This is a genomic window from Pseudanabaena sp. UWO311, from assembly GCF_006937785.1.
GTDB lineage: Bacteria > Cyanobacteriota > Cyanobacteriia > Pseudanabaenales > Pseudanabaenaceae > Pseudanabaena.
Map to the genome: position 1 here is coordinate 1 of NZ_SJEE01000041.1, position 45,748 is coordinate 45,748.

Below are 45,748 nucleotides of genomic sequence, written 5' to 3' on the forward strand. Positions count from 1 at the left end.
TTTGTCAAAATCAAGAATAGGAATTGGGGCAAGTGCTTGAATTTACAAAGCAATGCGACTCAGAACGGTGGATTGCCTAATGTTTGGGATTGTGTGTCACATCCTGACCAAGAATGGAAAATTGAAGCTGTTGAAGGAAGCGTCTCTTCACAGCAAGTTGAAGGAAGCGTCTCTCCACAGCAAGTAGATTCAATGAAATCGAACTTTGAAGCGTTTGCGACTCATTATTTTGCTCAAGGAAATCGTGGGACAGCAACCGTTGAAAGATTTGACTTTGATGGGACTAATCTTAACTATAGAGTTAAGCTTCGTCACTACCATGTCACTAAAAACTTTTTGTACTCAGCTACAGTTTATGACGTGACTTCGTACGTTGAGGGTTCATTCAAACCATCAGATATTATGGCAAATAGGGCTTACCCGAATATATGTGTAGATTTACCAAGGATTGTAGGAGGAGACAAAATCTGCCAGCAGTACAAGTTCTAGAACCGCTAACTAACTGATTAATTCGATCACTCCTCATTATAAGGTTTCTGGTGCAATACTATCAGCGACGATACAAGAGTGCGTTAATAAAATGTAACGCACCTTTTCAAGATTATCAAGTATTAACCGCATTCTGATAGTCCCCCACATAGATGTAGCAGATCTCGTTCAGATCATTAGCGAACAAGCTATTTTTACCATCACATCAGCATTTGCAATGAAAAAATTAGCCATTTCTTGTTTCTTTATCTTATCTATTCCATCTCCTGCTTTTGCTGGAATACAAGACATAAGGTCTATGAATCAGAATTCTAATGGTTCCTTCAACATAACTTGTTTAAACGGAGTCTCAGAAACGGCTAACGCTGAATCAATAGCTAGTAACTTAGTCTGTAGGACAAGTAACTCAGCTTCATCTCAACGTAACTCAGTTGTTTGTACTGGCAATGAGTTTCAAAACTGGTTCTACGTTACAAGGATTGCCGATAACAAACAGTTTGGCGATTTTAGCGAGAAGTTATCGCTAACTGTGTGCCAGCAAGCAGTAAGCGCTTCAAGTTCTGAAGTGGTTTGTACTGGGAATGAGTTTCAAGATTGGTTCTACTTGACTCGTATATCTGATGGCAAGAAATTTGGTGACAGACTTTCTTTTAAAACTTGCTTACGGCTTAGCAATACAAGGCAATAAATATTCTGTTTGCCATTTCGTGTTGACACAGTGCGATCGCCGATCTTGTAGGAGCGTTAATAAAATGCGACGCACCCTACAATTATCAATAATCTATAAAATTTTAATGAAAAAATATTTTAAAACCATCCTGCTTACCAGTAGCCTCATTGCTACTAGCCTCACTCTTGCCGTACAAGATACATTTTCTCAAGCAGCCCCTTCACCAACTGTCCAGAAATCCACTCAACCTAAACAAAAAAGTCTGAGTTTTTTACGCAGCCTCGAAGCCCAATCAGAAATTGTGGCAAGTGATATCAGTCAAGATGGCAAAACCCTTGTCACCGCTAGTGACGGCGATGTGCAAGTCTGGAACCTTGAAACTGGCGATGTCAAAAAACTCTCACTCTTGGACAGTCAATATGCAAACATCAAAGCGATCGCGATTAGTCCCGATCGTCAAACCTTTATTACTGGGAGTTCTGGATTAGATATAACTACTCAAAGCAATTCATCAGGTTGCACCTCAAACAGTGGAACTGGTAGCTTCAGTTGGAGTTGTAACCTTGGCGGTTCGTCAACACAGACTATTAGAAGTACGAGTGGCAGCGCAATTCAAGTCTGGGAGCTATCCACAGGCAAAAATCAAGGTACATTAGAATCTTCAGAGTCATCTGGTTTCGGCTTTGGTCGCTTTGGTGGTGGTTTTGATCACCTTCGTTTTAATGCTGATGGCAATACACTAATCACCAGCCAAAGAGTTTTTAACACATGCCAAACAAAGTTCCGTGACCTCAAAACAGGAAAAGTAATCAGCCAACTAGACAGCAAAGCCAGTTTAAGCTCTAAAACTGGTACAACCTGCAACCAAACTTTCGCAATTAATCCCCGTGAAAGTAGGCAAGTTGTCTATGCGTCCAGTCTTTCAATTCACAATATCGGTTCTAACGACAATCCCAAGTTTTTGTCTTTACAATCAAAAGGGAATAAGTTAGAGCAAGATGAATTTATCTTTGAGAGCGCTAAATTTACCTTGGAGAGCCTTGGTGGTTATATAGCTTTTAGCCCTGATAGCAAGAATATTGCGATCATCGCCCTAAACAATATATTTATTTGGCAACCAGAAGTAAATAGTTTGCCCCAGTATAAGTTCGTAGATGAAAGATCTGAAGATTCAATAAATATTCTATCTTTCAGCCCTGATAGTCAATATCTAGCCTTTGGCGATGAAAAGGGAACAATTAGGCTTTGGGATTTTAAAAATAGCAAGCAACCGAACCGAACTATTGCTCATAGCAACCAGACAATCCAGTTTATAAGCTTTAGTCCTAATGGCAAAATTCTAGTCAGTGTTGGCAGCGATCGCACAATCAAAATCTGGGAAGTGAACTAGGTTTTGATGTCTCACTTTTTAAGATACTTTTATTTTGCAAGATCGACTATGAAACTTCAAAAATTCATGCTTTTGTTTGGACTGAGTACAACAGGGGCAATTGTTGGGAAAATATTACTCAAGTTTTCTCTACTTACATTAATCCTTAGTATCTTTGCTGTCACAAGCATATCTGCTCAGTCAAATTCTTTTGGTGTTTCTGGTCGTAGCGGCACAGATGGTCGAGATGGACGCAGTGGTCTAAGTGGAAAAGAACAAATAATCAGAGCAAGCAATCAAGCGATCGCCTATGACTTGTCTGGGAGTGACGGTGATGATGGCGAAAATGCTTTGTTAGGCGAAAATGCTTCTCAATGCCAGCAACCTGATGTGAGGGATATTGAGTTTAACCTCAAAGGCGCAAGAGGTGGAGATGGAGGTAATGGCGGAAATGGAGGCAACGGTGGAAATGGTGGCAATGCTACCATCTATTTTGACGAACTCTCGCAATTGAAAAATATTCTCCTTAAAAACAATGGCGGTCGCCCCAGCCGTGGAGGCATAGGCAGGCAGGGCGGATCGGGTTGCACTTGTCAACAACCAGCATGGAAGATTAGTTACTGTACATGGGAATTGCGATCGCAACTTCTTAAAAATGAAAAACAACCTTGGCAAGCTGTCCAACAGAAAACTTTTCGCTGTTCTAGCAATCATGATTTCAACAGAGAGGAAGCCAGACCGAAACCCGTAAGATCGGATGAAAATTATCGTTATAGTTGGAACTATATTGGCATTGCTCGACAGAATCGGTACATCTGTGAAAATGGCGATCAAGGTCAGAATGGCAGAAATGGTAATGATGGTTCCCTCGGTGCTTACGGTCGTGTTTGGCTAGTGCAGGGAAGCACCATTCCTACAGAGAAAATCAGCCATACTGAAAAAATATCTACGTTATCAGCCAAACCCATTCAATTTGTTAAAAATAATTGGTTGGATAAGAATGGACTGAGGCAATTATTATCACAAGGCTCAAATGTTCCAGATTCGTATACACTTCTCGATACTAAACGGCAATCTCTAAGTGTCATTTGGGCTACAGAAAAGAGTTTTACAGATCTTGGCGATCCAGCGATGAAGGCTACCATTACAGATTCAGGAACACTAGACATAGCTATTCCTGGTACTTTGGAATCGACTGTGGATAACCAAAAAGATACAACCGTTGTAAAAATAATAAATGGGATTCATCCAAATCGCCTGCAACAATTTCAATTTAAGGGATTCTATCTATTTAGAGACCCCACCAAAATCTACTTAGAAGATCGAGGTAACCTCTTAAATGAATTAAGACAAGTTAATATTACAGTTAGTCTCTACGAACGTAACAGTAACGAAATTGGGGATAATCTCAAAAAATTGACTTATGCGATCACGCCCAGAATCCAGCCTCCTTCTGGAGTTGCCATAGCCAATAATTCCTACACCCTCGACTTTGGTGAAGCTTTTAACCCTTGGCTTAAACCAGACACATCACTGGCTTACATCATCTCTATCGATCAGATCACAAAAGCTGGAGCCACCTATAATACTGGAATGCAAGTGAAATTTGTAGCTGGGAAGATTAACACAAATCCAGAAGTCGAGCGAAACTAATGAGTTTGTAATCAACTCGCGCTTTGTGCTTCAAAATGACAAGATTGTTGAACAAATAGATACATTCGGTCATATCTCGGATTTTAAGTTTTTTGAGATGGCTTTGGGGTTTCCCTCGCTATTCCTTACCTTATTACCCATAACTTCGCGAATTCTTCGTGCTTTCGTCCAGAAAATAGCTATCGAGAAGCTCAATCAATTTATGAAAGATCACGAATATGGAACTATTCTGATTCATTGAGGTGAGCGACTCGTGACTTAGGTACTCTCGTCAGTTTTGGCTTGGAAATAACCTTTTAATTTTTGATTTTGATTTTCATACAATTCATTAAGTAGTAAATGATATGTCATGTAAACTCGCGATCGCAATCAGTGGTTTGTCTCCTTGGGTAGTTATGAAGGTGGTGTAATGTATGAGGTACTAGAGGCGATCGCAGGGCATAACAATAATTTTTAAAATTATGTTCACAAGTAGAAAGTCCTACTAAATCCTAGACAATTCCGTTCTTACAAAATTCTTTGCATTTATAAGGAGAGTCAAAATGTCTACAGACTATATTGTATTTATTCATGGCGTTAATGTTCGCAATGAAGCGGCTTATAATAAACAGGCTAATGAAATGTTCCAGAACATCAAAGCCTCTATTAAAGATTCCTCTCGAACCTTAAAGCCTGTCATTTTATATTGGGGCAATGTTGGACAGTCTTCAACCAACACTCTGCTTAAGGGATTGGAGTCATCTCCCCAATGGAAAGAATTCTGGTTTCAAGATCTCCGAACTACTCAATTCCTGCCATTTGTGGGCGATGCGGCTCTATACCTTAGCCGAACTGTCAGTAAAGCAATTGTCGAACAACTTACTGAGCAAGCTGTTAACCAAATTGGACTATCACTCGAACAACTCAAGAACCCACCTGATGGTGATCGCCTCCATCTTGTAACTCATAGCTGGGGTACTGTTGTTCTATTTGATATTTTATTTTCCTCTCGCTGGGAGGAAGATGCTGTAGCTATCGAAATACGTCAATTGATTGAGAATATGCGCCGAGGATTTTTTGGTGTCGGAACTGATTCAGAGCAAGAGTTTGGTATTCCATTGGCGAGTATTCATACTATGGGCTCTCCTATCGCTTTATTCAACTTGGTAAATATTCAGGGTGGAAACTCCTTTAACCTTACTCCAAAACTTAAAGAATTTCTAGAAAAACTTCAGGAAAAGCTTCATAAGCCTCTACCGTGGAAAAACTATGCTCATCCTGGCGACCCAATTGCATATCCTTTAAAGGGCGTTATTCCACTCTTCTTGGACTTAGACAAAGACCAAAATATTGTCAGTGTTGAAGATGTCATGAGTCCAAGTAGTTGGATCGGTGGGCTACTTGGAAAGTCTATTTTACCAGTCATTAATGGTGGTAAAGCTCACGGAAGCTATTGGACAGAGCGTAAAGTTGCTCAGATGATTGGCAATGTTATTCAATCAACTTAAAAACACCCTAATCAGTCGTACGGTATCACCCTATTTCTTTTAATTGAAGTGCGATCGCATATCTTGTAGCCCTACATTAACCCTATTGATGTGGTTTATGAGATAGGCGATTGATCGTTACTACAGCATAATTGGAATGGTATTGAAGATAATGCAAATCAAGTTCTTGAAAGAATTATTAAGATTTGTTGAGTCTAGCCTAAAGGCTCCTGTATCATAGCCAAACTGGTTAATTAACTAAATAACGGCGACAAATGCAGACAAGAATCCCTGTAAAACTTCCGATCGCCAATATTATCAATGGGGCAACGCGGGGCTTGGCCGTTACCGCCATTAGTGGCTATCAAAAGTTTATTTCACCTCATAAAGGTTTTTCTTGCGCTCATCGCGTATTGTATGGATGCGAGTCCTGTTCGCAATATTTTAAGCAAGTGATTGCGGAAGAGGGGATCTTGACAGCGATCGCCAATGCAAAGGGGCGATTTCATGAATGTCGAGAAGCTAATGAGATTTTAAAAAAACGCAGAGAAAAATCTAAGGCGCGTTGCCAGTATTATGCTAGTCGGTTACCCATCACAACCGCAGCCATTGAATCAGGCGATCCAGAAAATCCTGATGTGTCTGAAGATCCTGAAGATATGGGTAAATCAAGTAAACAGAAACTTGGTGGCTCACAATGGGGACGAAATCAACAAAAGCAAGCCAACAATAACAACAATTCTGGTGTGGGAGATAATAACTGTAATAACTGCGATTATATTGATTGTTCTGACTGTGGCTATGGACTTGATGTATTTCCCAACAATTGTGGAAGCGATCGCGATTGTGAAAATCCCTGCGAGGCGATTGAGTGTCCCAATTTAAGTTGTCCTAATCTAAGTTGTCCTGATTTAAGCTGTCCTGATTTAAACTGTGGCAATGCTGACTGTTTATTAGGAATGGATTGCAGTGGGTTAGACTGTGGAGGGCTAGATTGTGGTGGTGCGGGTGACTGTGGTAGTTGTGGTTAAGCGGATAATTTAAAAAATCTTCAAAAAAATTATATGATCGAACATGATGTATTAATTATCGGTGGTGGATTAGCTGGCTCTAGGGCTGCCTTAGCGATCGCCCAAAACTATCCCAACCATAGCGTAGGGCTCATTTCTAAAGTACATCCGATTCGATCTCATTCCGTCGCCGCACAGGGAGGAATCGCAGCTTCACTCAAAAATGTTGATAATGACGACTGGCTCACCCATGCCTTTGATACTGTCAAAGGTTCCGATTATCTTGCCGATCAGAATGCCGTTCAAGTTCTGACAGAATCTGCTCCCGAAGTAATTATTGATTTAGAACATTTAGGAGTTCTCTTCTCACGGGCTGAAAATGGCAAGATTTCGCAAAGAGCATTTGGCGGACATACTAATAGCCGCGCTTGCTATGCAGCGGACAAAACTGGTCATGCAATTTTGCACGAATTAGTGATGAATCTGCGGCGATTGGGCGGCAAGATTTATGAAGAATGGTATGTAATGGAATTGATTTATGAAGATGCCACAAATGGAACGGAAGTAAAGGGAGTTGTAGCTTATTGTTTGGAAACTTCGCAGATAGAAGTATTTCGAGCAAAGGCGGTATTAATGGCTACGGGCGGCTATGGCAGAGTCTTTAATACGACTTCCAACGATTTTGCGTCAACAGGGGATGGTTTATGTCTGACCGCAAATATTGGCTTACCACTGCAAGATATGGAATTTGTGCAATTCCATCCCACGGGTTTATATCCTGCTGGAGTATTAATTTCTGAAGCTGTGCGCGGTGAAGGAGCTTATTTGATTAATGATCTAGGCGATCGCTTTATGGCAAATTATCCGATCAGCAAAAATCGGATGGAACTATCACCCCGCGATATCACTTCACGTAATATTGCCTGTGAAATTATGGCAGGACGAGGTATTAATGGCGGTAACTATGTGCATTTAGATGTGCGTCATTTAGGTCGAGAGAAAATCTTAAGTCGGATTCCCTTTGCTCGTGAAGAGGGTTTGCGCTTGGCAGGTGTGGACTGCATCGATCATCCTTTGCCTGTGCGTCCAACTGCACATTACTCCATGGGGGGGATTCCCACTAATATCGATTGTCAAGTAATTGGGGTTGATAGCAAGGCGATCGCAGGCTTTTTTGCAGCAGGAGAATGTGCTTGCCTATCTGTACATGGCGCAAATCGCTTGGGCGCAAATTCATTACTAGAATGCGTGGTTTTTGGTAAACGCTCAGGCGAAAAAATTGGTGCTTATGTCAGCGATCGCCCCATGCCCAAACTCGATCCGCGCCCATATCTTGCTGACGCTGAAGCTAAGCTCAAAGGCGTGTTGTCAAAGCAAGGTAATTCGCGCATTGCCGATATTCGTCAACAACTTCAAGACACAATGACCGAGCATTGCGGCATTTTTCGAGATGATCAACGATTGAGAGACGGCTTAGCGAAATTGCAAATTATTCGCGATCGCTACGATCATGATTTACTCGTTGACGATCGTAGTTCCGTATTTAATATGGAATTAATGCAAGCGATCGAATTAAAAAGTTTGCTTACAGTGGGCGAGATTATCATGTCCAGTGCCTTGTCCCGCCAAGAAAGTCGCGGTGCACATTCCCGTGAAGATTATCCCCAACGGGATGATGCGAATTATCTCAAACATACACTCGGCTATCTGGAAAGTGGTAAGGTAAACACTAGTGATCGTTCAGTTGATATGAGCTTGCAATTGCTTGATCGTGATCGCTTTACACCTCAAGAACGAAAATATTAAAATTTATAAGGTAAAACTTAGCTTTATAAAATCTGAAACTGTACTAGCTGTCCGAGTAAATTAATTGTGGCAAAAGACGAATTTATAAAACTGCTTAATCAAGGTGCAAATATTTGGAACAAATGGAGAGAATCCCATCCCGATATTCGTGGCGTTGATCTTAGTGAAATTCAGCTTGAAGAAATCGATCTGACGGGGATCGACCTGAGCATGGTTAATTTGCGTGGTGCGAAATTGCATAACGTAAATCTGTCTTCTGCTAACTTGCGCGGTGCGGACTTGAGTATGGCAAATCTAAGAGGAGTAGATCTTAAGAATGCAAATCTTGGAGCAGCCCATCTAAGTATGGTTTGCTTAAGTGAAGCTAATCTTAGCCATGCAAATCTAAGTGGAGCAGACTTGCGAGGCTCGAATCTGCGTTTAGCTAAGCTTGATCATGCTGATTTATCAACAACAAAACTCAATATGTCTAGCTTAAGTGGAGCTAGCATGATTGGTGCAATTCTCATTGGTGCAAATTTAAGCCGAGCCGAATTAAGAGAATCTAACCTTGCAGGAACTGATTTTAGTCGAGCAAACTTGAGTGAAGCTGATTTATCTCACAGTAATCTCAATGTCTCGACTTTGGTTGGTACAGATTTAATTGGTGCGACCTTGGTAGATATTGATCTTAGTGAGTCAAATTTGACGCGGGCAAATTTAATCGGTGCAAATCTCTATCGTGCTAACCTCTGTGGCTGCGATCTGATTGGAGCTGATCTTCGCGGTGCAAACTGTAGTGAAGCCTATTTTATTGGAGCCGATTTAAGTCGTGCTGATCTTAATCGGGCTGAGTTTACCAGTGCTAATCTGAGCAAAGCTAATTTTAGTGGAGCAAATACCGAAACCACTGATTTCCAAGGTGCAATTTTGCCCGATGTTTGGTAATTAGTAACGTAGTGGCAATTCATGAATTGCCACTACGTTCTAGAGATAAGCGGCGGGATCGATAGGCTCGCCATTTGCACGCAACTCAAAGTGCAAATGTGGCCCCGTCGAAAAGCCCGTCGAACCAACTGCCGCAATTGGTTGACCTTTAACGACAACATCGCCATCTTTGACATATAGGTCACTACAATGTCCGTAAAGCGTGGTCATGCCGTTGCCATGATCAATAATCACAGCATTACCATAGCCGCCATACCAATCCGCATAAATTACTCGACCATGTTCACTCGCATAAATCAAACTGCCATAATCTGCTCCAAAATCGATGCCAGAGTGAAAGCGCTCAGTTCCCAAAATTGGATGTGTACGCCAACCAAAGTTGCTAGTCACTGGCCCAATCGTTGGATACATTAATTGTCCAGTCCCTGGGGGGAGAATTAGTCCATCATAGGGCTGCACTTTTGCCAGAATAATTTGCGATAGACGACGCGAGTCTTCAGCGAGGCGATCTTCCGCTTGAGATAAGGCTTGACGATCGCTCTTTAGGCGATCGATTGTATTTTGTTGAGCAACAGCTTCAGATTCAATATTAGATTTTTGATATTTCAGCTTTTGGGTCAATAACTCAATTTCATTTTTTTGAGCAACTATCTGGTTGCGTTGCTTTTCGACTTGATTGGATCTCTGAGACAAGTCGGCAAGGAGCTTGCGATCGCGGTCATAAATACGCTCAATTTGGCGACGGCGATCGGCAAATTGATTCAGATCTTGACTGCTGAGGAGGGTTACCCACCAACGCTGTAGTTGTTGCCTTTGCAAATATTGCAATCGCGCCGTAGTTGCACCGCGTCTTTTATTGAGGTCATACTCTAGTTCTTGGAGCTTTGTATTGAGTGTTTGGAGTTGTTCTCTTGCTTGCCGAATTTTTTTCTCGTTGTCTTTAATCTGAGCATCTGTAACGCGTACATTTCGTTTCAATGCATCCAGCCGAGATTGAGCAGGCTTAGTGAGAGCGTTAATCTGCTCTTGTTGTTTCTGGATGATTTGACGTTGTTGATCGACAAAGTTTTGATAATTTTTTAGCTCATCCACAGACTGAGCTTTGGCAGGAGCCACCTGACTTAGCGCTAAGCCGCAGCATATCGCGATCGCCACGATTACTAATCTCAGCCCAAAAAATTGCCGCGCAATTAACTTCCCAATTTGTTGAATTTTTGGGTAATTAACCAACCAAGGCTTGCTAATTATTTCTTGCCAATAATGGCGATCGCGCATTCAGGTCACCAGATATCCACAAACTATAGCGATTTAGAGTTTTTTTAAATCAAACTCTAAACTCAAAAGCCTTACTGGGCTTGATTTTTTTGTATTTAAATGAGCGTACACTCAATTAAAAACAGCTATAGGGCAAGATTCTAACCGCATTTTGTCACTTATTAAACCCGATTTTTTTATTAAAAGAATTGCTGGCAATTAATGCAATTTGTAAACGAAATTAAAATTTCAACTTTTAGTAGCATTTCTGTATCTTTTAATACTAAAAATCGTGTATATAATAGTTCCATGACATATTCTGTTCTTGCAATCTAAAATTAGCACTTAAGAAATTGCTTTACAAGTTGATAAATAAAGTTACTTGATAAATTGTAGAAATAAAGCTATGAAAACCACCACACGTCAACAACCAACCAAAACCACTAGGAATATTCGGCAAAACTCTTCTCCTCAGTGCCTAATTCCCTTGCCTTCTACATGGGTAACTTTGTTAGAACCACCGATTTATAGTTGTTACGATGAAGCATTGTTGATGTGTCAATATCCCGATGGTCATTGGGCAGCATGGATTCCTGATTTTGGGGAAATTAAATTACATTCAGGTCAATTTTGTCGGATGACTTAAATCCAAAACAGCCGATAAAAGCCATGCTTAGCATGGCTTTTATCGGCTGTCTAATTGCTAGTTTGTTCTCAATTTTCTGTAGAACTATAGCAATGTAAGCTTTGCTTAGGACATAAAACCCAAAAGATGAGTGGCAGAGCTTCGCGCTGCCACTCATCTTTTGGGTTTTGAATTGTCCTATCTATCTCTTATGTTGCTATATCTGTATTTTTAGAAAGAGAGATATTAGGTACAAAATTCTGAAGTCGCATTGGTGGTCTTACATAATCCATCTCATGTTGGCGAGGAGGAAGTTCAATCTTCACAGGGGTTAAATCCTCATAAGGAACTTGACTCAACAGATGAGAAATACAATTGATATGAGCTCGCCGTTTATCATCAGAACTGACCACATACCAAGGAGATTGCTTTATATCCGTAGCATTGAACATGTCATCCTTCGCCTTAGAATATTCTACCCACTTAGCTCTTGCTTCCAAATCCATCGGACTGATCTTCCAACGCTTGAGAGGATTCTTAATACGTTCTTGAAATCTCTTTTCCTGTTCTTCATCGCTTACAGAAAACCAATACTTAATCAAGATGATTCCTGCTCGTTGAAGCATACATTCAAATTCTGGGCAGGAACGCAAGAACTCAACGTACTCTTCATGGGTGCAAAAATTCATCACTCGCTCTACTCCAGCACGGTTGTACCAACTGCGATCGAACAATACCATCTCACCAGCCGCAGGTAAATGCGCAGCATAGCGCTGAAAATACCACTGAGTTTTTTCGCGATCAGAAGGTGTTCCCAAAGCAACGACTTTGCAAACACGAGGATTCAGGCATTCGGTAATTCTTTTGATTGTACCGCCCTTACCAGCTGCGTCGCGACCTTCAAACAAAACAACAACTTTAAGCTTTTTATATTTTACCCATTCCTGCAATTTGACTAGTTCGATGTGTAGCCGATTGAGTTCCTTCTCATAAATTTGCTTTGGAAGCTTCTCAGTCAAATCTGAGGTTTTAGACTTCCTTTTGCGCTTCGATGATTCTAGCAACAAATGATCTTGCGCATTATTTCTATCATTACTACCTTGCCCTAGTAGCTGCTCAGACAAATCAGCTTTCGATTTATCCTTTTTTTTACTAGTTTGTGTGGCTTTTGTAGAATCCATCACAAGGTGATTTTGAGTGCTTTTACTACTATCTTTCTTAGCCATGTCTATCACTGTTTTATAGTTAGGGCTTAAGCAGTAATCCTACAATCAATTGCGGAGTAAAAACTCAATCCCATTTTAAGGAGTTACTTAGAAGCGTTTTTTAGTATCTTGCTTGATTCAGTATTGAGTAACTAAACCAAAAGCTTAATTTCTTGGTTTAGTTACTCAATACCTAGTGATTGTAGTCTGAAGGTACAACTATTTATATTAAGACTCAGCATCAAACGATACATGCAGCTTTATAGACGCTACAGAGAAAAAACAAAAGAGAGTTGTGGTGCTTTGCACCACAACTCTCTTTTGGAACGATTTATTACTATCGTCCAATGCCAATATATTGATATCCAAGGGCTTTAAGAGCTTTACCATCAAGGAAGTTACGCGCATCGATAATTACAGGATGTGCCATCAGAGTCAGCATCTTAGCATAGTCGATCGCTAAAAACTCTTTCCAATCAGTCACCAATACCACCGCATCGCAGCCATCGGCTAAACGCTCTAGATCGGTTTCAACTATCACATTCGAGAAACCTTGACGTAATCCTGATTGAGAAACTAGAGGATCATAGGCTTTCACTCTTGCTCCCAAACGATTGAGCTGATCGATTAAGGTCAAGGCAGGTGCATCACGCATATCATCAGTATCTGGTTTAAAGGTCATTCCCAATAAACCAATGGTTTTTCCCTTCAGGATTTTCAAAGCTTGTTGCAGCTTCTCTACGACTAAAGTGCGCTGCAATTCATTCACCTTTACACAAGCTTTTAAAATCTCGGTGGAATAGCCATAGTCCTCAGCCGTATAGATTAGAGCTGAGACATCCTTCCCAAAGCATGAACCGCCCCAGCCAATACCTGCTTGCAAGAACTTCGAGCCAATACGCGAATCTAAACCAATTCCCTTGGCAACTTCTTTAACATCAGCACCAACGCGATCGCAAATGTTTGCTACTTCATTGACAAAGCTGATCTTGGTGGCAAGAAATGCATTCGCCGCATACTTAATCATTTCGGCTGAGTTCAAATCGGTAATTACTACAGGTACTGGTGGCAGAGTTTTGTCTTCAGCAAAAGAGCGATCAATAATTGGCGTATACAGCTCTTGCATTAGCTTAAGAGCACGATCGCTGCCACTGCCAACCACAATGCGATCAGGATTAAATGTATCGAAAACGGCTACACCCTCGCGCAGAAATTCTGGATTACTGACCACATCAAACTGAATCTGATCGATATTACTTTTGCCTGCCATTCCATCTAGTACAATCATGCGTACCCAGTCGCCAGACCCAATTGGCACTGTAGACTTGTTGACGATCACACGATATCCTTCAGTAAGACTTTCCCCAATACTCCTTGCGACAGCTTCAACATAGCGCATATCGCTACGACCATCAGCTAGAGATGGAGTACCCACAGCAATGAAGAGAATCTCACCATGATTCACACCTGCCGCAATATCTGTTGTAAATTCGATCTTCCCTTTACGGATTGACTCAGCTATAACTTCTGGTAATCCTGGCTCATGAATTGGCGATTGCCCTGATTTCATCAGCTTGACTTTTTCCTCATTATTATCGACACAAATCACGTCATGACCAATGTAAGCCAGACAAGCTCCTGTGACTAAACCCACATAACCAGTTCCGATTACACAAACACGCATGTTCTATTACCTAATATTTAATAATTTTTTGCTGCTCAGAAAGAAATCAGTTTCAGATCGATAGGCTTTTTGTCTATCGATCTGAAACTGATTTTTATAAGTCTTGGTTTTTGAGACGATCGCGGAAATAAGCGATCGTCTTCGAGAGTCCCTCTTTTAACTGAACGGTTGGTTCCCACCCTAAATGCAATTTAGCTTGTGAAATATCAGGTTGGCGGCGTTGGGGATCATCTTGTGGCAATGGCTTAAAGATTAGTTCTGTTGTAGGATCAACCATATTTTGAATAGTTTGAGCCAATTGTAAAATTGTATATTCTCCAGGATTCCCCAAATTTACAGGCCCAATATAACTTCCATTCATTAAACGCATCAATCCTTCCACAAGATCTGATACATAGCAAAAGCTACGCGTTTGAGAGCCATCCCCATAAATAGTGAGTGGAATCCCTTTAAGAGCTTGAACCACAAAATTACTAACGACACGCCCATCGTTCTCTAGCATTCGCTCCCCATGGGTATTGAAAATCCGTGCAACGCGAATCTCAACACCAAACTGACGATGATAATCAAAAGTAATAGTCTCTGCAACGCGTTTACCTTCGTCATAGCAGCTACGAATGCCTGTGCAATTGACGTTACCCCAGTAGCTTTCGACCTGGGGATGCATCAATGGATCACCGTAAACTTCCGAAGTCGATGCTAACAAAATTCTTGCTTTGGATTGTTTCGCCAATTCCAACATATTTAGGGTTCCTAAGAAGTTGGTTTTAGCAGTTTGAATTGGGTCAGATTGATAATGTACGGGTGAAGCTGGACAAGCAAGGTGATAGATTTGATCGACATTGTCAATCATGATCGAATCGACTACATCATGCTCGATGAATTGAAAATCAGGATGTTTGCTCCATTGAGCATTATTAGATTTTCTGCCTGTATAAAGGTTGTCAACACAAATAACTTCATGTTCAGATTCCATCAAGCGATCAACTAGATGCGAGCCAATGAAGCCAGCACCACCAGTAACTAAAATTTTCATGTTTATCTAAAAAGGTTGTTCACTAAAGAGAACGGCGTGACGATATTACCAAGAAATCTCGTAGCCGAGTTAAGTAGGCTTGATCCAAATGATGGACGCACTACAATCACATCGCGATCGCGTAAGCCTGGGTTAGATTCTTCATTTAAAGGAAGATTCAAATCAGCAATTAGATTGCGCCGCATAATCGAGCCATCGGGATTGACTCGATAAAGCTCAACCGATCGCCAATCAGCGTCATTGGTTAGTCCACCCGCAAAAGAAATTGCTTCGGTAAACGAACTATTCGGTCTCATTTGGATCGGACCCGGACGAACAGCTTCGCCAACTACTTGTACAGTAATTACTGTAGGAGAAAAAGTAGCTTTAGCAACTTGTAGATACTCAGTGGGATTTGTTTTCTCTAGACGAGGGACAGTAATCAAATCACCATCTGTAAGAGTGATATCTTGACTTAGATCAGCCTTGGTAATTAAATCAAGCAAATTCGCTTTAACAATTGTGCGCTGACCCTTATCGTTTAAGCGTGAAATCTGCACATTGCGAATATCAGCAATTTCAGTTACTCCATTTGCTGACTGTAAGGCTCGACTGAGTGTAACTGGCCCCCCACCCGATGCAGTTCCAGCCGCTGTGGTTGCACCTGTCAGCCCAGTGGGAACAACACCATTCCTTGAGTAAACTAAAGTTTGTGGACCTACCCGATTAACCTCACCAACGATCGCTACTTGAATAGTAAAAGTGTCAGGGGAAAAAGTGGAATTACTGACGGTGCGAGGCTGGGATGCACTTGCTTGAGATAGTGGTGGTACGAGAATTGAATCTCCATCAAGGATGCGAACATCTTGACTAATATCGCCCTTCTCTAAAAGGTTTTGGAGGTTAACCTTTATGATGCGGCGACCGAGAGTCCCATCACGACGTGAAATTTGAATATTACTAATATCGGCTCGTGAGGTGATCCCTGCGGCTGATTCCAATGCTCTTGTTAATGTTGCAGCATTGCTACCTAATCCCGTTGTTCCTACATAAGTTAAAAAACGTGGACCTGGTCGATTAACTTCTCCGACGATCGCAATATTTAATGGGCGAGGAGAAATTAAAGAGATATTGACAATATTCCTTACTAAAAAAGGGTTTAGTTTTTCTCGCAGTAAAGCATTTGCTTCATCTAGCCCTAATCCTTCTAGCTTGACAGCACCAATTAAGGAAACATTGATTGTTCCATCAGGGGCAATAGTTTGAGTTCCTGATAGTTCTGGCACGTTAAACACTTCGATCTTGATATTGTCTCCTGCACCAAGAGTGTAGCGAAATGTATCTTGAGACTCGCTTACATTTAAAGTCTGAGTGCCACCATTAAGATTGACTAAAGGCTTTAGGTTAGAATTTGACGGTGCTGGGGCAGAAGGTTTGTCAATTGTGGTAGTCTGTGCCCAAGCAGGTAATGGAGTACAGGCAATTAATGTCAATAGAATTAACCTATTAAACTGAGATATATGCATAAAAGTGCTCCTTACTCTAACCATCTCATCATTAGAAACTGAACATCTGTCATAATGGAATGTAGTTTTAATACAATATTAGAGGCAGTTTTTACAAGATTTGGCAGCCATTGTATCAGTATGACTAATAGTTTATCTCAGTAATTTTCCCTAAATATAATGCGATCGCCTCAGGTTATTTATGTAGATGCAGTTGGCACCTTGTTTGGGGTTAGAGGTAGTGTGGGTGAACAATATGCCAAAATCGCGGCAGATTTTAATGTTAGCCTTGACCCTCGGTTAATTAATCGCGCTTTTTACGAAGTTTTTCAAATTGCTCCAAGGATTGCTTTTCCTAATTTGCCCCAGTCTGACATTCCGAACGCTGAGTATGAATGGTGGCGATCGCTTGCCGAAAAAACTTTTAGTCAAACATTTGATTTGGCTAAATTTCTAGATTTTGAAGGTTTCTTTAAGAGTCTTTATGCTTATTTTGCAACGGCTGAACCTTGGTTTATTTACGAAGATACTCGATTAGCGCTGGATGAATGGCATCAGCAAGGAATTACTTTGGGCGTGCTATCAAATTTTGATAGTCGGATCTATGCAGTTATGGAGAATTTAGGGCTAAAGGATTACTTTAGTTCAGTTACAATCTCTACGGAGACTGGTGCAGCTAAGCCAGATCCCTTAATTTTTGAAGTAGCATTAGCCAAACATCAAATTGAAAAATCACCTGATTTGGCATGGCATATTGGCGATAGTTTTGGCGAAGATTATATGGGGGCAAGTGCTGCGGGAATTTCAGCATTTTGGCTAAATCGCGATCGCCAACCAATTACAAATCCAGCTAAGCAGTCAGCACGTACCATTGATAAGTTGACCTCGTTAGCAATACGTTAAGGATAGGCAGCGCTTTGCACCGACTATCCTTAACGTATTTGAAGTGTTGTAAAGTGAAACTTAGTGGTGTGAGACTTTGCCGTGCCACCACTAATTAATGACTGGGAAGGGAGTATGTTTACAGGACTCGTTCAAACTATCGGAATTATTGAGCAACGTGATCGAGATCGCCTTGTGATTCATTGTCCTGATCTCGTGGCAAATATTGCGATCGGTGATAGCGTTGCTGTCAACGGGGTATGTCTTACTGCAACTTATATTTCTGATACTAATTTTGTAGCTGATGTGTCACCTGAAACTCTAGGACGTACTAATTTTGGCGATCGCAAATTAAAGTATGTAAATCTCGAAACCGCTCTAGCCGTCGGTGATAAAATCGGCGGTCATTTTGTCTCAGGACATATTGATGGCATGGGCAAATTATGCGATCGCGCCCTTATTGGTAATTCTTGGGAGTTAGGGTTTGACGCTATTCCTGACGTTGCTCGTTACATAGTATTTAAAGGTAGCATTGCGATTAATGGCATTAGCCTAACAATTTCCTATTGCAATGACTCAGGCACAAATTTTCGAGTTGCCGTAATTCCGCATACATATGAAAACACTACTTTAAAAGATCTAGATATTGGTAGCTCAGTTCATCTAGAAGGTGATTTGCTGGGTAAATATGTCGAAAAGTTTTTAAGATTAGGCAATCCACAGCAAAACAATCCTTCTTATCCGCCTAAAACTTTAGTAACGCCAGCATTTTTAGCAGAACATGGTTGGTAACAGAAAAACCGAGAGTAGAGTTGTGGCGAGAATCTCCACAATTCTACTCTCAATATGAAAACGATTTTGGTGTTTCTAACTCCTTTGGCGCGAGAAACACCAAAATCGTTTTTATGAGAGCCAGCCTTAGGCTGGCTCTCATAAAAAGATATGGTCTAAAATAAATAGCTAGAGCTATAATTTGCGCTCCCTAAAATGAAATAATGCTTTCTATAAACTTTTTTACAATTGCTTAACAATTTTACAGGAATCATGGAACGTACTTTTTTGGCAGTCAAGCCCGATGGCGTACAACGTCACCTAGTCGGAGAAATTATTCGTCGTTACGAAACCAAAGGCTTTAAGCTCGTCGGGCTCAAATTGATCCACCCCACCCGCGAACTAGCCGAAAAGCATTATGCGGTTCACAAAGAAAGACCTTTCTTTGCTGGACTAGTTGACTTTATTACCTCAGGCCCTGTAGTAGCAATGGTATGGGAAGGCGATGGTGTAGTTGCTTCAGCTCGTAAAATCATTGGCGCAACTAACCCTCTTACTGCGGAACCAGGGACAATTCGTGGAGACTTCGGTGTAAATATTGGACGTAATATTATTCACGGTTCTGATGCGATCGAGACTGCTCAAACCGAGATTGCACTGTGGTTTAACTCAGAAGAACTAGTTGAATGGACTCCAAGCATTACTTCTTGGGTTTACGAATAGTCAAAATTCCAAAAAAAGAGCGCTAAGCGCTCTTTTTTTTGTCAAGGATGGGTTGTGGGCGGTAACCTCGACTCTACATAAAGGCACATTGACAAAACTTTACAATTTGATATATTTGTTTACGTAAGCGATAAATGCTTATTAAAACAAAAACTTAAAACTAAAACACAAAAATGACAACAGCAGTACAAAGACGCGAAAGCGCCTCCCTGTGGGATCAGTTTTGCAATTGGATCACCAGCACCGACAACCGCCTATATGTAGGTTGGTTCGGCGTAATCATGATTCCTTGCTTACTAGCAGCAACCACATGCTTCGTAATTGCCTTCGTAGGCGCACCACCCGTTGACATCGACGGCATCCGCGAGCCAGTAGCTGGCAGCTTGCTATTCGGCAACAACATGATTTCTGGCGCAGTCGTACCATCTTCAAATGCGATTGGCCTGCACTTTTACCCCATTTGGGAAGCAGACAGCCTCGACGAATGGCTATACAACGGCGGCCCATACCAACTAGTAGTATTCCACTTCCTCATCGGCATTTTCTGCTACATGGGACGTGAATGGGAACTCTCCTACCGCCTCGGTATGCGTCCTTGGATCGCAGTAGCATACTCTGCACCAGTAGCAGCAGCAACCGCAGTATTCTTGATCTACCCAATCGGACAAGGATCATTCTCTGACGGTATGCCTTTGGGAATCTCTGGTACTTTCAACTTCATGATCGTATTCCAAGCAGAACACAACATCCTGATGCACCCCTTCCACATGTTAGGAGTAGCAGGCGTGTTCGGCGGTTCATTGTTCAGTGCCATGCACGGTTCACTCGTAACCTCCAGCTTGATTCGTGAAACAACCGAAAATGAAAGCCAAAACTCAGGCTACAAATTCGGACAAGAAGAAGAAACCTACAACATCGTTGCAGCCCACGGCTACTTCGGACGCTTGATCTTCCAATACGCATCATTCAGCAACAGCCGTCAATTGCACTTCTTCTTGGCACTATGGCCAGTAGTCGGCATTTGGTTCACCGCATTGGGCGTAAGCACCATGGCATTCAACTTGAATGGTTTCAACTTCAACCAATCAATCTCCGATAGCCAAGGTCGTGTAGTACCATCTTGGGCTGACGTAATCAACCGCGCAAACTTGGGTATGGAAGTAATGCATGAGCGCAACGCTCACAACTTCCCACTCGATTTGGCTGCTGTTGATGTAGCTCCTGTAGCAATGGCTGCTCCTGCTATCAACGGTTAATCTTTTGACCTAGTCATCTCGAAATAAAAAAGCCTCTCCGCAAGGAGGGGCTTTTTTATTTGTGCAGAATTTACATCAGATAATTTTTTAGCTCAGGATATTTAGAAAATAAGTTGTCAACACTTGCAAGTTTTGCGCCATATTCTAAAGCAGTAGCGATGATTAGGCGATCAAAGGGATCTTTGTGAATGGGCGATAGATTTACGGCTCTGACTGTAATCTCTGGAGTCAGTGGCAATAGATCGATTCCTGCGGGAGCTAACGAATCAGTAAGCCAATCTTGAACGGGTATATGTATCGCTAATCTGCCTTTGTTATAAGCTAGCGCAACTTCGTAGCAAGACATTGCTGACACTGCAACTATTTCTGATTGCCGAATTTGCTCTAGCCATTGTGTAAGAATTTGATCGAAGTTTTCGTTGACATACCAAATCCAGATGTGGGTATCGAGAATTATCATTTCAGGCATTCCCAGTCCTCTTCATCTACGATTGGGCTAACAATATCACCTAAAATTTCGATTTTTCCAGCTAGATGGGTTGGGGTTGTGCGCTTTGGCTTTTTGTTAGGAATTTCTTGATCGGGATTAACGTCTTTTTGATCTGATTTTGCATTAGCTTCTTTAGGGACTATTTGCTGTGGGATAGAGATAGATTTTAAATATAGACTGACGATCGCTTGTAATGCTTGGCGATGTTCTGGGATCGCATTTTGGTATGCGTCAGCGATAGGGGCTTCGACTTCTAGGGTAATTTGTTTGATCATAGTTTTATTAGGATTTGAGGGTGTTTTCAAATTCTTGTTTTTTGCTAGATATTGACGATCTTAAGCGATCGCCTTCTTCCTGTTGTTTCCTCTCCTCAAGTTCTAACCGATTTTCATATTCAGAAATAACTTGTTTGATCAGTAAGTCAACTGACTGGATACGGTTATCAAATAAAGTCGCAATGAACTCACTAATTTTTTCTTTGATACTATCTTCTAATTTCTTAAACTCTCCAAATCCAGAATCACAGACCTGTTTCCCAATCTGATAGTAAGCATCTGCCATTGAAGCCCATAAACCTCCTCCCCCAAGTAATGCGGCGGCGGCAATACCGATAATAACTGCGGGACCTAATGCTAAAGCTGGAATCATAAAGAAAGCTGCTGCTGCACCAGCACCTCCGCCAACTACACCGCCAGCAGTCCATGCTGCTACATAACTCGCATCAAAATTATTAAAAGCTGGTCTGAAATTATCGTCAAAATTTGTGCCAATTTTTTTGTCAAGACCAGAAAAACTAGAATTAAGCGCTGTCAATTCTTCTTTGATTCCTCTATCCAGTAGATTTAATTTAGGGGAAATAATCTCATTGTTTAAGTGGAGTTGTACCCATAAGTTAATTTCATCTTGAAGTGATTTACTGAATTGTCCTACGTAATCTTGGATTAGTGAGTCACGACTAAAAAGCGGGTTATGGTCAGTTTTCCAATCTTTGCTCCATTGTTCAATCTTTGCCTGAAATTTAGTGCTGTTTTCCTGCCAAGAGATTAGGGCTAAATCATTAGTCTGTTTTCTCAAGTAATCAACCATTTTACGGATAGTTACGAACCTTCCAGTTGCTTCACCAATTCGTTCTAAAATTTCTTTTTTATAGGAAGCTTCCAAGTTTGTGTTAAGGCTATCAATCGCATTATTTATTTCACTGACACACTCTTGAGTAAGCTCATTCAGATCTTGAGTTGCAGATTGTAGAATTACAAATCCACGTTCATCAGTTAAGAAAGATTCTAAAGTTTGTGTAAAATTTTGAAAACTGACTAGATACTCATTCGATGTATTGCCGAGAGTAGCTTTCAAAGCAGATTTTGCAGAAACAAAATGGATTCTATCTTTGCCTGTGATAGAGCCATCCTTGATAATGCTGTTAGCAGCGATTTGCACATCTTCCCGATCTTCATCACTATCCAAATTGTCCATAAAATTGACAACCAGAAATAGATTTTCTAATGGGCGAACCCCTTCACGTTCTTTAATTCTGGTGATAATATCCCTTTCTCCCTGAGTTAGTAATTTATTCGCATTGGTCATAAATAGAATTGCATCGGTTTCCTTCAGCAACTCCTCCGTAACCCTAGTACGATCTGGATGTTCATTAAGCCCAGGAGAATCCACAATTTCTACACCGTTACGACATAGCAACAGATTGGGATGCTCAAAAATAATTTCGGCAATATAAGAGTTAAGTAGTTCTTCACTACGGTTATTTAGAGCCGCTTCCTTAGAAATAGCCGCTTTTTTCTGATAATCTTCAACCGCAATTTCTTGTTCACTGCCATCACGATAACGACAAACTACCCGCTTGCGATCGCCATATTTCAAAACTGACAGAGTACCACTACAAGGAATCGCCCTCACGGGTTGAATTTCTTCACCTAGCAAAGCATTGAGCAAAGTCGATTTACCTTGACTAAAATCACCAATCACCGCCACTCGAAAACGTTGTGATTCCAATTTGTCTTTAATAGATTGGATTTTATCTCGAAAGGTAATAGGTATAAAGCTCTCTTTAATACCGCCATCAATCAGTTGAGATAAATGATTAATCCGTTTGAGCAAAGATTGTTTCTGTAGTTGAAAACCTTGCAGCTTTTGATACTCCCCACTTACTGAATCTGTCGAACTGGGTACATTTTGAGGTTCTTTAATCTCAGTTTTAACAAGCTGATTTAAAGCAGTTAGCAAATCATCTGCTGCATTCACAAACACAGTTCCCAAATCATGAAAACGAGCAGGATCGATCAGCTCACATACTTCTTGAAAATCTTGATTGTTATAAGACTTGCCGCCAAAACTATATTCTAAAACATCATGATGACGCGATTCTATTTCTAATCGTTTACCTAAATCCCGTAAATATTTACGCTCACTCTCATCTAAACTGGAATCTGCCATTGTCATTCTGTATCCTAAGCCAAATAAGAGCAGTTTTTCTGCTTCACTTAGTGGAACAAGCAAAATCAGAAAATCATCTATTTCAGAATGCAGTTTATATTTTTGAATGCCTGAATACAAAAGCTTTGACAACTCAAATGTCTGTTTATTGCCCACATTGAGTTTGCTAAGTGTCGCCCTAAATTGAGAAACTTCATCTTCGCTAACTTTCGCATCCGCATGAATTACCCCTTTCAACAACGCGATCACGTTAGCCATAAACACCACTTGCGGCGTAATGTCATGTACCGTAAAGTCTTGACCAGTCAAATTTGACAGGAGTTTGACCGCTTGGCTACCAATAAGTTGAGTATTCATGCTTGCGTTTCAAATCTAGTTATCTAGAATTTATCAGAAATGAAGCCTTAAAAAATCATTTACACAATAAAATCTGATAATATTTAACGAAATAAAGCTTTTAAAGAGCTTTTTCTAGGATTTGTGTACTATGAATTACATCTTTTCTACCGCAACCCAAGCACTGATGCTTTCTGGTAAAGCAGTACAAGTCGCACATAAAACAGGAATATTGTTGCCAATCGCTAGATGTCTTGTCACAGGTAGATTTTTAGAAGTTGCAAAGCCACCTTCTTCTACAAATCCTCTGATTTTTCCTACACAGTTAATATTTGGCGCACTGCAAGGTTATCAAACTTATCAAACTCATACAGGCTTTAAAAACGTCAGGTCTGATATTCAAGGTACTCAGAACTCTATCAATACAGGTGTTGCCAATATTCGAGAAGATATTGGTGGAGTCAAAGAAGACATAAAAAATGTTCAAATTGGAGTTGATACTGTCATAGATCAAGTTGCAGGTATTAAATACAATATCAAGGGCATGAGTGATGGTATTACTGCAATTCAACATAATTTAGGAGTTTTACAAGCCACAACAGCATTAATTGGCGTGGGAACGATCGCAAACGTAGCAATTTCCGCAGCAAGCTTACATCAAATCCTGAAACTACGCGAAGACGTTCGCCAAATGCGAGTTGAGATCAGAGATGGCTTTATTGATCTCAAAAAAGCACTTAAAGATCAAGGTGCTGAAATCTTAAATCATATTGATGAAGTCGCCGCAGATATCAAATTTGAACAGCATCGAGTCGTTCTCATTCACGCCTATAGTCAATTTTTGGCAGCCACTAAGTTAATCCAACAGTCCTTACTTACTGATCCTCATATTAGAGATCAAGGTTTAGCAAGCGCTAGACACTTGCTTTCAGTTGCCCTCGCTGATTACCGAAATAATCAACTACTTTCAGAAACTTCAGCGCTAGGTAAATTAAGAAGAATGGAATGCGCTTGGGCGATTGAACAAACAATCATCATGACCTACCAAATCCAAAAGCAATCAGGCGCAGTCACCCAAGGATTAAAAAGTCTGCAAGTCAGCATTCGTCAAGATATTGTTGATGTTAGTAATGCTGTTCAGTCCCAAGAAGAAATAGATTTACTCTATCCAGAAATCAGCCGTATTTGCACTCAAGATTTAGTAGTTTTATCATCTTGGCAAGAACAATCCGAATGGATTCAATCTTTACCCGCATCTGACTTAAAGTTATTAGAAAGTTCTGAACTAAGCCCAGTTCCTCAAGAGATGACCTCTGCACTTAGCAACTTTGAAGTTCCCGAACAAAAAATCTATGACGAGTTAAAACCAAAATCTCATTTTGAATCTCTTCGTGATCAACTTAAGTTAATGGCTTCACCAGACTTACGCTCAAAATATGAGTATGAAGTAGTCGAAAAAGCTCAAGCTTCAGGGCATAAAGCTTTAAAAGCAGATGTAGTTAAACAATCGTCTGATATGGCGATCGCTAATTTATACTACTACTTCCAATTTTAACTAAGCAGAAACAAGGGTTTCTTTTACAAGTGAAATATCAACACTATGTAATCTGTTAGATTCAGACTCAACATCGATAGATTGCGATTCGCAATCCACACCCATCAATCCCGCCATCACTAATAAACGATCCGACTGATGACGAGTATGCAAGGCTAAAAGCGATCTCGGCTCCACAGGAAAAACTTGCCACCATGCTAATAACTCCCTATGCATCATCGCTAGATCTATCAAAAACTGCTGTGGAACATTTGACACACACCAATCAATAGCTAAAGCCGACTCACGCAGAGAAAGCTTAGTGAGTTCATCATAAGCAGGAGAATCTGCATAGCGCGATATATTAGCAAGAGTTGAAGCGATATTGCCGATCTGCTGCTGCCAACTTAAAAGTTTAAATCTTTCATATAGACTTTGACGTTCCATTACATCACCTCCAAAAGATAACGAACTATTTTTTCAATTCTCGCTTTGAGTTGTAAATCTCTGACTCCCATCGTCATGTTTTGTTGACGAGGACGGATGTTAATAATTGATTCAAACCCTACCTCTTTCGTTAGAGGATACCAATCCGCACCCCAGATATTTTCTTGCTGACTACCATCATCTAGCAATAACTGCTCACAATCAAAATGAAGTTCACCACCACCAGCCAGAATTTCTTTTGTTACATCAACTGCAAGTTTAATTCTCAGACCAAAGAATGGTTCCGCCATTTCTATGATTTTTCCTGAAGTAGTAGGTTCTCGAACGATAATCATGCAAATAACATTGTCTTGGGTTGGTTGATTGAATTATTGCTTCGAGATTAAAATTATAACAAAATCTTTATGTAGGTACGCGATCGCCTGATGTTGCGATCGCGTTCATAATTATGGACAAATTGTCTATTTTGTCTATAATATAAGAAAAAGAGCTAAAGCTATGCAAATTGTTTCAGCAACAGAAGCCAAACAGTCTTTTGGCGCAGTCATCGATAAAGCCCAGCGTGAACCTGTGATGATCCGCAAACAGAATCGTGATGTTGCGGTGATTATGTCCATCGAAGACTATCAACGAATTACTCGTATCAACATTCAAGAATTTCAACAATTTAGAGATAGTATTGGCAAGAAAGCTCAAAAAAGTGGCTTAACAGAAGAAAAATTAAACGAACTGTTGAGTGATAACCAATAGTTCTATGCGTTTGGTTCTCGATACAAATGTTTTAATCAGCGCCATTTTATCTCCAAATTCAATTTCAGCCAAAATCCTAAATTGGGGAGAAGACAACGGCGTAATTTTATACTCTGCTGCTACTCTCAACGAAGTTTTATCTGTTTTAGGAAGCTCAAAATTTTCTAAATATATTGACCATAACGATATTGATGGATTATCTATCTGTATCAAAACGGTATGGTTGTTTGTCGAAATTTTAAATCAAGTTCAATTATGTCGAGATCCAAAAGATGATAAATTTATCGACTTAGCGCTAAATGGCGATGCTTCTCATCTGATTACTGGAGATAGTGATTTACTTGTATTAAATCCAGTTGAAAATACTTCAATAATCAATCCACGCACTTTTTGGGATGAGATCATAAAGCTTTAGATTTAGGAGCTATTGCGCGATCGCTCTTAATGTAGCGATCGCTAATTTATATCACTACTTCCAATAAGCGAAATAAAGCACTTTATCCACTCACAACCTGAGTACGCGCCTGAGAACGAGATTTAGGCTTATCTTTCACCACTATTTCCACATCTCGACCAAGAGAATTTAAAAATCTAAACAACCTCACAGTCGAGAAGCCTGATAACTTGCCATTGATCAAAGCAGACATCTTAGGCTGATCGATTCCCAATAGTCTAGCTGCTTCGACTTGAGTGATTCCTAACTTAGCAATTATAGTGCTAATTTTATAAGCAAGTTCTGCTTTGACCAGCAACTCATCAGAATTCTCTAATCCCAAATCTGCAAAAACATTACCACTACTTTTTTGTACCTTAATCTCTTCAGTCATTTTGTAGCTTCCTTTATTTCTTGTTGTAATGCTCAGAGTAGTGTTCTTTAGCTCGTTTTAGCCTTGCTTCAATCAAATCCATATCTTGTTTGGGAGTAGCAATGCCCTGCTTCGATTTCTTCTGAAAGGAATGCAAAACATAAACCACATTAGCAAATTTGATCGTATAAACTGCCCTATAAGTATCTCCATCGAAATCTTCTACTACCTCCACAACGCCAGCACCTTTAAACCCTTTAAGTGGCTTAGCCGCAGGATGTTTGTCTCCACATTGAGCGATATACAAAGCATAACCCACAACTTGCTGAACCTCGTCTGGGAAATCTTTTAAATCATTTAGCGAACTCCCAATCCACTCAACAGGCTTCAAAGATAAATCACTCACATTACGCATATGCCAAGACTAGCATATCATGCAAAATTGATATTTTAAGCTAAAGCTTTTAAAGCTTTAGCTAGTAAGGACGTGAAGCATGGCATCTCATCTTGTGACAAAATGTGCTGGAGTTAGTTAATTAAAATAGCCATGTCAGAACTTATACCTTCAGAAATCTTACAAAATCGACTCAGCTATCAAGGCAGTAAATTTTCCTTTCATGTCGATCGCATTAAATTACCCCACGGTGTTACAGGCGAATATGCATATATTAAGCATCCAGGGGCAGGGATGGCGGTTCCTGTAACAGCAGATGGCAAATTTGTGTTAGTTAAGCAATATCGATTTGCGATTCAGCGCTATTTACTCGAATTTCCAGCAGGAACATTGGAAGTTGGGGAAGAGCATGATGTGACGATTAAGCGCGAAATCGAAGAAGAAACAGGCTATCGAGCTAGTCAGTGGCAGTATTTAGGCGGTTTCTATCTTTGTCCAGGTTATTCTGACGAGATTATTCATGCATATCTAGCTCAAGGACTCGAAAAGCTGGAACATCCTCCTGCTCAGGATGAAGATGAAGAGATAGAAGTTGTATTGCTCAGTCGTGAAGAGATCGAAAAGCTATTGCGATCGCAGAGTGCGGATGCTCGTCTTGATGCTAAATCTATTACTGCATTTCACTTAGCGTTGCAAGCATTACAGATTTAATTTTTAGTGGTGCGGCAAAGCCGCACCACTAAAAATTAAATCTGCGCTTTGCGTCCTGTGAGGAAATAAGTAGTCATTTCGCCTTTACCTTTGATCTCAATTGTTCTTTGGGTATCAAATTGGAACTTATTTTTTAAAATCTGATAGGTTACATCCGTGACTTGAATGCAACCTGCAATACCATGAGACTCCATGCGGCTAGCAATATTTACCGTGTCTCCCCAAAGATCATAGATAAACTTTTTCGTGCCGATCACACCTGCAACGGCTTGTCCAGTATGCATCCCAATTCTCATCTGGAAGGGATTTCCATCGGGGCGGATAAAACTGCAAATTGACTGCTGCATATCTAGAGCCATTGACGCGATCGCTTCAGCATGATCTGGTCTTGGCACAGGCAACCCACCGACTGCCATATAAGAATCTCCAATCGTTTTGATCTTTTCTAAGCCATAATGATCAACTAAGCGATCGAATTCTGAGAATATCTCATTGAGCATATTTACTAGTTCATTTGCTGTTACCGATGACGCAAATTCTGTAAAGCTGACGATATCGCCAAATAGAACTGTTACTTCCTCGAAAGTATCTGCAACAATCGTACCGCTTTCTGTCTTGAGTCTGGATATCGACTTAGTCAATATCGCAGAAGTTCTATTAGTAGGAATATTGATAGGAGTATAAATTGGGGAAGACTTCAATCGCTCGGCGATCGCTTTTGGTAAAACATTGAGCAGCAGACGTTCCGATCGCATTTTCTCAACTCGCAAATCATCCTCGGCACGTCGGCGTTCTTGAGCTTCCATCCCTAAAGACAATAATTCTGATAAAGAGCTAGCAAATCCAATTTCCTCTAGCAGCCACAAACGCTCTATACCGACTTGTTCAAACATCAAAAAGCCTATGATTTCACCACCAATATCAAATGACGATGTCAGTAGAGATACAACACCAAGAGGATTGAGATAGTCTGGTCGTAGCTCTTTTAATATTTCTTCATCCTGTACATCTTCTATCTGCAAGTTCTGATTTTCTTGTAATGCCGCAAAAAAGCTGGGAAATCTGTCTGCTCCTAGAAAATCCACCTCGGTATGAATATTGCTGCTTTGTATATAGAGATCGAGGCAATGTAGTCTGGTTTTAGGATTGTCAAATAGCCAGACACTCACACGCTCGACATCCATTGTCTGACCAGCTGTTTCGGTAATATTCTGCACTGCCATAATAAAGTCACCTAAGTTGAGAGCCTTGTTTTTGGTGAGATCAATCAAGATTTTTTGTTGTCTGTGCAGTTGCTGTTCGCGACGTTGCAATAAAAAATTATTTCGTTTCAGTGATAGCTCACTCTCAGCTAGTTCGCTGGTTCTTTGATGCACTCGTGAATCTAACTCCACATTCGCTTTTTCGAGGCGATTAAATGATTCTGTAAGCATTTCTGCCATGCGATTAAATGACTCAGACAAAACTTTGACTTCGCTAGTGCCTTTTACCAAAACCCTAGAGTCTAGATCGCCATTTGCGATCGCTTGAGATGCACCACTTAATTTGATCAATGGAGCCGTAATATAACGAGCTGTCACTACTCCCAGCAAAATCGCAAAAACTAGCGCCCCAAAACTAAATAAAATCGTGACTTGGTTGCGACTATTAATTTGTTCCATAAAACTAGATTCAGGCAACACCACCACAATTAACAAATCTAGTCCATCACGATCGCGCCAAGTACGAACTTGAATAAACTGCTTGCTCCCTTCAAAATTAGGTTCTAAGTGTTCTTTTCCTTCGAGTGAATTGAAATTACCAAATTCATTAATTAGATAGCGGGCTGTAGCTCTTGACAGGGGGTCATTACTATTTAGAATATTGAGCCGTTGGGGCTTTCCATTGACAATTGAAAAAGTAGGCTCATTATTAGAAGTTCCTACGATTAATCCAGAACGCTCAATTATAAAAATACGTCCTGACGGGTCTGGTTTTAAATCAACAAGGAACCTATTCAATTGCGTGAGAATAAAGTCAACACCCATTACCCCAATCACTTTGCGATCGCGATCGTAAAGTGGATAACTATGGGAAATAGACAAAACTTCAGGACGATCAATCCATTGATAAATGCTTGACCAAGTTGGCTTGCCTGCTTTTATGGCATCCGCATACCAAGCTTCTTGTCGGACATCATCATCAGTTTCGACTACTCCAATCAATTTTTGGCGATTACCTTCGCTATCGGTTGAAAATCTAGCTGTTTTAGTAATTCCTCGTGCTAAGGTTGTCTCATTAATTACGATTTGTCCATCGTCTCTACGCTCAACACCAATAAATTCTTGGTTGTCAAAAGCAAAATTAATATAACCAACTTGATGCAAATTTATTTGTGTCCAAAAGAAATGTCCTGTTTTCTGAAAATCTTTTAAATTTAGCAACCCTAGCTTTACTGCATCGACATTAGTCTGATTAATTTGCGATGGGACTTGAAAGTAATTATCAAGTTTTGTACTAATGCGATCGCTGACTTCTCCACTGAACCGAGTCGCGAGATCTCCGACTGCTTGCTGTCCATTCCGAAAAGAAAATATGCCAACTACACCAACCGTAATACACACCTGCACTACAAAAGGCACTACCAAAATAACCATTAACGGAATATTTTGAAATGACTTAGGTGTATATGAAATTTTCAACATCATTTATAACCAGTTTCACTAGTTTTTTATGCCTCAAGCCGGTCTTGGAGTAAGTATGTGATCATTTCTCCTTTGCCTTTGATATTAATAGCATTTCTCTGTTCAAGTTGATATTTGTTTTTTAAGATCTGATAGGTTGCTTCTGTTACTTGAATGCAGCCAGCAACGCCATGGGACTCCATCCGACTTGCTACGTTAACAGTATCTCCCCATAGATCATAAATAAATTTCTTCGTGCCGATTACGCCTGCGATCGCCTGTCCAGTATGAATGCCAATTCGTAATGAAAAGGGGCTGCCATCCAAGCGTTTAAATTTTTGAATTGATATTTGCATTTCCAGCGCCATTTCTGCGATCGCCACCGCATGATCTTTACTAGGTATTGGCAGACCACCCACTGCCATATATGAATCACCGATGGTTTTAATCTTTTCTAGATCATATAAATCAACAAGACGATCAAATTCCGAGAAAATATCGTTCAGACAGTTTACCAAGTCGCTAGCAGAAATAGCTGCTGCATACTCAGTAAAATTTACGATATCTGCAAATAAAACCGTAACTTCATCATAGGCATCGGCGACAATTGCTCCATTAGTACCATTAGTCAGATTTTCTAACATAGGATCTGAGGATATATCTGGCATTTGGTTAGCATATGTCTCAGAAATTTTATTGGCTAAAGCTTTTGACTGCGATAATTTCAAACGCTCCACAATCTCTTGTGGTAAAACATTTAGCAGTAAGCGCTCTGACTTCATCTGCTCAATTCGGAGATTTTCTTCAGCACGGTGTCGCTCTTGAGACTCCATTCCTAAGGATAAAAGATCCGCTAAAGAACTAGCAAAACTTAGCTCCTCGGATAGCCACAAATGCTCTACTTCAATATGTTCAAAAGCAATTATGCCAGTTACTTGACCATCGACTTCAAAGGTTTTGATTAATAAAGATACGGTTCCTGCGGTCTTAAAACAGGAATCTATTAGCTCTTGTAAATATTCTTCTTCTTGAACGTCTTCAACAGCCATGCTATGTTTCACTTGGAGGGCTGCAAAAAATTTGGGATAGTTCTGAGAAGTCAAAAAATCTGCTTCTGTATGAATATTAGTACTCTTAATATATAGATCCAGACAATGTAATAGAGTTTTAGTTTTATCAAATAGCCAGATGCTAACTCGCTCAACATTTAAAGCTTGGCTACCTGTGCGAGTAATATTTTGGACAGCATCGATAAAATTCCCTTGGTTAATTGCTTTGTCTTTAGTTAAACTGAATAGAATATCTTGCTGTTTACGAAGCAGACTTTCGCGGCGACTCAACAAAAAATTGGTGCGTTGGAGTGAGGATTTTGAGGCATTCAATTCATGGGTTCTTTCTTGAACACGTAATTCTAATTCTTGATTTGACTTTTCTAGTTGCAAAAGTGAATTCGCCATCATTTCTGCTAGCGTATTAAAGGATTCAGACAGCGCTCTAATTTCACTAGTTCCTTCTATTTGAACTCTAGTGTCAATCTTCCCATGGGTAATCGCTAGGGATGCTTCACTAAGTTTGTGAAGAGGCGTGCTAATAAATCTGGCAGTGAGAATTCCGATTGAAATAGAGATCGCTAACACAGCCAAATATAACAAAATCATCGTTTGTGTTTGATTTTGCATTGAGCCTGTAAATTGGGAAGCAGGAACAACGATCACTATTAACCAATCTAGTCCATTACCGTCCCGCCAATTTTGTGCTCGAATAAAATATTCTTCACCAGCAAAAGCAACTTCTATATGTTCGGTTCCTTTAATTGCCTCAAATTTGCCATGCTTTTGCAGTAAATATTGCGCCGTTGATCGCGATAGAGGATCTTTACTATCAAGAATATTTAGTCGCTGTGGCTTGCCATTTACGATCTGAAAGTTTTTCTCTGCATCAGAATTACCAACTACCAAGCCCGATCGCTCAATTATAAAAACTCGTCCTTTTTCGCTATATTTTAGACCTCGAAGAAATGTACTTATATCAATATTTGCCTGATTGATATTCGGTGTCAATTGTAAATGACTATGGAGTTCTGTACTAATGCGATCGCCCATTTCACTACTCAGGCTGGAGGCGATCGCACTTACTTTTTGTTGCCCGTTGCGAAAAGTGAATAGCCCAATTACTCCTGATGCTAGACAAATCTGGATCACAAATGGAACAATTAAAACAATTTTAAGGGGAACATTTTTGAATGGCTTAGTTATATAAGGGATTTTAAACATGTCGCATCATCAATATTGAGAATTACTAGAAATGCCTCAGCATAATTAAAAACCCGATTAAAAACCTTTAAAGCCTTCGCAACTGACAACTATATTTTTTGAATTTTATATTTATCTTCGACCTTTCAGTAAATAAGTGATCATTTCTCCTTTACCTTTAATATTAATCGCACTTCTCCGATCGAGGTGATATTTTTCTTTTAAAAGTTGATAGGTTGCTTCAGTGACTTGCGTACAGCCTGCAATACCATAGGACTCCATCCGACTTGCTACATTAACAGTATCTCCCCAAAGATCATAAATAAATTTTTTCGTGCCAATTACACCTGCGATCGCCTGTCCAGTATGAATCCCGATCCGCAACGAAAAATTAGTGCCATCAGTCCGCTTAAATTTTTGAATCACAGTTTGCATTTGTAAAGCCATTTCCGCGATCGCCTCTGCATGATCTTTGCTAGGCACTGGTAGCCCGCCCACTACCATATAAGAGTCGCCAATAGTTTTAATTTTTTCTAAGTCATACTGCTCCACAAGATGATCAAATTCCGAAAAAATCTCATTCAGAACATTGACTAATTCGCTTGCAGAAATAGAAGCTGCATATTCTGTAAAGTTTACAATGTCGGCAAATAGAACTGTAACTTCTTCAAAGGAATCCGCAATGATTGTGCCACTAGTTTTTAAATGTAGCTTTGTTTTAGATTGTACATTTTTCAACCGCTCAGCGATCTCTTGCGGTAAAACATTCAGTAAGAGACGTTCTGACTTCTTCTGCTCAACCCGTAAACTTTCTTCGGCACGACGGCGCTCTTGGGCTTCCATTCCTAAAGCTAATAGATCAGCTAGAGAACTAGCAAAACTGATTTCTTCCTCTAGCCATAGATGCTCAATATCTGTATGTTCAAATGCGAGTATACCAATGATTTCGCCGCCTACTTCAAATCTAGAGAGGAGAACTGAAACAATATTAAAAGGTATGCAATATGGGAAGACTAATTCGCGAAAAATATCGTCATCTTGGACATCTTCGACCGCGATGATGCGGTTCTCTAATAAAGCATCAAAAAGGCTAGGATATTCTGCTGCGGTTAAGGCTTCTGCTTCAGTATGTAAATGCAAGCTTTTTTGATAAAGATCGAGGCAATGCAATACAGTTTTCCTTTTATCGAAGAGCCAAATACTTACTCGCTCAACATTTAAGGCATAGCTACCTGTTCTGGTAATATTTTGTACTGCGACAATAAAGTCCCCTTGATTGATTGCCTTATCTTTGGTTAAATCAAACAAAACATTCTGCTGTTTGCGTAGTTGCTGTTCACGCCGAGACAAAATGAAGTTAGTTCTTTGTAACGATGCTTTGGAGGCATCTAACTCATAGCTTGTTTCTTTAACGAGAGATTCTAGTTCCTGATTTGATTTTTTTAAGCGTTGTAAAGAAACAATGCTCGATCGCACCAAGATGATGCCAATAGCGAACAGGAGCGTGATTCCCCCTAAAGGTACTAGCAATATCGGATCGTTCACGTTGTCAATATTCAGCATACTTAAATATTGTGGTTTAGGATCTAATTGACTATTAATATTGCCATCAAGTAGATTTCTGCTCCACAAAACTATTGCCATCATTTGCAACCCAACAGTGACCGCTAAAGTAACCATTAGCGGCATATTGTGAAACATATTAATAATATGGCTAGTAGTCAGAGGTTTAGAGCAACAAAATATAAAGCTGATATGGCTTTATGCTAGCCCGATCGCTAATGGTGGTCAATTCGCACAATTGCTGACTTAAACATATTGCTTTGCGATCAAACCAACCCGATATTCACGAAAAAGTGCCAATGCGCGGTGCTTTTTTATGAATATCGGGTTGAGACGTTAGACCATAATTTGCCATAAAAGACAATATTTTAGACTGCCATTTACTGCACCACATCGATCACGAAACCGTAGCCACTTACAGTCTGACCAGCGCGAATTTTGCAACCTTTGCGTAATTCCATCTGACCATCGACCTCAACATCGCCGTCAATAATCATTAACTTTGCTGCTCCACCAGTATCCGCTACCCCACAAACTTTTAATAAGTTGCACAAAGTTATGTATTCGCCCGTTAGTTCAAATTTTTCATGGATTATTTCTGGCATTTCGATTATTTGCGTTAATGCGTTAAAAAGTAAGCATAATAGATGCAGTACCAATAAATCTAAAAAAGTTCGTTAAAATTTCCATGAGTCAACTGTGGCAAGAGTTAGAGCGCGAAGTCGAACGGCGACGCACCTTTGCAATCATTTCCCACCCCGATGCGGGGAAAACGACGTTAACCGAAAAACTATTGCTATACGGAGGTGCGATCCATCTTGCGGGGGCGGTTAAGGCTAGAGCTGCGCAACGTCATGCTACTTCTGACTGGATGGAATTAGAAAAACAACGCGGCATTTCGATTACTTCGACGGTGTTGCAATTTGACTATATGGGCTATTGCATTAATTTGCTGGATACCCCTGGGCACAAAGATTTTAGTGAAGATACCTATCGAACTCTTGCTGCTGCTGATAATGCGGTGATGTTGGTTGATGGTGCAAAGGGTTTAGAGCCTCAGACACGTAAATTGTTTGAAGTTTGTCGGTTGCGATCGCTGCCTATTTTTACGTTTATCAATAAGATGGATCGCCCGACCCGTGAGCCACTGGAACTATTGGACGAAATCGAGAAAGAATTGGGGATCACTCCCTATGTGATGAATTGGGCGATCGGTACGGGCGATCAGTTTAAAGGGGTGTACGATCGCGCTAGCAAAACGGTGCATCTATTTAAGCGAAGCTCTCATGGGCAGCGAGAAGCTGAGGTAAATATTTATCCTTTTGACGATCCGCAGGCTATCAAATTTATTGGTCAAAATCTTTATAATCAGCTTTTAGAAGATTTGGAGGTTCTTGATTCTGTTGGTGCTGAATGGAATACTCAGGATTTGCATCGCGGTAAGCTCACACCGATTTTCTTTGGTAGTGCGATGACTAATTTTGGTGTGGAACTATTCTTAAAATCTTTCCTTGAATGTGGCTTGACTCCTACGGTTCATGACAGCTCTAGTGGCGAAGTGTCGCCAACTGATGAGGATTTCTCGGCGTTTGTATTTAAGCTGCAAGCAAATATGGACCCTCGTCACCGCGATCGCATTGCCTTTGTGCGCGTTTGCTCTGGCAAGTTTGAGAAGGACATGAGTGTTACCCATTTGCGGAGTGGCAAAAATATTCGGTTATCCCATGCTCAAAAGCTATTTGGTCAAGATCGTGAGGCGATCGATGTTGCTTATGCTGGTGATGTGATTGGGTTAAATAATCCAGGTATGTTTGCGATCGGGGACACGATTTATATTGGTAAAAAACGCCAATATGCGGGGATTCCTTGCTTCTCGCCTGAGCTATTTTGTACTCTCCGCAATCCTAATCCTTCTAAGTTCAAGCAGTTCCGCAAAGGTATTTCTGAACTTCAAGAAGAAGGTGCTATTCAAATCATGTATTCTGTTGATGAGGCTAAGCGCGATCCGATTCTTGCGGCTGTGGGTCAGTTGCAATTTGAAGTGGCTCAATATCGTCTCCAAAGTGAATATAGTGTGGAAACGATTTTGGAATCTATGCCCTATTCGGTGGCGCGATGGGTTGAGGATGGCTGGGATGCTTTAGAAGCTGTTGGCAGGTTGTTTAACACGATGGTGGTTAAAGATAGCTGGAATCGCCCTGTTTTGCTATTTAAGAATCAATGGAATTTAAATCAAGTTGAGGCTGACCATCCTAAGTTAAAGTTGAGGGCGATCGCGCCAATTGCCGAGCTAACCAAAGCTAACGTTAACTGATTCTCAAATTTGTAATTTATTATGACTGAATCACTAGAAGTAAAGCAACAGAGAGAAGAATTGCTGCTGTCGGCTTTTCTGGAAATGGTAAGATCGCCTGATGGCGATTTTGGTGTAATCGATCGCCTCGCTCAAGCTTCTAGCGATCTAGAAAGTTTGCAACTTATCATTAATTTTCTCGCCAATGAGCCTCAAGGCAAAGCTGCTTTTGCTAATTATCCTCGTCTAGGAGAAGTTGATTTAGAATTGCTTGCTCTGTTGCCAAGTCATACGCTGGGATATGCCTATGCTAACCATATGTTGCAGAATGGACTGAAGCCGTTGCAAATTAAGCCCAGCAGCAATGATTATGAGTTTTTGGGTGCTCACATCACGGAAACTCATGATATTTGGCATGTTGTGACGGGATTTAATACTAGTATTATTGGGGAGATTCAGTTAGAAGCTTTCTATGTTTCTCAACTTCAGGCGAGTAGATTTTGGCTGGCTTTAATTGCAAAGAATCTTCTCAAAAGTGTGGTCTATGATATTGAGCGTTCTGCTGAGTATATGGATGCGATCGCCGAAGGATGGATGATGGCAAAACATGCTAAGCCTCTATTTGGTATAGATTGGAAGTCTCTATGGTCAACGCCTCTAGATGAGGTTCGTGATGTTTTAAATATTAAGAGCAGTTTTAATCTCTAAAAGGGTTTTAGAGGCATAATTCGTAATTTGTAATTGTTAAAATCGTTTCAATCCCTAAAAGGGTTTCAGAGGCTTTGAATCAGAGATGCAACCGCATCACTGCCCAAAAATGGTTTATATGTGTTTCAATCCCTAAAAGGGTTTCAGAGGCTTTGAATCTCCTGCTCTCTTAGCACCGCCAGCACACAGTTTTCGTTTCAATCCCTAAAAGGGTTTCAGAGGCTTTGAATCTTCTTTTTGTCAATCCTGCATAGCGCCCACCCTCACTGTTTCAATCCCTAAAAGGGTTTCAGAGGCTTTGAATCAGCAGCAGTTTGGGCGCTTAGGAAAAATGATCGCTCGGTTTCAATCCCTAAAAGGGTTTCAGAGGCTTTGAATCGATCTCACTTGCCAAACTGCCAGATTTAAAATTTGTTTCAATCCCTAAAAGGGTTTCAGAGGCTTTGAATCTACGGTTACTTAAATCCGCCTCTATCACCTTTGGGTTTCAATCCCTAAAAGGGTTTCAGAGGCTTTGAATCGCCCAATCACGTCATTGATGAGTAATGCACCTCCAATGTTTCAATCCCTAAAAGGGTTTCAGAGGCTTTGAATCCTATATGGCTGGTTCTAGAAAGGATGTCAATTATGTGTTTCAATCCCTAAAAGGGTTTCAGAGGCTTTGAATCTACCTCAAAGGCTTTTGCTGTATACGAAACCTATGTTTCAATCCCTAAAAGGGTTTCAGAGGCTTTGAATCATTTGCTTTTTAGCCGCATCCGTACCCGTCCTTCGTTTCAATCCCTAAAAGGGTTTCAGAGGCTTTGAATCATTTACGCAATCTCTCGTAATAATTGGAATCCAGAGTTTCAATCCCTAAAAGGGTTTCAGAGGCTTTGAATCTTACTAGTTAACGACGTTAACCAGTCAATGGGTTTGTTTCAATCCCTAAAAGGGTTTCAGAGGCTTTGAATCTTGATACGGATGTCCCGTTGCCGAAAATACGTTGCTTGTCACATTGTTTCAATCCCTAAAAGGGTTTCAGAGGCTTTGAATCCTCTAAAGCTTAATTTAACCGATAACCTATCTATTGTTTCAATCCCTAAAAGGGTTTCAGAGGCTTTGAATCAGATTGAATCCTTGGAAATGCGGGTTTTGGCGCTGTTTCAATCCCTAAAAGGGTTTCAGAGGCTTTGAATCCGATTGCAGATAAAAGGTATATCGCTTTCACCTTCGTTTCAATCCCTAAAAGGGTTTCAGAGGCTTTGAATCTTAGGTCTGTCATCTTGCCAACCTCTCAGCATAAAGTTTCAATCCCTAAAAGGGTTTCAGAGGCTTTGAATCCTACCGATAGACCAGTAATCAAGCTAAAGATTATCGTTTCAATCCCTAAAAGGGTTTCAGAGGCTTTGAATCTTGGTATTTCATTACTAGATGAGCTATTTGACGTAGGCTGCGTTTCAATCCCTAAAAGGGTTTCAGAGGCTTTGAATCATTCTATAATATAAAATAGAGAAGCCTTTTTTAACGTTTCAATCCCTAAAAGGGTTTCAGAGGCTTTGAATCGGAGAAAACTCATGTCTGTATACACTAAAAAATCTGTTTCAATCCCTAAAAGGGTTTCAGAGGCTTTGAATCAGAAGATTAGTGGAACTCTGGTAGATCCTGTTTGCGTTTCAATCCCTAAAAGGGTTTCAGAGGCTTTGAATCAACGCCATTAAAATTTGAGAATTTAGGAACCTCAAGTTTCAATCCCTAAAAGGGTTTCAGAGGCTTTGAATCAGTTGCAATTGGTTCTGTATTAGTCCTAATCGATGTTTCAATCCCTAAAAGGGTTTCAGAGGCTTTGAATCTTACTGTTTCTAAGGGCATGAGTGGTTGCTTTCCGTTTCAATACCTAAAAGGGTTTCAGAGGCTTTGAATCTAACATGATTAACAAGGCAGTCACACAGTACGCACGTTTCAATCCCTAAAAGGGTTTCAGAGGCTTTGAATCTTCGTCTCTCACGCTTCTCTTCCTACAGGTACTATGTTTCAATCCCTAAAAGGGTTTCAGAGGCTTTGAATCCCACTATCAGGCTCCTGCACCACACCCGCGATCGTTAATTCGGTGTTTCAATCCCTAAAAGGGTTTCAGAGGCTTTGAATCTTGAATTAATCGTCCTCAAAAACCGATACGGTAGGTTTCAATCCCTAAAAGGGTTTCAGAGGCTTTGAATCCTCGTTTCTCAGCATCAATCCGAGATTTTACTGATGGTTTCAATCCCTAAAAGGGTTTCAGAGGCTTTGAATCCCGCACCATCCGCAAAGTAGAAGATGTAACCAAGCTGTTTCAATCCCTAAAAGGGTTTCAGAGGCTTTGAATCAACAGTAAAAGCAGTTGTCGCAACAGTAGATATAGGTTTCAATCCCTAAAAGGGTTTCAGAGGCTTTGAATCAAAACAGAAATCGAAGCAGGGAAATGGGTAGATCCGTTTCAATCCCTAAAAGGGTTTCAGAGGCTTTGAATCAACCTATCAGGCGATCAAACGGTGTCATCGATTTGGTTTCAATCCCTAAAAGGGTTTCAGAGGCTTTGAATCATCGCTTCTCTCGCTGCACCTATTCGTTTAGATTCATTTGTTTCAATCCCTAAAAGGGTTTCAGAGGCTTTGAATCTCAGACAATTTGGAAGATTATCGACAATATCAAAGTTTCAATCCCTAAAAGGGTTTCAGAGGCTTTGAATCTTCATTGGTTCTGGTTTATGGGTATCTGGTTTTAGGTTTCAATCCCTAAAAGGGTTTCAGAGGCTTTGAATCTGTTGGTGGTGCTTTACTCATTAATGATGTCATTGGTTTCAATCCCTAAAAGGGTTTCAGAGGCTTTGAATCCTGAACTAACAAGCATAATGCGTATGGTGCAAGCCCTAGTTTCAATCCCTAAAAGGGTTTCAGAGGCTTTGAATCCAAAGGTTCAATTTGTATCTTTAGATGGGAATCAGTTTCAATCCCTAAAAGGGTTTCAGAGGCTTTGAATCTCCTTGGTAATGCAGCTAAGCAGGGTGCGGATAGCAAGTTTCAATCCCTAAAAGGGTTTCAGAGGCTTTGAATCTCAACAGTAGCCTCATTACGAAGCATTGCCGCTTGTTTCAATCCCTAAAAGGGTTTCAGAGGCTTTGAATCTTTTTATCTCTCAATGGCGATCGCACTTTCAACTCGTTTCAATCCCTAAAAGGGTTTCAGAGGCTTTGAATCAATCCTTTCGGTGGCTATACCAATCCCACTTATGGTTTCAATCCCTAAAAGGGTTTCAGAGGCTTTGAATCGCAAAAATCGCGTAAAGAACTTTTAAGCTATACGAGTTTCAATCCCTAAAAGGGTTTCAGAGGCTTTGAATCCGAATGGCACTTAATTAATATTGAAATCGACAAGTTTCAATCCCTAAAAGGGTTTCAGAGGCTTTGAATCTAACGCTGATCCCTGTAAGGATACGCTTCGTCTCATCGTTTCAATCCCTAAAAGGGTTTCAGAGGCTTTGAATCCGAGTTCCTGTCGTCTCATCAAACTTCCAGAAAGCGTTTCAATCCCTAAAAGGGTTTCAGAGGCTTTGAATCTACCTGTCACTATTTTCAGAGGCTTGCAAAATGATTGTTTCAATCCCTAAAAGGGTTTCAGAGGCTTTGAATCTAAAACTAAAATCTCAAGAGGTCTCAAGATATTATGTTTCAATCCCTAAAAGGGTTTCAGAGGCTTTGAATCAGGAATTGTTAATTTTAACGGTGGTGGCTTTGTTGTTTCAATCCCTAAAAGGGTTTCAGAGGCTTTGAATCCTGGTTCGATCGTTCGATCGATTACTTGCAACGGGGTGTTTCAATCCCTAAAAGGGTTTCAGAGGCTTTGAATCCCTGCTGTCTGTTGCACTGGCTGAGATTGACTGTAGTTTCAATCCCTAAAAGGGTTTCAGAGGCTTTGAATCTTTAAGCTATCTAGGCTTAGTCAAACCTTGTCTAGTGAAGTTTCAATCCCTAAAAGGGTTTCAGAGGCTTTGAATCTCATGGCTAAACCTCCGTTAGCTCTGAATGTGCGTTTCAATCCCTAAAAGGGTTTCAGAGGCTTTGAATCAATGAAATTGACAAGGTAGTAGTTAAGCCACAAATTGTTTCAATCCCTAAAAGGGTTTCAGAGGCTTTGAATCTGGGAGTGCTACCCCCAGAAGCTATAGTTGCGATTGGTTTCAATCCCTAAAAGGGTTTCAGAGGCTTTGAATCGCTTGCGCCCCGCCCATTTGCAAACGTGGTTTCAAGTTTCAATCCCTAAAAGGGTTTCAGAGGCTTTGAATCAATCTCTCTAGTGAATGGGGAAAGCCCTGTGATTTTGCAGTTTCAATCCCTAAAAGGGTTTCAGAGGCTTTGAATCCTAATTTGCGATTAGCAACTTTTAAATTCTCGTCAGTAACAGGTTTCAATCCCTAAAAGGGTTTCAGAGGCTTTGAATCATCCGTCTTCACCAAGTAAAATCGCGCCGCTAGAATCGTTTCAATCCCTAAAAGGGTTTCAGAGGCTTTGAATCGCAAATCAGCAGTCGGCTAAACTTGCTTTCGATGTTTCAATCCCTAAAAGGGTTTCAGAGGCTTTGAATCGTGGCATTAATTAAATCTTCGTGCGCTTTATTTACTGTTTCAATCCCTAAAAGGGTTTCAGAGGCTTTGAATCTTAGGGCTTGGCTCTACGCTTATATCAATTTTCTCGTTTCAATCCCTAAAAGGGTTTCAGAGGCTTTGAATCAGGCTTAAATCTATACTTGAATATCGCGATACCTCGTTTCAATCCCTAAAAGGGTTTCAGAGGCTTTGAATCTCTTATGCCAGTCTCTGAGATTATTGGCAGCATGCGTTTCAATCCCTAAAAGGGTTTCAGAGGCTTTGAATCTTTATAAGTTTTGGGAGTGGTTATTTAATTTACCAGGTTTCAATCCCTAAAAGGGTTTCAGAGGCTTTGAATCTCAAGGAAAATCAAATGAATAGCACATCTTGGTTGTTTCAATCCCTAAAAGGGTTTCAGAGGCTTTGAATCAGCTAAATCCCAGTTGAGTTTAGATATCTGCTCTGTTTCAATCCCTAAAAGGGTTTCAGAGGCTTTGAATCTCCCAAGCGAAGAAATAGTAATCGGTTGAACCAGCGTTTCAATCCCTAAAAGGGTTTCAGAGGCTTTGAATCAATGGGGAGAAGATGACGATATTCTCTCTGTACGTATGTTTCAATCCCTAAAAGGGTTTCAGAGGCTTTGAATCAGAGGTTCCGACAAGTTGTCGGAACCTCAAAATATGTTTCAATCCCTAAAAGGGTTTCAGAGGCTTTGAATCTACACGCTAAAACTAGGATTCGCCGAAATATTCCATGTTTCAATCCCTAAAAGGGTTTCAGAGGCTTTGAATCTTGGGCTTACCTTTTGCGGATTGAATCAAAGCTCAAATGTAGTTTCAATCCCTAAAAGGGTTTCAGAGGCTTTGAATCCAAGTATTTGAGCGATCAGGCGGCGTTTGTGCGGATGTTTCAATCCCTAAAAGGGTTTCAGAGGCTTTGAATCCATTGATGATCGCTGCTCCTTCCAATGGCACATATGTTTCAATCCCTAAAAGGGTTTCAGAGGCTTTGAATCTGTAGCGATATCGTAGCCAGTCACTTCGCAGACTACGTTTCAATCCCTAAAAGGGTTTCAGAGGCTTTGAATCTTTAGTCCATGATTTACCTGATAGCAAGCTTGCCGTTTCAATCCCTAAAAGGGTTTCAGAGGCTTTGAATCGTGGTGATTTGGGCTGTGCCTCTGTAACCTAAACCAGAGTTTCAATCCCTAAAAGGGTTTCAGAGGCTTTGAATCGATTCTAGGGCTAGCAAAAGGCATATAAACACCTTGTTTCAATCCCTAAAAGGGTTTCAGAGGCTTTGAATCGATAATTCCAATCAAGGGAATTTACATCAAGTCTTGTTTCAATCCCTAAAAGGGTTTCAGAGGCTTTGAATCCTAATCTAGCCGCTCATGCTGAAATTGTCTATTATGTTTCAATCCCTAAAAGGGTTTCAGAGGCTTTGAATCACTACATATCAGTTGCTTGATTTATCGCTAGTTCCGTTTCAATCCCTAAAAGGGTTTCAGAGGCTTTGAATCATGAGCCATCAACAGCATCAAAGCTACTTTCATCTTGTTTCAATCCCTAAAAGGGTTTCAGAGGCTTTGAATCTGTACTTTATCATCCCACTCAGATTCGATATAGCAGTTTCAATCCCTAAAAGGGTTTCAGAGGCTTTGAATCCGCCCGCGCTTGAGAAGTATAACATATTTGGTTTTCAAGGTACATTTGCGCGAACCATCAGAATTATAGCAGATTTTGGCATGATCACGCGATCGCAGAACTTGTAGCAAACACATGAAAGCTAGACATACCAACACATTCAAAACTTGCGCGAAACGAAAACCCATCTCGATCGCACCCAAATATATACCAGCAAATACTTCTAACCTACCAAAACTCATAGCACTCAAAAACACACCCGAACTCCCGCGCAACCCATGAACCAAAATCAAGCAAAAAAGATAGTCGTATCTAGAAGTTGCTCACCACCAATACGTTCTATTTTAGGCTGACAGCAACCGCAAAGAAAGTAAAAGCGAATACTATCCTCATCAGGCTTAATCAACTTACTCAAACGCGATCGCAATTTGGCATATTGAGCATCCGTAAGCTCACACTCAAACACACTAAACTGCATCCATTGCCCATAGGATTTGAGAATCTTATGGATTTTAGTACGGCGTTTATCTTCGGAGATATCGTAGGAGATGACTAGGAACATTGATTTGGTAATTGGTGATGGGTAATTGGTAATTGATGACGGGTGATGGGTAATGGGTAATGGGTAATGGGTAATGGGTAATGGGTGATGGGTAAACCTAAGTTAAAAAGAAGATATCAATCCCCAATTACCAATCACCAATCCCCAATCCCCAATTACCAATTACCAAAAACTACTTCATCACCAACGGTGGATACTTATCCGTCTCATCCATCAAATACTTAGCCAACAAACGCGCTTGAAGCTCAAAAGCCTCCTGATAAGTACATTTACGCCCCATTACAGGATGCTTAAATTCTGACTGTTTTTTCTGCTCGTAAAGCGTTAAAAATACTTTTCTTGCCTCATTAGATAGAGAAATCGCCTTACTCAAAGGTTCAGAAGTAAAATCCTTGGGCGCGATTGCCTTGCGATTAATAGCCGACAGCACGATCGCATCGACAATCAAGGGACGAAACTCCTCCATCAGGTCAAGAGCAAGACTGGGACGACCATAGCGCTCCATATGCAAATAGCCAAGATAAGGATCGAAACCGACAATATTTAGCGCCCCCTGCACATCGTGACGTAATAGAGAATAGCCAAAACTCAACATCGCATTCACAGGATCGGTCGGTGGGCGGCGGTTGCGAGTCGTAAAGCTAAAACCATCGGCGCGAATTAATTTGGGGAAAGCTTGCCAATAGACAGCACTGCCATGCCCCTCCACACCCCGCAAACTAGCGATCGCCTGAATCGCCGCCAACGAATCAATCGCCCGTTCGAGAGCATCAATCGCCTTCTGTAAGTCATTATCAGGATAATCCCGCAGATGCCGCATTAATGACGCTCGATAATTTTTTAACTTGCCGCGCACAAAGGCTTGCACCATATGGATCGCCTTCGGTGTTTCTCCTGCGGCATCCCACTGCGATCGCCTGACAAAAATATTTTTAGTTAGCTCAGGTTCCAAACGACCGAGAAAGCGCCCCGTACCTGTCATAAAGGACATCGGGATTTTTCGCTCTAAGAGTTCGATCACTGCCGCAGGTGAAATTGTCGCACGACCGAGGATTACCAGCCCATCAATTTTGATTAGTGGAATATCTAGGATTTGCTTTTTCTCAGCCTTTACCGTTAAGCGTTCATCGGTCTTGCCAATAAATGAATCATCGTGAGTTATGTAGAGGGTTCCCATAGTTTTTTGGGTAATTGGTAATTGGTAATTGGGGATTGGGGATTGGGGATTGGGGA

The 45,748-nt window shown here is 40.7% G+C and carries 37 protein-coding genes and 1 CRISPR repeat array; of the genes, 19 read left to right on the forward strand and 18 right to left on the reverse strand.

Annotated elements, in window-relative coordinates:
* The 8 genes from PseudUWO311_RS21570 to PseudUWO311_RS21605 form a co-directional block, all read left to right on the forward strand.
* Positions 1-489: RICIN domain-containing protein (locus tag PseudUWO311_RS21570; RefSeq protein WP_142657295.1), on the forward strand; the 489-nt coding region annotated here is incomplete at its 5' end.
* Between the two features lie 298 nt (positions 490-787).
* On the forward strand, positions 788-1,177 hold the full coding sequence (locus PseudUWO311_RS21575) for a hypothetical protein (RefSeq protein ID WP_142657296.1): 390 nt from the start codon (positions 788-790) through the stop codon (positions 1,175-1,177).
* A gap of 106 nt (positions 1,178-1,283) precedes the next feature.
* Entirely contained in the window at positions 1,284-2,549 is a 1,266-nt protein-coding gene (locus PseudUWO311_RS21580) for a WD40 repeat domain-containing protein (RefSeq protein ID WP_190303605.1), read from the forward strand.
* Positions 2,550-2,597: 48 nt separating this feature from the next.
* The gene (locus tag PseudUWO311_RS21585; RefSeq protein WP_142657298.1) at positions 2,598-4,181 is read left to right on the forward strand and encodes a hypothetical protein; all 1,584 of its coding nucleotides are present in this window, start codon (positions 2,598-2,600) and stop codon (positions 4,179-4,181) included.
* Between the two features lie 542 nt (positions 4,182-4,723).
* On the forward strand, positions 4,724-5,668 hold the full coding sequence (locus PseudUWO311_RS21590) for a hypothetical protein (RefSeq protein WP_142657299.1): 945 nt from the start codon (positions 4,724-4,726) through the stop codon (positions 5,666-5,668).
* Between the two features lie 254 nt (positions 5,669-5,922).
* The gene (yidD, locus tag PseudUWO311_RS21595) at positions 5,923-6,678 is read left to right on the forward strand and encodes a membrane protein insertion efficiency factor YidD (protein WP_142657300.1); all 756 of its coding nucleotides are present in this window, start codon (positions 5,923-5,925) and stop codon (positions 6,676-6,678) included.
* A 33-nt stretch (positions 6,679-6,711) separates the two neighbouring features.
* Complete coding sequence (locus PseudUWO311_RS21600) at positions 6,712-8,463, forward strand: succinate dehydrogenase/fumarate reductase flavoprotein subunit (RefSeq protein ID WP_142657301.1); 1,752 nt, start codon at positions 6,712-6,714, stop codon at positions 8,461-8,463.
* 66 nt (positions 8,464-8,529) lie between these two features.
* Positions 8,530-9,390, forward strand: coding sequence for a pentapeptide repeat-containing protein (locus tag PseudUWO311_RS21605; RefSeq protein ID WP_190303606.1), 861 nt, complete (start codon positions 8,530-8,532; stop codon positions 9,388-9,390).
* 39 nt (positions 9,391-9,429) lie between these two features.
* Here PseudUWO311_RS21605 and PseudUWO311_RS21610 read toward each other — a convergent pair whose 3' ends face one another.
* Positions 9,430-10,665 carry a murein hydrolase activator EnvC family protein gene (locus tag PseudUWO311_RS21610; RefSeq protein ID WP_142657303.1) on the reverse strand — a complete coding sequence of 412 codons (1,236 nt, stop codon included), beginning with the start codon at positions 10,663-10,665 and terminating at the stop codon, positions 9,430-9,432.
* 385 nt (positions 10,666-11,050) lie between these two features.
* Between PseudUWO311_RS21610 and PseudUWO311_RS21615 the strand changes: the two genes are divergently transcribed.
* Positions 11,051-11,290, forward strand: coding sequence for a hypothetical protein (locus PseudUWO311_RS21615; protein WP_142657304.1), 240 nt, complete (start codon positions 11,051-11,053; stop codon positions 11,288-11,290).
* A gap of 188 nt (positions 11,291-11,478) precedes the next feature.
* Here the strand turns inward: PseudUWO311_RS21615 and ppk2 are convergent, their stop codons facing one another.
* The 4 genes from ppk2 to PseudUWO311_RS21635 all read right to left on the reverse strand — a co-directional run bounded on the left by ppk2 (position 11,479) and on the right by PseudUWO311_RS21635 (position 16,699).
* Entirely contained in the window at positions 11,479-12,495 is a 1,017-nt protein-coding gene (gene ppk2, locus PseudUWO311_RS21620; RefSeq protein WP_223807681.1) for a polyphosphate kinase 2, read from the reverse strand.
* Positions 12,496-12,811: 316 nt separating this feature from the next.
* The gene (locus PseudUWO311_RS21625) at positions 12,812-14,158 is read right to left on the reverse strand and encodes a UDP-glucose dehydrogenase family protein (RefSeq protein WP_142657305.1); all 1,347 of its coding nucleotides are present in this window, start codon (positions 14,156-14,158) and stop codon (positions 12,812-12,814) included.
* A 94-nt stretch (positions 14,159-14,252) separates the two neighbouring features.
* Complete coding sequence (locus tag PseudUWO311_RS21630) at positions 14,253-15,194, reverse strand: UDP-glucuronic acid decarboxylase family protein (RefSeq protein ID WP_142657306.1); 942 nt, start codon at positions 15,192-15,194, stop codon at positions 14,253-14,255.
* Between the two features lie 2 nt (positions 15,195-15,196).
* Positions 15,197-16,699 (reverse strand): SLBB domain-containing protein, encoded by a 1,503-nt coding sequence (locus PseudUWO311_RS21635; protein WP_142657307.1) that lies wholly within the window; start codon positions 16,697-16,699, stop codon positions 15,197-15,199.
* A 159-nt stretch (positions 16,700-16,858) separates the two neighbouring features.
* Here PseudUWO311_RS21635 and PseudUWO311_RS21640 point away from each other — a divergent pair, with 159 nt between their 5' ends.
* The 4 genes from PseudUWO311_RS21640 (at position 16,859) to psbA (ending at position 20,310) form a co-directional block, all read left to right on the forward strand.
* Positions 16,859-17,581 (forward strand): HAD-IA family hydrolase, encoded by a 723-nt coding sequence (locus tag PseudUWO311_RS21640; protein WP_142657308.1) that lies wholly within the window; start codon positions 16,859-16,861, stop codon positions 17,579-17,581.
* 114 nt (positions 17,582-17,695) lie between these two features.
* A complete protein-coding gene (gene ribE / locus PseudUWO311_RS21645) occupies positions 17,696-18,352 on the forward strand; it encodes a riboflavin synthase (protein ID WP_142657323.1) in 657 nt (218 codons plus the stop codon).
* 252 nt (positions 18,353-18,604) lie between these two features.
* On the forward strand, positions 18,605-19,054 hold the full coding sequence (gene ndk, locus PseudUWO311_RS21650; RefSeq protein WP_142657309.1) for a nucleoside-diphosphate kinase: 450 nt from the start codon (positions 18,605-18,607) through the stop codon (positions 19,052-19,054).
* Between the two features lie 173 nt (positions 19,055-19,227).
* A complete protein-coding gene (psbA, locus tag PseudUWO311_RS21655; protein ID WP_142657310.1) occupies positions 19,228-20,310 on the forward strand; it encodes a photosystem II q(b) protein in 1,083 nt (360 codons plus the stop codon).
* A gap of 70 nt (positions 20,311-20,380) precedes the next feature.
* Here the strand turns inward: psbA and PseudUWO311_RS21660 are convergent, their stop codons facing one another.
* The 3 genes from PseudUWO311_RS21660 to PseudUWO311_RS21670 are packed head-to-tail and all read right to left on the reverse strand — an operon-like array spanning position 20,381 to position 23,605.
* Positions 20,381-20,779 carry a type II toxin-antitoxin system VapC family toxin gene (locus PseudUWO311_RS21660; protein WP_190303607.1) on the reverse strand — a complete coding sequence of 133 codons (399 nt, stop codon included), beginning with the start codon at positions 20,777-20,779 and terminating at the stop codon, positions 20,381-20,383.
* Positions 20,767-21,075, reverse strand: coding sequence for a hypothetical protein (locus tag PseudUWO311_RS21665; RefSeq protein WP_142657311.1), 309 nt, complete (start codon positions 21,073-21,075; stop codon positions 20,767-20,769). The genes PseudUWO311_RS21660 and PseudUWO311_RS21665 overlap by 13 nt, the downstream gene beginning before the upstream one ends.
* A gap of 7 nt (positions 21,076-21,082) precedes the next feature.
* Entirely contained in the window at positions 21,083-23,605 is a 2,523-nt protein-coding gene (locus PseudUWO311_RS21670; protein WP_142657312.1) for a dynamin family protein, read from the reverse strand.
* A 130-nt stretch (positions 23,606-23,735) separates the two neighbouring features.
* Between PseudUWO311_RS21670 and PseudUWO311_RS21675 the strand changes: the two genes are divergently transcribed.
* The gene (locus PseudUWO311_RS21675) at positions 23,736-25,139 is read left to right on the forward strand and encodes a hypothetical protein (protein WP_223807682.1); all 1,404 of its coding nucleotides are present in this window, start codon (positions 23,736-23,738) and stop codon (positions 25,137-25,139) included.
* Here PseudUWO311_RS21675 and PseudUWO311_RS21680 read toward each other — a convergent pair whose 3' ends face one another.
* Both PseudUWO311_RS21680 and PseudUWO311_RS21685 read right to left on the reverse strand, forming a co-directional pair.
* Positions 25,140-25,565 (reverse strand): hypothetical protein, encoded by a 426-nt coding sequence (locus tag PseudUWO311_RS21680; protein ID WP_190303608.1) that lies wholly within the window; start codon positions 25,563-25,565, stop codon positions 25,140-25,142.
* A complete protein-coding gene (locus PseudUWO311_RS21685) occupies positions 25,565-25,900 on the reverse strand; it encodes a DUF5674 family protein (protein ID WP_142657313.1) in 336 nt (111 codons plus the stop codon). The genes PseudUWO311_RS21680 and PseudUWO311_RS21685 overlap by 1 nt, the downstream gene beginning before the upstream one ends.
* Positions 25,901-26,063: 163 nt before the next feature.
* Between PseudUWO311_RS21685 and PseudUWO311_RS21690 the strand changes: the two genes are divergently transcribed.
* On the forward strand, positions 26,064-26,315 hold the full coding sequence (locus PseudUWO311_RS21690) for a type II toxin-antitoxin system Phd/YefM family antitoxin (RefSeq protein WP_142657314.1): 252 nt from the start codon (positions 26,064-26,066) through the stop codon (positions 26,313-26,315).
* A gap of 4 nt (positions 26,316-26,319) precedes the next feature.
* Positions 26,320-26,730, forward strand: a complete 411-nt coding sequence (locus PseudUWO311_RS21695) for a putative toxin-antitoxin system toxin component, PIN family (protein WP_142657315.1) — start codon at positions 26,320-26,322, stop codon at positions 26,728-26,730.
* An 82-nt stretch (positions 26,731-26,812) separates the two neighbouring features.
* Here PseudUWO311_RS21695 and PseudUWO311_RS21700 read toward each other — a convergent pair whose 3' ends face one another.
* Together PseudUWO311_RS21700 and PseudUWO311_RS21705 are read right to left on the reverse strand one after the other, a co-directional pair.
* Complete coding sequence (locus PseudUWO311_RS21700) at positions 26,813-27,142, reverse strand: helix-turn-helix domain-containing protein (RefSeq protein WP_142657316.1); 330 nt, start codon at positions 27,140-27,142, stop codon at positions 26,813-26,815.
* Positions 27,143-27,155: 13 nt separating this feature from the next.
* On the reverse strand, positions 27,156-27,536 hold the full coding sequence (locus tag PseudUWO311_RS21705) for a type II toxin-antitoxin system RelE/ParE family toxin (protein WP_223807683.1): 381 nt from the start codon (positions 27,534-27,536) through the stop codon (positions 27,156-27,158).
* A gap of 132 nt (positions 27,537-27,668) precedes the next feature.
* Here PseudUWO311_RS21705 and PseudUWO311_RS21710 point away from each other — a divergent pair, with 132 nt between their 5' ends.
* Positions 27,669-28,226, forward strand: coding sequence for an NUDIX hydrolase (locus tag PseudUWO311_RS21710; RefSeq protein WP_142657317.1), 558 nt, complete (start codon positions 27,669-27,671; stop codon positions 28,224-28,226).
* A 35-nt stretch (positions 28,227-28,261) separates the two neighbouring features.
* Here the strand turns inward: PseudUWO311_RS21710 and PseudUWO311_RS21715 are convergent, their stop codons facing one another.
* The 4 genes from PseudUWO311_RS21715 to PseudUWO311_RS21730 all read right to left on the reverse strand — a co-directional run bounded on the left by PseudUWO311_RS21715 (position 28,262) and on the right by PseudUWO311_RS21730 (position 35,309).
* On the reverse strand, positions 28,262-30,913 hold the full coding sequence (locus PseudUWO311_RS21715) for an adenylate/guanylate cyclase domain-containing protein (RefSeq protein ID WP_142657318.1): 2,652 nt from the start codon (positions 30,911-30,913) through the stop codon (positions 28,262-28,264).
* Positions 30,914-30,936: 23 nt separating this feature from the next.
* Positions 30,937-33,162, reverse strand: a complete 2,226-nt coding sequence (locus PseudUWO311_RS21720) for an adenylate/guanylate cyclase domain-containing protein (RefSeq protein WP_142657319.1) — start codon at positions 33,160-33,162, stop codon at positions 30,937-30,939.
* Positions 33,163-33,273: 111 nt separating this feature from the next.
* A complete protein-coding gene (locus tag PseudUWO311_RS21725; protein ID WP_411730245.1) occupies positions 33,274-34,842 on the reverse strand; it encodes an adenylate/guanylate cyclase domain-containing protein in 1,569 nt (522 codons plus the stop codon).
* Between the two features lie 242 nt (positions 34,843-35,084).
* On the reverse strand, positions 35,085-35,309 hold the full coding sequence (locus tag PseudUWO311_RS21730; RefSeq protein WP_190303609.1) for an RNA-binding S4 domain-containing protein: 225 nt from the start codon (positions 35,307-35,309) through the stop codon (positions 35,085-35,087).
* A gap of 83 nt (positions 35,310-35,392) precedes the next feature.
* Here PseudUWO311_RS21730 and PseudUWO311_RS21735 point away from each other — a divergent pair, with 83 nt between their 5' ends.
* Both PseudUWO311_RS21735 and PseudUWO311_RS24975 read left to right on the forward strand, forming a co-directional pair.
* On the forward strand, positions 35,393-37,018 hold the full coding sequence (locus PseudUWO311_RS21735; RefSeq protein WP_142657320.1) for a peptide chain release factor 3: 1,626 nt from the start codon (positions 35,393-35,395) through the stop codon (positions 37,016-37,018).
* A gap of 21 nt (positions 37,019-37,039) precedes the next feature.
* Positions 37,040-37,705: a Coq4 family protein gene (locus tag PseudUWO311_RS24975; RefSeq protein ID WP_411730248.1), complete on the forward strand. Its 666-nt coding sequence runs from the start codon at positions 37,040-37,042 to the stop codon at positions 37,703-37,705.
* Between the two features lie 44 nt (positions 37,706-37,749).
* Positions 37,750-43,974: direct repeats of the CRISPR family, unit length 37 nt; unit sequence GTTTCAATCCCTAAAAGGGTTTCAGAGGCTTTGAATC.
* A 268-nt stretch (positions 43,975-44,242) separates the two neighbouring features.
* On the opposite strand, the gene cas2 is transcribed toward PseudUWO311_RS24975, so the two are convergent.
* Both cas2 and cas1d read right to left on the reverse strand, forming a co-directional pair.
* A complete protein-coding gene (gene cas2, locus PseudUWO311_RS21745) occupies positions 44,243-44,515 on the reverse strand; it encodes a CRISPR-associated endonuclease Cas2 (protein ID WP_142657321.1) in 273 nt (90 codons plus the stop codon).
* Between the two features lie 172 nt (positions 44,516-44,687).
* The gene (cas1d, locus tag PseudUWO311_RS21750) at positions 44,688-45,692 is read right to left on the reverse strand and encodes a type I-D CRISPR-associated endonuclease Cas1d (RefSeq protein WP_142657329.1); all 1,005 of its coding nucleotides are present in this window, start codon (positions 45,690-45,692) and stop codon (positions 44,688-44,690) included.
* Positions 45,693-45,748 lie beyond the last annotated feature (56 nt).

Coding starts and splice junctions, on each gene's coding strand:
- PseudUWO311_RS21700 (WP_142657316.1), bottom strand. CDS start 27,142: ATGACTGAAGAGATTAAGGTACAAAAAAGTAGTGGTAATGTTTTTGCA.
- PseudUWO311_RS21585 (WP_142657298.1), top strand. CDS start 2,598: ATGAAACTTCAAAAATTCATGCTTTTGTTTGGACTGAGTACAACAGGG.
- ppk2 (WP_223807681.1), bottom strand. CDS start 12,495: ATGGCTAAGAAAGATAGTAGTAAAAGCACTCAAAATCACCTTGTGATG.
- PseudUWO311_RS21665 (WP_142657311.1), bottom strand. CDS start 21,075: ATGATCAAACAAATTACCCTAGAAGTCGAAGCCCCTATCGCTGACGCA.
- cas2 (WP_142657321.1), bottom strand. CDS start 44,515: ATGTTCCTAGTCATCTCCTACGATATCTCCGAAGATAAACGCCGTACT.
- PseudUWO311_RS21685 (WP_142657313.1), bottom strand. CDS start 25,900: ATGATTATCGTTCGAGAACCTACTACTTCAGGAAAAATCATAGAAATG.
- PseudUWO311_RS21725 (WP_411730245.1), bottom strand. CDS start 34,842: ATGTTTCACAATATGCCGCTAATGGTTACTTTAGCGGTCACTGTTGGG.
- PseudUWO311_RS21680 (WP_190303608.1), bottom strand. CDS start 25,565: ATGGAACGTCAAAGTCTATATGAAAGATTTAAACTTTTAAGTTGGCAG.
- PseudUWO311_RS21640 (WP_142657308.1), top strand. CDS start 16,859: ATGCGATCGCCTCAGGTTATTTATGTAGATGCAGTTGGCACCTTGTTT.
- PseudUWO311_RS21580 (WP_190303605.1), top strand. CDS start 1,284: ATGAAAAAATATTTTAAAACCATCCTGCTTACCAGTAGCCTCATTGCT.
- PseudUWO311_RS21675 (WP_223807682.1), top strand. CDS start 23,736: ATGAATTACATCTTTTCTACCGCAACCCAAGCACTGATGCTTTCTGGT.
- ndk (WP_142657309.1), top strand. CDS start 18,605: ATGGAACGTACTTTTTTGGCAGTCAAGCCCGATGGCGTACAACGTCAC.
- PseudUWO311_RS21610 (WP_142657303.1), bottom strand. CDS start 10,665: ATGCGCGATCGCCATTATTGGCAAGAAATAATTAGCAAGCCTTGGTTG.
- PseudUWO311_RS21690 (WP_142657314.1), top strand. CDS start 26,064: ATGCAAATTGTTTCAGCAACAGAAGCCAAACAGTCTTTTGGCGCAGTC.
- PseudUWO311_RS21670 (WP_142657312.1), bottom strand. CDS start 23,605: ATGAATACTCAACTTATTGGTAGCCAAGCGGTCAAACTCCTGTCAAAT.
- PseudUWO311_RS24975 (WP_411730248.1), top strand. CDS start 37,040: ATGACTGAATCACTAGAAGTAAAGCAACAGAGAGAAGAATTGCTGCTG.
- PseudUWO311_RS21720 (WP_142657319.1), bottom strand. CDS start 33,162: ATGTTTAAAATCCCTTATATAACTAAGCCATTCAAAAATGTTCCCCTT.
- psbA (WP_142657310.1), top strand. CDS start 19,228: ATGACAACAGCAGTACAAAGACGCGAAAGCGCCTCCCTGTGGGATCAG.
- PseudUWO311_RS21625 (WP_142657305.1), bottom strand. CDS start 14,158: ATGCGTGTTTGTGTAATCGGAACTGGTTATGTGGGTTTAGTCACAGGA.
- yidD (WP_142657300.1), top strand. CDS start 5,923: ATGCAGACAAGAATCCCTGTAAAACTTCCGATCGCCAATATTATCAAT.
- PseudUWO311_RS21590 (WP_142657299.1), top strand. CDS start 4,724: ATGTCTACAGACTATATTGTATTTATTCATGGCGTTAATGTTCGCAAT.
- PseudUWO311_RS21705 (WP_223807683.1), bottom strand. CDS start 27,536: ATGCGTAATGTGAGTGATTTATCTTTGAAGCCTGTTGAGTGGATTGGG.
- PseudUWO311_RS21715 (WP_142657318.1), bottom strand. CDS start 30,913: ATGATGTTGAAAATTTCATATACACCTAAGTCATTTCAAAATATTCCG.
- PseudUWO311_RS21695 (WP_142657315.1), top strand. CDS start 26,320: ATGCGTTTGGTTCTCGATACAAATGTTTTAATCAGCGCCATTTTATCT.
- PseudUWO311_RS21575 (WP_142657296.1), top strand. CDS start 788: ATGAATCAGAATTCTAATGGTTCCTTCAACATAACTTGTTTAAACGGA.
- cas1d (WP_142657329.1), bottom strand. CDS start 45,692: ATGGGAACCCTCTACATAACTCACGATGATTCATTTATTGGCAAGACC.
- PseudUWO311_RS21630 (WP_142657306.1), bottom strand. CDS start 15,194: ATGAAAATTTTAGTTACTGGTGGTGCTGGCTTCATTGGCTCGCATCTA.
- PseudUWO311_RS21600 (WP_142657301.1), top strand. CDS start 6,712: ATGATCGAACATGATGTATTAATTATCGGTGGTGGATTAGCTGGCTCT.
- PseudUWO311_RS21635 (WP_142657307.1), bottom strand. CDS start 16,699: ATGCATATATCTCAGTTTAATAGGTTAATTCTATTGACATTAATTGCC.
- ribE (WP_142657323.1), top strand. CDS start 17,696: ATGTTTACAGGACTCGTTCAAACTATCGGAATTATTGAGCAACGTGAT.
- PseudUWO311_RS21660 (WP_190303607.1), bottom strand. CDS start 20,779: ATGCCTGAAATGATAATTCTCGATACCCACATCTGGATTTGGTATGTC.
- PseudUWO311_RS21730 (WP_190303609.1), bottom strand. CDS start 35,309: ATGCCAGAAATAATCCATGAAAAATTTGAACTAACGGGCGAATACATA.
- PseudUWO311_RS21735 (WP_142657320.1), top strand. CDS start 35,393: ATGAGTCAACTGTGGCAAGAGTTAGAGCGCGAAGTCGAACGGCGACGC.
- PseudUWO311_RS21710 (WP_142657317.1), top strand. CDS start 27,669: ATGTCAGAACTTATACCTTCAGAAATCTTACAAAATCGACTCAGCTAT.
- PseudUWO311_RS21615 (WP_142657304.1), top strand. CDS start 11,051: ATGAAAACCACCACACGTCAACAACCAACCAAAACCACTAGGAATATT.